Genomic DNA, 57,671 nt, shown 5'->3' with positions numbered 1-57,671 from the left:
CTGCATACGTTTAATTCTATCTGGACTGAGAGCGCGACTTAGCCACTTGGAGTTAAGGATGTATCTATCGTATAGCACATTACCTAAAAGCGTCCCCGCTTTTGCCGTACGTAAAAAACTATTTACTTGTTTTTCAAGTTGAGGGCTATTCTTTCTAAATGCCCAGCTAATTTCCGCACCAGAGCGTAATGGTAGATTTTCATGGATTTTGATGTTGTCCATTACACCAAGCCACAGTTCAACCTTATGACTATCCAAAACGGTTGAGTAGATATAGCCTTGATTAACCATTTCAACGATCTCGTAATCTTGTAATGCTTCGTCAAAAAAGTGAACATTGATTGGTGCAAGGTTACTGAGAATTAAGTATTCGTTGATGCTTTGGATACTTTCAAAATAACTTGAGCTTGGCCTAACCCAGATTTCTTTTCCACTCAGTTGATCAATATCGACTAGTTCTGGCTCACCAGAGTGAGTCACCAAAAACTCCTTAATGTTGCTGATCATCGGAGTACTAAAATCGAGTGTCTGTTCGCGTCGGGTTGTTTTGGTTAGGTTTGCGACAATTACATCACCAAACCCGGCATTTAGTGCAGGGATTAGATCATCTCTCGTCACTGGAATTATTTGTATATGTACTGAGGTGTGTTTTTTCTTTAGTTCTTTTTCAAAATGATGGAGTACTTCAGCAAGCATACCCTTTGGTTTACCGCCCTCAACGTAATAGAAGCCTAAATCTTCCGATACCAGAACGCGGACAATTCCCTTTTTAGTTAACTCATCTAAGTCACCAGTATATGGGTTGGTATTTAATGGAGTAAGTTCAAGCGAAAAACTGAAAAATGGGATAAATAAAAGTGAAATCATCCAACGATAACAATTAGTGATAGTGTTTTTCACCTTCATATTTTTATATTTATTAAAACAACAATCTATTTTCATACAACAATCCGTGTTGATTTTACTATGGGGTTTAATTGATTTTTTATTCTAATAGTATGTCTTGCCTGAGAATATGCTTTTTGTACTGCATCAACTGAGTATAGATTAGATATAAAAAAACCGCTGATATACAACGGTTTTTAGGATTTTTAAATTGGGTTGAGCTTCATAAGCTCTTCGGTTCGAGCAACCGCGTCGGTTAACCCCAACTGCTTATAAGCCTCTAACTGTATTTCAAGTGATTTTCTTGCGGCTTCAGTATCTGGATAGGTTTTCTGTAGCTCTTGACAGCGATTGATGGCCGCAATCCAAGCTTCTCTGCGTAAATAGAAATCGGCACTGGCTAGGTCGTAATTAGCTAACCTATTCTTGAGTGCGTGCATACGTTTTTCGGCGTCTGCTGCGAATGCACTGTTAGGGTATCTTTGTAGCAGTCTTTTAAAATCAGTAAATGCGGATTTTACTGGTTCAGGATCTCGATCAGAACGGTCTATATTAAAAATATTGTGCATATAGTTTTGATCTTGTGCCATGTGCGAAAGACCACGCATGTAGAGTACCCAATCCATTCTTGAATGCGTCGGGTTTAAACGTGTGAATCGTTCAATGGTGGCGAGAGCCAAGGGAAGATCCCCATTTTTATAATAGGCATATATCAGATCAAGTTGAACTTGTTCTGAATAAGGTCCGAAAGGGTATCGAGAATCTAATGCTTCCAGTTTTTCTACAGCAGTTAGCCAGTTGCCACTTCTTAGTGAAGATTGAGCGTCGGTGTAAAGTTCAGAGGCCGGTACATCAGGTACTATTTCGTCGCTACTAGAGCAGCCAAATAGTAGTGAAAGTGCCAGTAAGCTCGATAAAGTGCGGTAATTCATGTCAGGATTCTATTTCCTTAAATTAAATAATTCTGTTGCTTCCGTTACTTCTTATCTTTTAACAGATAGAATGATACCAACTTGGACGCTATAAATATAAAAGCTAGCTACAATTGAAGGTAGAAAGCAGTAGCGTATTTTTTCACAGTCATGAGCATTAGTCTCATAGTTTTTTAAAAAGTTCGATATGGCTCAGCAGATAGAATTAACCGACACAGTAAAAGAAAGCCAACTTGGTCAAAGATTAGACCAAGCCATTGCAGAATTATTTTCTGATTTTTCCCGTTCTCGTCATAAAGAGTGGTTATTAGCAGGAAAGGTTCAAGTTAATGGCGAAGTTGTTACCAAAGCCCGAATTAAAGTAATGGGTGGCGAATTAATTACTATTCAAGGTGAACTTGAAGACGAAGAGCGTTGGGAAGCTCAAGACATACCATTAGATATTGTATACGAAGATGACGATATTATTGTTATCAATAAACCACGAGATTTGGTCGTGCATCCAGGTGCGGGTACGCCTGATGGGACTGTGCTAAATGCTCTGTTATTCCATTATCCTGAAATAGCAGAAGTGCCTAGAGCGGGTATCGTGCATCGTCTAGACAAAGACACCACCGGCTTAATGGTAGTAGCGAAGACGGTTCCAGCTCAAACAAGATTAGTACGTGCACTACAAAAGCGTAAAATTACGAGAGAGTATGAAGCAATTGCTATTGGTAAAATGACCGCTGGTGGGATGATAGATCAACCAATTGGTCGGCACTCTACAAAGCGCACGCTAATGGCAGTGAATATAACGGGCAAACCGGCAGTGACACATTACCGTGTAGCGGAACATTTTAGAGAACATACTAGAATTCGATTACGTCTAGAATCTGGACGCACCCATCAGATTCGTGTGCATATGTCCTATTTACAGCATCCGCTATTAGGGGATATCGCTTATGGTGGTCGTGCTCGAATACCGAAAGGCGCTTCAGAAGAGCTAACTGAAATGATCCGCCGTTTCGATCGTCAAGCTCTTCATGCAGCAATGTTAAGGTTTGAACATCCAACTACGAAGGAAGAGATGGAGTTCCATGCGCCTATTCCGAACGATATGGTTGTAATGACGCAAGCTCTGAGAGATGACACGAAGCAAAATAAAGAAGAATATAACTAAATGGAATTGATCATCCCTAACTGGGAAGCACCTAAAAACGTTAAAGCCTTTAGTACTACTAGAATGGGAGGCGTCTCAGATGGTGTCTATAAAGGGCTTAATTTAGGTATGCATGTTGAGGATGATCCTGTACTCGTTAATAGAAACCGCGAAATTCTTCATGATATGGCCGCACTTCCAACTGCTCAGGTGTGGCTTAATCAAACCCATTCAGATCATGTTATCGTTTTAAAACAACCGACAACTGAGGTGCTTGATGGCGATGGTGCGATTACATCAGTGCCTAAGGTCATTTGTACGGTAATGACGGCGGACTGCTTACCCGTATTACTTACTGATACAGAAGGCGCCAAAGTGGCTGCTGTACATGCCGGTTGGCGTGGTTTAGCCGATGGTATCCTAGAAAACGCAGTGAAGAACTTCACTAAGCCCGTTATAGCTTGGCTAGGGCCAGCAATAGGTGTTAGTGCTTTCGAAGTAGGGCAAGATGTTGTTGATATTTTTGTCTCACATTCTCAACAGGCGCAAAAGGCCTTCCTAGCTAAAGATAATGGTAAATATCTAGCGGATATGAACATGCTAGCAACGCAACGTCTTAACTATGCAGGTGTAAAGACTGTGTATAGAAGTAATATGTGCACCTTTGAAGACTCAGAAAAATTCTATTCTTACCGTAGAGATGGTGTAACAGGTAGGCAAGCTACCTTTATTTGGATAGATTAAAAATCTCCCTTGAAAAAGTAACATCTAGTAGCCATCTTCTTAGCATAGAGATTATTTATTGGAGGCTGCTATGCGTTTAGATCGATTCACAAGCAAGTTTCAAGTAGCGATATCCGATGCACAGTCATTAGCACTCGGACGCGATCATCAATATATTGAACCTGTTCATCTTATGATTTCTCTTTTAAATCAAGATGGAGGTGCAATCCGCCCACTACTTACTATGTTAGATGTGGACATCGTACAACTGCGCTCCAAATTATCCGAAATGATGGATCGTTTACCTAAAGTGAGCGGAATCGGAGGTGATGTTCAACTATCAAGCGGAATGGGCTACTTGTTCAACATGTGCGACAAAGTTGCACAGCAAAGGCAAGATACCTACATATCATCCGAAATTTTCCTATTAGCCGCTATTGAAGATAAAGGACCTTTGGGCCAACTTCTCCATGAGATGGGTCTCTCTGAAAAATCGTTGTCTGGTGCAATAGAACAGATACGTGGTGGACAAAAAGTAGATGACCCAAACGCGGAAGAAAAACGTCAAGCTCTAGAAAAGTTCACTATAGATTTAACCGAACGAGCGGAACAAGGAAAGTTAGATCCAGTTATTGGTCGTGACGATGAAATACGCCGCACTATCCAAGTTCTACAACGTAGAACAAAGAATAACCCCGTTATTATTGGAGAGCCAGGGGTTGGTAAAACAGCGATTGTCGAAGGTTTAGCTCAACGTATTATTAATAATGAAGTTCCCGAAGGTTTAAGAGGCCGTCGCGTACTATCGCTAGATATGGGGTCTTTAGTTGCTGGAGCAAAATATCGTGGCGAGTTTGAAGAGCGACTTAAATCAGTATTGAGTGAACTCTCTAAAGAAGAAGGCAATGTCATTCTCTTTATCGATGAACTCCATACCATGGTGGGGGCAGGTAAAGGCGAAGGCTCAATGGATGCTGGTAATATGCTAAAACCAGCACTTGCCCGAGGTGAGCTACATTGCGTAGGCGCAACAACTCTTGACGAGTATCGCCAGTACATTGAAAAAGACCCTGCATTAGAACGTCGATTCCAAAAAGTACTCGTTGATGAACCGACTGTTGAAGATACGGTTGCTATCCTACGTGGTTTGAAAGAGCGGTATGAGTTACATCATCATGTTGAGATTACTGATCCTGCTATTGTTGCAGCAGCAACCTTATCGCATCGCTATGTTTCGGATCGTCAATTACCTGATAAGGCGATCGATCTTATTGATGAAGCTGCCTCAAGCATCCGCATGCAGATTGACTCAAAGCCTGAATCATTAGATAAGCTAGAAAGAAAAATCATTCAGTTAAAAATAGAACAGCAGGCGTTGGTTAACCAAAACGATGATGCGAGTAGTAAGCGTTTAGACGTTATCAACCAAGAATTGAGTATTAAGGAGCGAGATTACGCTGAACTCGAAGAGATTTGGAATGCAGAAAAAGCGGCACTGTCAGGCACCCAACACATAAAAACCGAATTAGAGCATGCTCGAATGGATATGGACTTTGCCAGACGAGCTGGCGATTTAAATCGAATGTCTGAGCTTCAATATGGGCGTATTCCCGAATTAGAAAAACAACTCGATCTTGCTGCGCAAGCTGAGATGCAAGAAATGAGTTTGCTTAAAAACAAGGTTACAGACGAAGAAATAGCAGAAGTGCTTTCGAAGCAAACGGGTATACCTGTCTCGAAGATGCTAGAAGCAGAGCGTAGTAAGCTGCTCGCGATGGAAGATGTACTGCATAGTAGGGTGATTGGACAAAAAGAAGCGGTTACTGTGGTATCAAATGCTATACGTCGTAGTAGAGCTGGATTGTCGGATCCTAACCGTCCTATCGGTTCTTTTTTATTCTTAGGCCCTACGGGAGTAGGTAAAACTGAGCTGTGTAAAACACTCGCAAACTTTATGTTTGATAGTGAAGACGCGATTGTGCGCATAGACATGTCTGAATTTATGGAAAAACACTCTGTCGCGCGTTTGGTTGGAGCTCCTCCAGGTTATGTCGGATATGAAGAGGGTGGATATTTAACAGAAGCCGTTAGGCGCAGGCCTTATTCAGTCATTTTATTAGATGAAGTTGAAAAAGCGCATCCGGACGTATTTAATATTTTACTCCAGGTGCTTGATGATGGAAGGCTTACCGATGGTCAAGGGCGCACGGTAGATTTTCGAAATACCGTTGTTATTATGACATCTAATTTAGGTTCTGATCGAATACAAGAAAATTTCAACACACTCAATTATGAAGGCATTAAGAGTGAGGTGATGGATGTTGTTATAAAACACTTCAAGCCTGAATTCTTAAATAGGATAGATGAGAGTGTTGTATTCCATCCATTAGGCCAAGAGCATATTAAGTCTATTGCTAAAATACAGTTAGCTAGACTTGCGAGTCGTATGAAAGATGGTGGGTATGAGCTAGAAGTATCTGAAGAGGCCCTCGATCTTATCGCTCATATCGGCTTTGACCCAGTCTATGGTGCACGTCCTCTTAAGCGTGCGATACAGCAGAGTGTCGAAAATCCGTTGGCTAAAGCGATATTAGCAGGCAAAGTTGATCCAGATAAGGTAGTGCAGTTACTGGTTAATAATGATCGAATCATCGCTCATCAATGAAAACATTACTATTTATTAACAACTAAAGGGGCGAAAGCCCCTTTTTTGTACGTTTTGATTGAAATCTAATCGAACGAGATCTTTTTAGAAAAAAATGAGTATTAGGTATTGTGCTTACTCAATTTCTCCCTATAATGCGCCTCCGTTGTCACCGAATAGTTACTAACTAAACGAGTTGATGATGTCGGTCAAAATAGACTGGCGATAGAGTTTTATCTTCTCTTTCTTGTTCCAGATCACTTCAAAAAGTGAAAAGTCAAACAAGAGGAAATAAATAGCAAAAAGTGTTTGACACAGAAGGCTATATCGCTAAAATGACCGTCCGCTTGAGAGAGACCTCACAAGCAACGCTCTTTAACAATTTAAACCTATATCAATCTGTGTGGGCACTCGTTGATGACAATCGACAATGATTCTCTGCTTTCGGGCAAGAAATCAAAAATCGGTTTCAATGAACTGAGTGACCTAATTTGATGTCTTCGGATATCGAACACAGTTATTTAAATACCATTCTGTTGGAATGGTATGAACTTTAAAGAACACTTTACTGTTTAGCTTTGGCTAAGAAGTAAAAGGCAATTTAAAGTCAGTATTCATTGAGCCAAAAAAACTTAAATTGAAGAGTTTGATCATGGCTCAGATTGAACGCTGGCGGCAGGCTTAACACATGCAAGTCGAGCGGAAACGATATTAACAATCCTTCGGGTGCGTTATTAGGCGTCGAGCGGCGGACGGGTGAGTAATGCTTAGGAATTTGCCCAGTTGAGGGGGATAACTATTGGAAACGATAGCTAATACCGCATACGCCCTACGGGGGAAAGGAGGGGACCTTCGGGCCTTCCGCGATTGGATAAGCCTAAGTGAGATTAGCTAGTTGGTGGGGTAATGGCTCACCAAGGCGACGATCTCTAGCTGGTCTGAGAGGATGATCAGCCACACTGGAACTGAGACACGGTCCAGACTCCTACGGGAGGCAGCAGTGGGGAATATTGCACAATGGGCGAAAGCCTGATGCAGCCATGCCGCGTGTATGAAGAAGGCCTTCGGGTTGTAAAGTACTTTCAGTAGTGAGGAAGGCAGCAAGCTTAATACGTTTGTTGTTTGACGTTAGCTACAGAAGAAGCACCGGCTAACTCCGTGCCAGCAGCCGCGGTAATACGGAGGGTGCGAGCGTTAATCGGAATTACTGGGCGTAAAGCGCATGCAGGTGGTTTGTTAAGTCAGATGTGAAAGCCCGGGGCTCAACCCCGGAAGGTCATTTGAAACTGGCAAACTAGAGTACTGTAGAGGGGGTAGAATTTCAGGTGTAGCGGTGAAATGCGTAGAGATCTGAAGGAATACCAGTGGCGAAGGCGGCCCCCTGGACAGATACTGACACTCAGATGCGAAAGCGTGGGGAGCAAACAGGATTAGATACCCTGGTAGTCCACGCCGTAAACGATGTCTACTTGGAGGTTGTGGCCTTGAGCCGTGGCTTTCGGAGCTAACGCGTTAAGTAGACCGCCTGGGGAGTACGGTCGCAAGATTAAAACTCAAATGAATTGACGGGGGCCCGCACAAGCGGTGGAGCATGTGGTTTAATTCGATGCAACGCGAAGAACCTTACCTACTCTTGACATCCAGAGAATTTGCTAGAGATAGCTTAGTGCCTTCGGGAGCTCTGAGACAGGTGCTGCATGGCTGTCGTCAGCTCGTGTTGTGAAATGTTGGGTTAAGTCCCGCAACGAGCGCAACCCTTATCCTTAATTGCCAGCGAGTTATGTCGGGAACTTTGGGGAGACTGCCGGTGATAAACCGGAGGAAGGTGGGGACGACGTCAAGTCATCATGGCCCTTACGAGTAGGGCTACACACGTGCTACAATGGCGCATACAGAGGGCAGCCAACTAGCAATAGTGAGCGAATCCCAAAAAGTGCGTCGTAGTCCGGATTGGAGTCTGCAACTCGACTCCATGAAGTCGGAATCGCTAGTAATCGTGGATCAGAATGCCACGGTGAATACGTTCCCGGGCCTTGTACACACCGCCCGTCACACCATGGGAGTGGGCTGCAAAAGAAGTAGGTAGTTTAACCTTCGGGGGGACGCTTACCACTTTGTGGTTCATGACTGGGGTGAAGTCGTAACAAGGTAGCCCTAGGGGAACCTGGGGCTGGATCACCTCCTTAAACGATAGATTGCTTGATGAGTGTCCACACAGATTGATTAGGTTTAGAAAGTAAAGAGATGATAGCTCAGAAATATCTTCTGTTATAACGAAGAGATTTTAGTTTGAATCAAGGCGTGCCATTAACGAATGAAGGCGCATACATAAGTATGTAACTGAATGAGGATAAGCAGCACAACGACGAATCAAGCTGAAAGATCAAGTTAGAATGGGTCTGTAGCTCAGCTGGTTAGAGCGCTCGCCTGATAAGCGGGAGGTCGGTGGTTCAAGTCCACTCAGACCCACCAAATTAACTATGAGTTATCAATAGAAACACCCAACTGATGGGGTTATAGCTCAGCTGGGAGAGCGCCTGCCTTGCACGCAGGAGGTCTGCGGTTCGATCCCGCATAGCTCCACCATCTTTAAGTGTTTTTACTCTGCACAGAGAAAAGAATATTTAAAAATGGTTTTGGCTTATTTTTATAAGTATGAAATCTTTGCTCTTTAACAATTTGGAAAGCTGACTGATAAATAATTGATTATTATTTGTCAAAATAAAAGTTCTCAAATCCTATTGGCTTCTTTTTAGAAAGAAATTGATAGGTACTTGTTATTACTTCGGTAATAACAAACCAACACACATTCAAGTGTTCTTGGAAACACCTAACTTCGGTTAGATTGTTTAATATTTGAGTCCGGCAAAATCGAAAATGTTGTCTCGCTCATTCAAATAATGAGACAACGATAGAAACCTTGGTTGCTATTACAATAACACTAGGTGTTATTTCGCGACGTGGATTTTTTCTTTTAGCAAGGCGCAGAAGAATTTATCGAAGGGAGCAACCGTCTGGTTGTGACCAAGTAAATTCTGAAAGCAACGAAGCAAAAAGGAAAAAGACCAAGCGAAACCCTTTGGGGTTGTATGGTTAAGTGACTAAGCGTACACGGTGGATGCCTTGGCAGTCAGAGGCGATGAAGGACGTATTAACTTGCGATAAGCGTAGATAAGGCAGTAAAAGCCACTTGAGTCTACGATTTCCGAATGGGGAAACCCACTAGCATAAGCTAGTATTATTAACTGAATACATAGGTTAATAAGGCAAACCCGGGGAACTGAAACATCTAAGTACCCGGAGGAGTAGAAATCAACCGAGATTCCGAAAGTAGCGGCGAGCGAAATTGGATTAGCCCTTAAGCTTTTAATGATGCAGGTGAAGATTCTGGAAAGTATCGCGATACAGGGTGATAGCCCCGTAACCGACACATCATTTTAAGTGAAAACGAGTAAGGCGGGACACGTGATATCCTGTTTGAATATGGGGGGACCATCCTCCAAGGCTAAATACTACTGACTGACCGATAGTGAACCAGTACCGTGAGGGAAAGGCGAAAAGAACCCCTGTGAGGGGAGTGAAATAGAACCTGAAACCGTGTACGTACAAGCAGTAGGAGCAGGCATTGCGTCCTGTGACTGCGTACCTTTTGTATAATGGGTCAGCGACTTATATTTAGTAGCAAGGTTAACCGTATAGGGGAGCCGTAGGGAAACCGAGTCTTAACTGGGCGTCGAGTTGCTAGGTATAGACCCGAAACCAGGTGATCTAGCCATGGGCAGGTTGAAGGTTGAGTAACATCAACTGGAGGACCGAACCGACTAATGTTGAAAAATTAGCGGATGACTTGTGGCTAGGGGTGAAAGGCCAATCAAACCTGGAGATAGCTGGTTCTCCCCGAAAGCTATTTAGGTAGCGCCTCGGACGAATACTACTGGGGGTAGAGCACTGTTAAGGCTAGGGGGTCATCCCGACTTACCAACCCTTTGCAAACTCCGAATACCAGTAAGTACTATCCGGGAGACACACGGCGGGTGCTAACGTCCGTCGTGGAGAGGGAAACAACCCAGACCGCCAGCTAAGGTCCCAAAGTATAGCTAAGTGGGAAACGATGTGGGAAGGCTCAGACAGCCAGGATGTTGGCTTAGAAGCAGCCATCATTTAAAGAAAGCGTAATAGCTCACTGGTCGAGTCGGCCTGCGCGGAAGATGTAACGGGGCTAAGCTATACACCGAAGCTGCGGCAACATAATTTATTATGTTGGGTAGGGGAGCGTTCTGTAAGCCGTTGAAGGTGAACTGTAAGGTTTGCTGGAGGTATCAGAAGTGCGAATGCTGACATGAGTAACGATAATGGGGGTGAAAAACCCCCACGCCGGAAGACCAAGGGTTCCTGTCCAACGTTAATCGGGGCAGGGTAAGTCGACCCCTAAGGCGAGGCCGAAAGGCGTAGTCGATGGGAAACGGGTTAATATTCCCGTACTTCTTATAATTGCGATGGGGGGACGGAGAAGGCTAGGTGGGCCTGGCGATGGTTGTCCAGGTTCAAGGGTGTAGGCTAATTTCTTAGGTAAATCCGGGAAATTGTTAGGCTGAGACCCGATGTCGAGCCACTACGGTGGTGAAGTCATTGATGCCATACTTCCAGGAAAAGCCTCTAAGCTTCAGATTATAAGAAATCGTACCCCAAACCGACACAGGTGGTCGGGTAGAGAATACCAAGGCGCTTGAGAGAACTCGGGTGAAGGAACTAGGCAAAATGGTACCGTAACTTCGGGAGAAGGTACGCTCTTGACGGTGAAATCCCTAGCGGATGGAGCTATCGGGAGTCGCAGATACCAGGTGGCTGCAACTGTTTATTAAAAACACAGCACTGTGCAAAATCGTAAGATGACGTATACGGTGTGACGCCTGCCCGGTGCCGGAAGGTTAATTGATGGGGTTAGTCTTAGGACGAAGCTCTTGATCGAAGCCCCGGTAAACGGCGGCCGTAACTATAACGGTCCTAAGGTAGCGAAATTCCTTGTCGGGTAAGTTCCGACCTGCACGAATGGCGTAATGATGGCCACGCTGTCTCCACCCGAGACTCAGTGAAATTGAAATCGCTGTGAAGATGCAGTGTACCCGCGGCTAGACGGAAAGACCCCGTGAACCTTTACTACAGCTTGGCACTGAACATTGACCCTACATGTGTAGGATAGGTGGGAGACTTTGAAACTTCGTCGCTAGATGGAGTGGAGTCGACCTTGAAATACCACCCTTGTATGCTTGATGTTCTAACTTAGCCCCATAATCTGGGGTGAGGACAGTGCCTGGTGGGTAGTTTGACTGGGGCGGTCTCCTCCCAAAGAGTAACGGAGGAGCACGAAGGTGGGCTAAACACGGTTGGACATCGTGTGGTTAGTGCAATGGCATAAGCCCGCTTGACTGCGAGAATGACAATTCGAGCAGGTGCGAAAGCAGGTCATAGTGATCCGGTGGTTCTGAATGGAAGGGCCATCGCTCAACGGATAAAAGGTACTCCGGGGATAACAGGCTGATACCGCCCAAGAGTTCATATCGACGGCGGTGTTTGGCACCTCGATGTCGGCTCATCACATCCTGGGGCTGAAGTCGGTCCCAAGGGTATGGCTGTTCGCCATTTAAAGTGGTACGCGAGCTGGGTTTAGAACGTCGTGAGACAGTTCGGTCCCTATCTGCCGTGGGCGTTGGAAGATTGAAGGGGGCTGCTCCTAGTACGAGAGGACCGGAGTGGACGAACCTCTGGTGTTCGGGTTGTCATGCCAATGGCATTGCCCGGTAGCTAAGTTCGGAATCGATAAGCGCTGAAAGCATCTAAGCGCGAAGCGAGCCCTGAGATGAGTCTTCCCTGGCACTTTAAGTGTCCTAAAGGGTTGTTCGAGACTAGAACGTTGATAGGCAGGGTGTGTAAGCGTTGTGAGGCGTTGAGCTAACCTGTACTAATTGCCCGTGAGGCTTAACCATACAACACCCAAGGGGTTTTGTGGACTCAATGAAGAACATTGAATGTGTGAAGAACTTATATTTTTGTTGGCTTTTCGAATTTTAAGATTTTGCTTGGCGACCATAGCATTGTGGACCCACCTGATTCCATGCCGAACTCAGAAGTGAAACGCAATAGCGCCGATGGTAGTGTGGGGTTTCCCCATGTGAGAGTAGGACATCGCCAGGCTCTTATTCGTTTTTATCTTTTTTAGAAAAAGATAGAAGCAAAAATTAACAAAGCATCTAAGTCAGACTTTGTTAATGTAAGAATACCATGTGGAGTGGTAGTTCAGTTGGTTAGAATACCGGCCTGTCACGCCGGGGGTCGCGGGTTCGAGTCCCGTCCACTCCGCCATTTCTTCTTAAAGAGGAAATAGAATCAGTTTTAGGGGTGTAGCTCCAATTGGCAGAGCAGCGGATTCCAAATCCGCGTGTTGGGAGTTCGAATCTCTCCACCCCTGCCATTACAATTGCATATCTATGCAAATTAAAAGCCGCTTATTAAGCGGCTTTTTTACGTCTGTAGATTAATACCATTCCGGAAAATTAACTGATCAGATTAATCCAACTTCTAGAACACATTTTCATGACTCTCTTTGAGCTTTCTAAAAAGCTATTCCATGCAGTACATATTTGGGAAACAATATCGTCATAGTTCTCAAAACTTTGGTTGGCAAGATAGTGTTGCCGTAGCCAGCTCCAAACTTGCTCGATGGGATTCAACTCTGGGGAACATGGCGGAAGTTTGATGATACTGACATTATCGAATCGGTTAACGATATCTTCGGTATGCCATCCGGTACCATCCTTTATTACCACTGCATGACGCCCACTTTGGGTCATCTCAAATACCTGTTTCAAGTGTTCAATCATAATATCTTTATTGACCCAAGGGACGGCTATTGCCTCACCGATATCTCTTGCGGGGCAAACTGAACCAAATAAATAGGCGTATTCAAATTGCTGCTGTTTCACTACTCGAGGCCGAGTTCCTCGCTCTGCCCACAGGTGAGTTGTTGTGTTTTGTTGGGCGAATCTAGCTTCATCTTGAAACCAGACATCTACGTGCTCAAGCCCAATGTGACAAGGTACCTTGAGGATCGTTTCAATTTTGAATTTTTTAAAATCGTCCTGAGCTTGTGGCGATTGTTTAGGGTCTTTTGAGCGTGAAGTTATCCAAGAAAAGCCCATATGTTCGAGCAAGTAGTAGATAGAGTTTGGGTGGTAGTGCTTGCCGAAATTATCAATGATGTAAGCGTGTATATCACTGCCAGTCAGTCGACCACCTGATGAGTTTTCAGCTTCTGCTTTGATGTATTGGCTGAGTTGCTCACGTTGCTCCAATGTCAAAAATGCTGGTCTTCCAGTCCGTGGTTTTTCTTGTAAACCTTCGAATCCTTCATCCAGAAAAACTTGAACCCATTTGTTCACACAGGTTCTGTTTACTTTGAGAAATTTAGCTATCTGAGTTCTTGAGTATCCATCTTTGAAGTGAGAAAGAGCCAATTATCGTATCTTCATTTTGATGGATTTTTGTTGGTTAGCCAGTTTTTTTGAAGCCGATATTAATGAAGTTATCCATTTCGATATTAGGTTGGTTTGGGAAGCTTCAATCAGATCATATTTTTACTTAAATTGGTGTAAACCGATAGTGGCCGTGATTAAAAGGTAATTGTATTTCTTTATGTATCTAACAATATCTTGCTATTAATTTAGATATCAATTCTTTTTGGTTCGTTCTAATAAATTTAATGCGTTACTTTCTTGTTGGATTTAAGTAATTGAATCGTGGATAATTGATTGTATTATTCTCATTATTCTAAGTTAGTAGGTGGCATATTTTGCAATTTAGGAAAGATATCAATGGATTGAGGGCTATAGCTGTTATCGCTGTTGTGCTATTTCACTTTAATGCATCTTGGATGCCAGGCGGATTTGCAGGGGTAGACGTGTTTTTTGTTATTTCTGGTTTTTTAATGACAGGGATAATATTCAAAGGAATAGAGCAAGAAAACTTTTCTATTTTGCAGTTTTATGTCGCACGCGCAAATCGGATTATTCCTGCGTTAGCCGTGCTTTGTATGTTTTTACTTGTATTTGGTTGGCTTTATTTAACGCCGTTGGATTACAAAACATTAGGTAAGCACGTAGCCAGTAGTATGGGATTTTTGTCTAATTTTATCTATTGGAGGGAATCTGGGTACTTCGATGCATCATCACACGAAAAATGGTTATTACACACTTGGTCATTATCTGCTGAATGGCAGTTTTATATAATATATCCAATAATACTTGTCGCTATGCGAAAGTGTATGTCAGTAAAAATGATGAAGGTAACAATACTATTGGGAACACTATTAAGCACTATCTTCTGTGTTGTAGCTACCTACAAATGGCCTAATCCTGCATACTACCTATTACCAACAAGAGCTTGGGAGATGATGATTGGTGGTGTGGCTTACCTTTACCCGATAGTTTTAAAAGAAGACAGGAAGAAGTTGCTAGAATGGCTTGGTTTGGCTCTAATTATTGTCTCTTACATCTTTATTTCAAAAGATAATCCTTGGCCTGGTTATTTAGCTGTATTCCCTGTTCTCGGTGCATTCTTAATAATTCAGGCCCAACGAGACGATAGCTTTATTACTAGTAATATCGTATTTCAAAAGTTAGGTGCTTGGTCATACTCTATTTATTTATGGCATTGGCCTTTTGTTGTTGCCATTTATTATTTTTCATTAAACGAGGCTTTCACTTATCTTGGTATTTTATTATCCGTCTTTCTTGGTTTTTTGAGTAATAAGTACATTGAGAAAATAAGATTTAGAAATGAATTCTCCAGTTTATTTAGTTACTTAAAATGTAAGCCAATTTATATTTATTTGGTTGTTAGTTCAGTCGGTGTGGTAACTTATATAGAAGATGGTTTTATCAAACTAGCCCCTCCTGAATATCAATATATTACTTATAATACAAAGCCAAGTCCATATCGAGATAAATGCCATATCGATCAGTATCAAAAACCAGCTAAGTCTTGTGAATATTTTGGAGATAAAATAACGTGGGCGGTTTTTGGAGATAGTCATTCAACAGAAATTGCATATGCATTAGCTGAAAAATTGAAAGTTGATAATATTGGTTTAAAGCATTTTAGTTTTTCTGGTTGTAGGCCGTCATACAAAGAGGTTGAAGGTTTCAGCAGGTGCTCTAAATGGTATAACGAAACGGTAGATTATATATTAAATAGTAATGAAATTAAAAATGTAACATTTAGTCATAGGTTTACCTATATGCTTTTTGGAGGGGCAGTGGATTACCCTCTACATAGTGATGATGTAATAACTGATGAAGTAATTAGAATGACTAAGAATATAGATGAATTAATTAATACATTATCTTCAACCAAAGAAAATGTATACGTATTTTATCCTATACCGGAGTTACAAGAAAATATAGATAAGTTGGTTGCCATTTCCTTTAGAAAAGGAATTTCAACTGATGACATATTAGGAACTAAAGTCGCATGGTATGAGGAAAGAAATAAATATATTATTAGTCATTTTGACAACTCTACCTATCCTGATAATGTTCACTTATTGAAATCAAAGGATGTTTTTTGTGATGAAAAAAATTGTTATGCAGTGAAGGGAGGGCAACCTCTATATTTTGATTCTCATCATCCCTCAATATTAGGTGCTATGAAGTTAGTGGAATTGATAAAATGAGTTTGTATTAGGTTTTTTGATTTCTAAATAAGAAGATTAATCATTAGGTCACTTTTTATTAATCATATTAAGTTTGATATTTTGTAGAGTGAAATACAATTTATGTAAATAAGAATGACTAACTAGACCAAGGGAGTTCCAAATCCGCGTGATGGGGGCGAATCTCTCTACCCCAGCCACTACAATGGCATATTCAATGCAAAAAATGGACACACTTCGGAGTGGCCTTTTTGTTTATGAAACTAATTATATCTGACCCTATTGTCCTAATATGGAGAATCAAGTGATCAATGCTTATAAGGTTAGGATGTTTGTTACATGACTCTTATAGTACCCATAAGTTTGACTCATTTCCTACAATTATCTGTTTATTCTTAAATATAGTCCAATACGACGTTGGGTTTTTTCCCGTCTATAGCATCTATTCTAATATACGACTCCAATAATTTCTCAGGGTAAACACTTAATTTCTTGAACAAGAATATTTCTTTTGAATACAGGTCAAAGGTAAGATCGAGCTCATAGTTACCATTCACCTCGTTAATTGTATGATGAATTATACTAAAGTTAGGGATATACTTAACGGTTCTATAATTGTAGTTTAATTGTCAATCGCACATGTTGCTGATTAAGGCTAAGGATGCAAATGCAGTTTTCGATACATAAGATTATATCTCTGGTATTGATGGTGTTTACTCTACTGGGTTCGATGGGGTCTTACGCAGCCTCGATGGCTAGTTATCCAAAAGGATGGGAAAACTGGCCTATAGTTAAAGAGTCTATGAACCTCCCGGCAGACACTGTTTTGCCAGCCGATACTTCGTTGTTTATTCAAGAATCTGTGCGAGCTTATAGTTGGATTAATGAAGGGCGTGGCTCTCCTTTGACGATTCGCGTGAACCCAGAGAAACTGGATCAATACAAAACGCATGGGCCATACACTGACGGCCCTACAGTAGTAGCCGTTTCTGAAATTCAAGGGATTGTTTGGGTAACTGAACATATCGGTGGTATGGCAATTTATGGTAGCTATGACAGAAATGGTAATGACAACACAGCAATGCATCCTAGTTTAGAACCTCAGTTTTGTGAAAATTGCCACACAACCTACAAAGACATATGCAAAAATGGTACGTGTGCAGAGCCGGTTTTAGATACCTATAAAGATAAGTAGTTAAACTTGAGCAATAAACTGTTTGGTTGGTTGACGATAAATCAGATGCTATTTATTTCGCATCTTGGTCTTGTCGTTTCAATCATTTTAGGCATGTCATTTTCTCGTTACCACAATGAATGGAATGTTAAAGTAGAAAACATGGCTGGATTGTCAGCCAGTCATCTATCTTCTTATGCGACATTTTTGTCCGTTTCCGTTGCAGGGCGCAATTATGCGAATCTGTTAATGCGTTCAACAACAGACAATCTTAAAGCGATCCCCAACCTCATGTTTGCTGAAATATCTGGAGTCAGCGATTACTCCAGTCATAATGTTCAAGTTAGATATTTGGTAGATATAAATAAAGCATGGCGATTGGACGTTACCAGCACGGATATAGAAGATCTCGAAAAACAACTGGTTGTGCTTGAAGAAAAATTAAGTAGTACGGCTACCAGTGAAAAAATTAGGCTGAAAAAATTAAATTATTTAGTGAACAAAGCAAAGGTAGAACTCATTGGTTTAAGAGAAAGTCTGGAGCTTCAATCTCTTACTATCCCAGAAAGACCACCGAATATTGAGAGAGATAAGTACTTTTTAGATGAAGATAACGAATTGCTCCATATTTTGGTTGATCTTAGGAACAAAAATAAAGGAGGAGTTTGGGCTGTCATTGATGCCAGCCAGTTAACGACAATTAGAAATAATCTATTATTCGATGTTGTTAAAGAGGCTATTTTAGCTTTATTAATATCGACAATGTTGATTTATATTGTCACGCTTTGGCTTGTCAGTCCTTTAAAAAACTTATCTGTTTTAATGAAAGAAGATGTCGAAAAAATCGATCAATCTCAAATTTCTGAATTAAGAAGACAAGATGAAATTGGCGATTTAGCACGATCTTACTCAAGCCTCATTACAAGAATCAAAAATCAATTAAGGGTGCTACATAACCAGACTGAAACAGATCCTCTTACAGGGTTAGGTTCTCGGTATAAATATCAGAATCAAGCCGCGCTTATGATGCAAAGCGCATTGCAAAACGGAGATTTTGTTTATTTTGTATTATGTGATATCGACAATTTTAAGCCTTTCAATGATACCTATGGTCATACAGTGGGTGACAATGCGTTAACTGCAGTGGCTAATTCCATGAATGATATTATTTTGCCTCATGAACTAGGTTGCCGGTTAGGCGGTGAAGAGTTTGTGTTTATTTTATCTGGTGATGATGAAACCCTGCTAAATAAAAGAGTCAGGGATATTAATCAAAGTGTTGCTGTTCTTAATATTCCTCATATCAATAACCCCCCTTATGACATAGTAACTATTTCGATTGGTGCAGTGCCTATAGTCGCGATGAAAGATTCAATATCTTTTGAGGAGGTTCAGCGTTTATTGGATACCTCATTTGTCAAGTCCGATAAGCAATTATATGCTGCGAAAGACAAGGGAAGAAACCTTGTGCTATTTGATGAGGCGATTGCGATCAACGATGAGGATTTATCGTTGTTTCACCATAAAAAGGCTCCAAGTGATATGTCACAATGAATTTGAGCTGAATAATAGCGAACACCATTACCTGACGCGAATACCTGTTCGTTCCAATCAAAGTGTGGGAGATATTAGAATGATCTTTGCCGATAACTCTTTAAATATTTTATTGAGTCGCTGTCTAGTGTTGTGCACACTATTGCATTTTTGATGTAATCCTCATGTATACTGATAAGATGACTTCTAAGCAGTTGTAGACGCATGGATAGCAACGATAGATTAAAAGAACGCTACTATAAGGTTTTAGACTCACTTCCAGACCACGTATTTATTTTCTCTGAATCAGGTATATATATCGATGTGTATGGAGGAGAGGAAAATGCGACCGGATTTGATTGTAAACCATTTATTGGTCACTCTTTAAACGATGTCGCTCCTCCTGAAATGGCAGCGCAATTTCTATCCTATATAACTAAAGCGCTCGCAGAAAACGCAACTCAAGTAGTTAAGTACCACTTCGCTAATCAAAATATGATCAAGTTACCTGCTGAAGTTATGCCACCAGAAGAATTATGGTTTGAAGGCACCATCAAACCGCTACCGATTACAGAAAACGGTGAACGAACGGTGGTTTGGATGGCTCGTAATATTACCCAGCGCTACTATTTAGAAAAGCAGTTAAAAAAACTGTCTGAAACGGACGAGATGACAGGGGTGTCGAACAGGCGGGCGTTCATGTCTTATCTTGCAAAAGAACTTAAAAAGTTCAGAAGGTATCATGTGGACGTGTCTTTCCTTATGTTGGATATCGATCGATTCAAGGCTATAAATGACCAATTAGGGCATCAATCTGGTGACGAAGTTATTAAGCATGTCGCGAAACTATGTCAGCTAGAGGTTCGCGAAGTCGATTACCTCGGTCGAATTGGTGGAGAAGAGTTCGCTATTATTTTAGCGCATACTGGTGAAGACAAAGCGTTAGAGATTGCAGAAAGAATTAGAGAATCTATCTCATCTGCTTCGTGTGAAGTTGAGGATTATTCCGTTAACGTAACAGTGAGTATAGGTGTGTCGCAGATGAGAACAACGGATGATAGCATCAAGTTTGTCCTCTCTAGGGCTGACAAGGCGATGTACCACTCCAAAGTCACTGGTAGAAATAAAGTCACCGTTTATAGTCGTGGCCTAAAAAATAGCAAAGTCAATCTTACTAGCGAGAACCGAATAGTACTTAGATCATCATAGCCCCAACGTCTTTTCGTTAGGGCTAGTTATGACTTATTCGGCGAATACCCAGCGTTCACTTAACAAATAGTTACTCATCATGCCTACTAATACGCCTATCGCTAATGCAATATAGACACCTAAAAAATAGCTTCCTATTTGGTTTGCTACTAGTTTGAAGACTAGAAAGTTAGGTAAAGCAGAAATACAGGCAACGGTAACGAATTTTATCCACTGTGCGAATCTGTTTTTGAGGGGACGATTAGAAAAAGTAAAGCAACGATTACCACACCAAGTTGTGGTTGCTGCAACCACAAATGCGAGAACTCTTGCTTGTAATATATCTATCCCTATCAGTTGGTAAAGTAAGATAAATATTGTCGTGTCGGCAATAAAACCGATACCTCCAACTAAAGCAAACTTAACTAACTTAACTTTGTTCATCGGTCACCTGGCAATAGTAAAGAGCTCGCTGAGATTTTGCGATAAAGTTAGTCGCGCAACTTAAGTTATGTTTAACTAGTAAAGGTTCTACATCACTGGCATTGCCAATTAAATAGTAGATATTTAACCCCGATAACATGTTAATTGAATTGAGTAGCTTCGCTTTACCGTTACTATAAAACTGACCAGAAAAGGGACGATTGCCGACATAGAAAACAGGCTCGTTTCTAGTGATCTTACTAAAAATAATACGGTCGCTTTTTTCGTCAGCTTTCCCTAAATTTAATACTAATATTGCTATCATCAATAACGCTGGCAAGATACAAGCAGTGCCAGACAACCACCTGAAATCTTTTTTGTTGACGAGTGAAGCTACCAGTAACCCTAAAGCAGGAATGCCTGGTAGAACGTATGCCGGCAGTATATTACCAGCCATGGTAAACAAAACGAGTGGGGATAATAACCACATGAATAGGAAGCTAGTTAAGCCTTTGTGAGCAGCATTAATTTGGCGGTCTTGTCTTCTGCGTACCCAGAACAAAATGGGTAATACGATTGACCACGGAAGGGCTGATTGTAGCCAGAATAACCAGATCATCCCTCTAGGTTCATCGTGAGCAGAACCGTATAAGTCACCTTCCCAGCCACTCACAAAAAAACGCTTGAAGTGTTCGCCAACGATAAAGTAATCAAGAAATCCAGGTGTAGCCATCTCCGCTAAAATATACCAAGGTAACGAGATTGATAGCATAAGGGCTATGCCAGTTACTGTAGGAAAGCGACGATTAAACTCAGTAAAGGCTCCGATAATCCCATGCTGCAATGCTAACCAATGGAAAACTGCGATTCCGGTTATTATTAGAGCAACTGGTCCCTTTGCCAATAACCCACAAGCAAGTCCGAAGAAAAATAGATACCCCCATCGTTTTGCTTTATCCGTGTTTGCTAACCAGCAATAGTAAAACCCAAGCATGGTCATGGTTATTGAAAGCGTCAATGCCATATCGGTCATCACCGCGCCAGCTGCTATCGAAAAAATACCGCAAGTAGCAATTACTGTACTGGCGACTAGTGCATTTATGCCGGATTTTTTTGCAAAGAGTGCAATCAAAATGATGGTGAATATACCAGCTAACCAATGAGGAAAGCGGACTGAGAACTCGCTTAAACCAAATATCTTTATCCCTAAAGCACTCATCCATGTGAAAAGAGGGGTTTACCCCAAAACGGTACACCATAATCAAATTGAGGAGTAAGCCAGTTTCCAGTTTCAACCATTAATCGAGCCATTTCGCCATAACGGGCTTCAGTGGTATCCATTAATGGGTAGGTTGCTAAAGAAACAAGGCGTAGAAGAAGCGCAAAGCCGAAGAGTAGCCATAAGTGATGTTTGTTGATATTCACGCAGTGTGTCCTAGTTTTACGATTTGTTTTTTTGTTGGTTGTTCATGAATGGATTGGATCAAGTAGAGAGGCCTCTGTTTCGTTTCGATAAATATTCTCCCAATGTACTCACCCATTAACCCGATACAGAGTAATTGAATACCTCCAAGTGCAAGTTGAATAACCATAATCGATGGATAACCGGAAACAGGGTCACCAATAAAAACTGTTTTTATAACGATGAAGGAACCATAAATGAAAGCGGACAAAGCGGTTAAAGCACCTGCAATGGTTGCTATGCGTAATGGCCGAATAGAAAAAGAAGTAATTCCATCTACTGCTAACCCTAGTAGTTTTAAATAATTCCATTTGGTTTCACCGCAGAAACGAGCGTCACGTTGGAATGAAATACTTGTCTGTTTAAATCCGGGCCATGAAAAAATACCTTTCATGTAGCGATTTCGCTCCGGAAGTTGATTGATATGATCGACAACTTCTCGGTTTAGTAAGCGAAAATCACCTACGTTTTCGGGCACTTCCAGTTTTGCAATACTGTTCAATAGTTTATAGAAACAAGCAGCAGAGAAACGTTTTAACCAACTTTCACCTAAACGATCGCTGCGCCGCATGTTGACAATGTCATAACCTTCAAGCCACTTGTCGATTAGGTTTGGAATGAGTTCGGGCGGATCTTGTAAATCAGCATCAATCACAATAATCGCTTCACCTTGGCTGTACTTTAGTCCTGCACTCATGGCCGATTCCTTACCAAAATTTCGGCTTAAAGAAATACAACGAACTAAACTAGAACTGAGTGAAAAAGATTCAACTATGCTCCGACTCTTATCTGTACTGCCATCATCAATGTAGATAATTTCACTTTGAAGGAGCAAATCATCTAATGTAGCGGTCAGACGGCGGTGGAACTTTGGGAGTACGTCTTGCTCGTTATAAAATGGTACGATGACAGATAGCGTGACGTTTGCGTCTGTTTTCTGGGTTATTTTGGCTCGCCTGATAGTACGAATCGAAGATGTGTTCATGATTAACCGCTCTATAGTAAACAACAGCAAGCAATATAAAATACGTAGTGTGAAAGAGATGTTGTCGACATATTTTTCACATCAAATAGGCGATCCTGTCTTCATGGTAATAAGGTGAAATAAGATGAAGAGAGTTTTACTGGTTGAAGATAATCGTGAAATTGCAGGTATGCTTTTTGACTACTTTGAAAGCATGGAGATGGAGCTGGATTATGCCGATAACGGGGAGCTAGGTTTAAAACTTGCTCAGGAGAATGATTTTGACATTATCTTGCTCGATTTAATGCTGCCACGTATGGATGGTTTAACGGTTTGCAATAAACTGCGAGAAGCAGGAAGAAATACACCAATACTTATGCTTACCGCGCTAGATAGTAGAGATGATCAGTTAAAAGGCTTCCAACATGGAGCTGATGATTATCTTACCAAACCATTTGACCTTGATATTTTAAACGCTCGAATGGAAGCACTTTTACGACGCTACAAAGGCAAGGTTGCCAGTAGTAAGCTTACCTACGGAAAGGTGACCATTGACCAAAAAACTCACCGAGCCTTTCGAGACGATAAACTTTTAGCACTTAACCCTACCACCTATACAATTTTAGAGTTGCTCTGTTTAAAAGCACCCGAAGTAGTAACACGCAACCAAATTGCCTACCAACTCTGGCAAGAAGATGAACCTAATAATGATGTATTGCGGAGTCATATCTATCAGCTTAGAAATCAACTAGATAAACCGTTTGAAACGGCGCTCTTGATTACAGTACCTAAGGTTGGCTTTAGGTTGGAGAGTGGATAGTGAAAAAAAGCTTTTTATTAGTACCCAAAGTATGGCTGGACGCCTAGCGATGTTCTTTGTAGGTGTGTCTATCACTGTTGGTTTTTTCTGCTATGCCATTTTTAGTGTGGCATTAGAGTGGTCTGAGGATCGTGTTGGTGAAAGACGAATACTTTTTGATAGAGATTTAGCCATAGAACGGTTCTTATCAGGAGAAAAAGGCAAAATCAGGTTGGATATATTGACCGTCGCGTACAATGATCTTTCTCTAGTACCTCCGGATCTTACAAAATATATCGAAGGAAAAAATTACTATTTAGGTGAAACTAAAGACAGTTCTTATTCTCGAATGCTCTATTTAAGCAGTTATACTGATAAAGGTGTATCTCTCCCTATTCTTCTCGAGTCGGAGATAGATCAAGTGGAGTTTACGGTAGAAGAAAGGGGGCATGCTATTTCAAAGGTATTAGTTTGGATAGCTTTATTGATGCTCTCCTTTGGTGCGTTGCTCTACAAGCTTTCTCAACGGTTGATCGAGCCGATTAACCAGTTAACACAACAATTGGAAACAAGACGAGGTGATATTAGTCAGGAGTTCGCAGTATCGGATAGCTCAGCTATAGAATTTCAAATGCTAACGAATGAGCTTAATAGTTATCGTTCTGAAATAAAATCACTCATTCAGAGAGAACAGGCGTTCGCTCGTTACGCTAGTCACGAACTCAGAACCCCATTAACTGTGATGCAAGGTTCTACCAAATTATTATCTCGAACTGAAAAAAATGAATTTCAAGAAAGACAAATTACCCGTATTAGTGATGCTACCTATCAGATGAGTACTATGGTTGATGCTTTGCTTAGCTTAGTTCGTTACGAAAGAAGCCGCGATGAAGCACCAGTACGTTTTCTAGAAGCAGAGGAAATCCAGAAAATAGTAGAGCAAAACTCAGCTCAAGCGATTGAAAAGCAGCTTGACCTATCTGTCAATATCCAAGGTAGCCCACAGATCAAAGCGAGTGACGCTGTACTTAATATGGTGGTCGGGAATCTTATCCGAAATGCCATAGCAGCAACAAATAAAGGTAAAATTAGTATTAATATGACAGAGCAAAAACTGTCTGTTCGAGATGAAGGTAATGGGTTAACTGAGAGCTATGACGAACAAGGACATGGAATGGGGTTACTTATCGTTGATCACTTGTGTCGTCGTTTCTCGTGGGAGTTCGTATTAGAAAATCTCGCTGATGGTGGTTGTGAGGCAAGAATTACTTTTTAATTAAGCCAGGCCCTGAATGATAACGAATTTTTCTAAAAGTTCCCCTTCACTTTCTATGTGCATAGGATCAGTGATGATACATTTTGTGATAGGGCAAACAGATTGACAGGTTGGCGTATCATAATGACCTTTGCATTCTGTACAAAGGTCTGGATCAATCTCATAAATCTCGTCACCCATAGAAATAGCCGAATTAGGGCACTCGGGTTCACACATATCACAGTTGATGCAAGTGTCTTGAATTAACAAAGCCATTAATAATTACCTTGGTAGCGATACATACGCCTAACGAAGTCCCTATGCAGGGCAAGCAAGCGCATCGGAGCCTAAATTTAGAGTGGCAGGAAGTGTACCACAGGCGTGGTAGGCGAAAAATAGGTAGTACACAGGGAATTATTTAGGCTGCTTGCTTACTCGCAGCGGACCATGAATATAGGTCATCATCGGTTAAGCTATCTGTTATACGAGCCACAAGGTGCAGTGCTTTTTTGGTCTCTGATTCATTAAATACATGATCGGTAATCAGAGCCCAGCCGCGAATGATACACTGACTGCCAGATTTGATAATTAAATCAGCCAGTTGATCTTTACTTGCTTCACAATACGTTTCGATTTTGTAGATATTATTCATAATTTAGATTTACAGTTTCTAGTTTAAATTTGATTAAATCCATTTAAAAGAAAGCTGTCACGTAGTTGACATGGTTATTAATATGCATAATTCATAACCAGATGACAACAAAAAATTTCGGATATTCACCAAAACAATAAGGCTTATCAAAAAACAAGCCTTACTTCGTGATAACGTTTACATAAAATTACTTGCCGTTAGGGTTTCTTGTATCGCCGCCATTGCTAAAATTTCTCATTAGCAGTGCATATTCTAGGTCTAGATCTTCAGGTACAGGGATGAAAACAAAATGTCCATTGCCTTTTGCATCTTCAATGGATTCAGATTTCCGGTTTTCCATGATCTCAAGTGTAAAGTTAACGTTTCCATTTGGTGTCATTAACTCTAATCGATCACCTACCAAAAATTTATTTTTAACTTCAACTTCAGCTAGCTCACCGCGGCGTTTGCCTGTGAATTCACCAACAAATTGTTGTGTATCTGAAATAGAATAACCGTACTCGTAGTTCTGATAGGTATCGTGAGTATGGCGACGTAAGAAGCCTTCCGTATAACCACGATGAGCGAGGTTTTCCAGTGTGCCTAAAAGGTTTGCATCAAAAGGTTTTCCTTCGATAGCATCGTCTATAGCCTTACGATAAACCTGAGCAGTGCGAGCGCAGTAGTAAAAAGACTTAGTACGTCCTTCTATCTTAAGAGAATGTACGCCCATTTTGGTCAAGCGCTCCACATGCTGGACGGCACGCAGGTCTTTTGAGTTCATGATGTATGTGCCGTGTTCATCTTCAAATGCGGCCATTTTTTCTTCAGGGCGATTACTTTCTGAAAGTAGAACAACATCGTCTATTGGTTTACCAAGCCCCAAAGTGTTATCTGGACGCTCAGATACTTCTTGGATTTCAACGATCTGTCCTGAATCGTTCTCTTCTGCTTTTTCTACGTTGTACTCCCAACGACAAGCATTAGTACAAGTACCCTGGTTAGGATCTCGTTTATTGATGTAACCAGAGAGTAAGCAACGGCCAGAGTACGCCATACAAAGTGCGCCGTGGACAAAAATTTCTAGCTCGGTTTCTGGGCAGTGTTCGCGAATTTCTTCAATTTCTTCTAGAGAAAGTTCTCTTGAAAGAATAACTCTTTCAACGCCTTGGCTAGACCAAAACTTAACGGTAGCCCAGTTTACGGCATTCGCTTGCACCGATAAGTGAATAGCGATATCTGGAAAGGATTCCCGAACCATCATGATTAAACCAGGATCAGACATTATTAATGCATCAGGACCCATCTCAACAACCGGCTTCAAATCTCGAATGAAAGTTTTTAGCTTTGAGTTATGAGGTTGAATATTGCATACCACATAGAGCTTTTTACCCTGTGCATGAGCCTCATTAATACCGATTTTTAGGTTCTCATGATTGAATTCGTTATTGCGAACACGAAGGCTATAGCGTGGTTGTCCTGCGTACACTGCATCAGCACCATAGGCGAATGCATAACGCATGTTCTTTAAACTGCCAGCAGGAGACAGTAATTCTGGTTTAAACATATTTAATTCTCTAGTCTGATTACAAGTCAGAATTGCACTACTAAATAGCACAATAATTGGGAGCGCGAATATTACGCGAAAAGTGAGTAAAATCCTAGAGGGTAGGTTTTAAATATGGACAGAACAAATGCGAAAAGGTCGCTAAGCGTTTTCAAAAATCCCCACGAGAGTGGGGATTGAATAAGGTCAAAAGTTCATTTTTCAAGGAAATGAAAAAATTAGCAGACAAAATGGCAAACATCAGCGTCTTTATGTGACCATAATGTCACGCTAAAACTATGACGTAGTATTATTTGCTAGCCCACCTAACTCTTTATAAAGATTAGGTAAGAAGCTTGCTAATTCGGAACTCATCAAAGAGAAGTCAGCATCAAATCGTGCTGCACGGTCTTCTCTTGGTATATCTTCATTTTGATCTTTTAGTTCTTCATTAAATTTTAAACGCTTGATACTGCAATCATCAGCTAAAACGAAATCGATATGCTCCTGCCAGTTTAAAGCCAACTTAGTTACGATTTTATTAGCTTGAATGTGGTTGATGATCTCTTCCGAACTGAGTTCCAATTTTTTACATCGAATGATGCCGCCATCTTCTTGAAGAGATTGTAATTCTGCCTCATCTAGCATGGTGATGCCTTGCGGGGTATCGCCTGTTTTTACCCATTCGGTCATTAAGTTTTCAATTGGTTGCTCTGGAATAGCAGGGACAACGGGTAGGCTACCTATACTCTTACGTAGTAGGGCTAATACGTCTTCTGCTTTGTTGAAGCTACTTGCATCAACAACGATTAACTGTTCATTCGGTAGAATTAAAACATTAGTAAACTGACTTTTGCTGAACGCTCGCGGGAGTAGGTCAACAACAATATCTTCTTTGATATTATCTTTTTCTTTTTTCTTAAGGGGTCGCCCCTCTTCTAGTTCCATTGCCTCTACTTTTTCTGCCATCGATTCATTGATAACAGAAGCGGGAAGCATTTTATCTTCTTTTTTTGCACAGATAAGAATACGGTTCTCTGATACATGAGTAAGCATGTCACCGAATTTACCCATTACATTGGTCCAGCCAAATTTACTTTTATCTTGGCTGCTGCACGGTGTGAAGCGAAACTCTTCTAGTTGCTTCTCTAACTGCTCTACATCAAATTCAATATCACGGTTGAAGCGATATACCAGACAATTTTTAAACCACATAGTCATTCTCTTATCTTAAATTTAGGCGACACATGATAGGGGATTAATTTAAATTTGTTGAGTGCTTTATACCAAGAAACTCTATTGTGACTAAAAAATGCAATGTATGGATTTATAATCGTTGCTAGGGTCTTGTATTTTAAGATGACTTGATGATGTGACGATGATGAGACAGTTATGTGAAAAATAGTTTGCAAAGGTCACAAAAGTGTCATACTTAGTGAAGATAATGCATAGCGTTGATTAAAACTTAAAGGTTGTTTAATTATGTCTAGAAGGATTCTGGTTGTTGAAGATGAAGCACCAATACGAGAAATGTTGTGTTTTGTTCTTGAGCAAAAGGGTTATCAAGCAGTAGAGGCAGAAGATTATGACGCTGCCCTCAATAAACTGTGTGAACCATACCCAGATCTCATATTACTTGATTGGATGCTACCTGGTGGTTCAGGTATCAATCTAATTAAACATCTTAAACGTGAAGAGCTTACTCGTCATATTCCTGTTGTGATGCTTACTGCTCGCGGAGAAGAAGAAGATAAAGTTCGGGGCCTAGAAGTTGGTGCTGATGATTATATTACGAAACCTTTTTCGCCAAAAGAATTAGTGGCTAGGCTGAAAGCCGTGATTCGTCGAGTATCGCCAACGGCGTTAGAAGATGTTATCGATGTTCAGGGGCTTAAATTAGATCCTGTTTCACACCGCGTAACGGTTGATGATGCTGCTGTGGACATGGGACCAACTGAATTTAAGATGCTGCATTTCTTCATGACTCATCAAGAAAGAGTTTATAGCCGCGAGCAGCTACTTAATAACGTTTGGGGTACTAATGTTTACGTTGAAGATAGAACGGTCGATGTTCATATTCGCCGTTTGCGTAAAGCACTTGAAGGTGCTGGTCACGATAAACTAGTACAAACAGTGCGCGGCGCTGGTTATCGTTTCTCAACGAAAGCGTAAAGGGCTATTTTCGAATCAATAGGTGCTCTCGGATAAATAGATGGTAGAAAAGTTAACATGGAAAAAGCTAGTCTGGTCACTAGCTTTTTTTACACACCATGGGTTATGATTGGCTGGTTGTTTGGATATATGCCGTGGTTGCTTTTAGCTGCCACGGCAATTCAGCTTTTATGGCACTTTCATAATCAAATACGATTATCCGCTTGGTTGTGGGATGAAAAACGCCTCACACCACCTTCTGGTACCGGTCATTGGGAAGGGTTGTTTAACGGTATTTATCGTTTAGGTCAAAGACAACGAAAAAAACGCAAAGAGTTGACGAATTTGATTCGTCGCTTCAGAAATGGTGCGGAATCACTTCCCGATGCAGTTGTGGTTTTTCGCAGTGAAGGGAATATCGTTTGGTGCAATAAGCTTGCTCAACACCTATTGGGTTTTCGTTGGCCAGATGATTCAGGTCAGCCGATTTCAAACTTAGTCAGGACGCCCGATTTTATCAAATACTTAGGTAAAAACGATTTTTCTGAACCACTTGAAATGCGGTCACCACTAAATGTTGAACGTATGCTCGAGCTTCGTATCGTGCCGTATACAGAAGGCGAGCATTTGATGGTAGTACGTGATGTCACTCAATTGAATCAATTAGAAGGCATGCGCCGTAATTTTTTTGCCAACGTTTCGCACGAGCTAAGAACGCCAATGACAGTTCTACAGGGGTATCTTGAGATGACAGAAGATCAAGATATGCTTATTGGACCAATGTGGCCGAAAGCTCATGGCGTGATGACCGAGCAATTAAACAGAATGAATGGGCTAGTCAATCAGCTTCTTACACTATCGAAGATAGAAGCGGCCCCGATGCATGATCTCGATGAGGTCGTTGATGTTCCGTCTATGCTTGCTGTATTGGAAAAAGAAGCACAAGCACTTAGTGGTGAGAGAGGGCATAAGTTTGTGTTCGATATTGATTTAAATCTAAAAGTTCTTGGTGATGAAGATCAGTTGAGGAGCGCAATATCGAACTTAGTTTATAACGCAGTTAAGTACACACAAGACGGGGCGGATGTGCACGTTAAGTGGTATCAAACCAATATGGGTGCGCATCTAGACGTTGAAGATAGTGGTGAAGGGATAGAGCCTCAGCATATAGTGCGACTGACAGAACGTTTTTATCGAGTTGATAAAGCGCGATCCCGTGAAACGGGTGGAAGTGGACTTGGCTTGGCGATAGTGAAGCATGCACTAAGTCATCATGATTCAGCTCTGGATATTAGCAGCGAAGTAGGCGTCGGCAGCCAGTTTTCTTTTGTGTTGCCCAAAAGACTGATAGTGACATAGGATTTCATCTTATATATGAGAGTTGTTATTAAGCCATCTATAGTCCGTATCTTATTTATAGTCGTAAGCTTGGTTTGTACAAGCTTTCAAACGTCAGCAAAAGATCTACCTAATTATAATAAAGTGTCTGGCCTATCTGGAAACTTGACCTCGATAGGCTCTGATACCTTAGCAAGTATGCTCTCTTTATGGGGAGAAGCATTCAAAACCTATTATCCCAATGTTAATGTTCAGGTTCAGGCTTCTGGGTCGTCTACTGCATCGCCAGCCCTCACCGAAGGTACGGCGCAATTTGGCCCTATGAGTAGACCTATGCGCCTTAAAGAGCTAGAAGCATTTGAACGGGAACATGGATACAAACCAACTGAATTAAAAATAGCTATCGATGCGATCGGAATTTTTGTCCATAAAGATAACCCTATCGAGGGACTAACCTTTGCTCAGATCGATAGTATTTTTTCTTCTACATTACGTTGTGGTAGTAATGTTTCTAAGGAATCTTGGTTCCAGTTAGGTGTTACGAGTGAATGGGCCAAACGTCGAATCCAGTTATTTGGTAGAAACTCTGTTTCAGGCACTTATGGTTATTTTAAAAAAACGGCCTTATGTGGTGGCGATTTCAAACGGAACGTAAATGAATTACCAGGATCTGCGTCGGTAGTGCAAGCTGTTGCGTCAGGAATAAATACTATAGGTTATTCAGGAGTAGGATATCGAGTTTCAAACGCAAAACGTCTGCCTATTTCTGTGGATGGTAATAACTATGTAGACGCCAATGAAGAAACGATTTTAAGTGGTGAATATCCGTTATCCCGTTTCCTATATGTGTATATTAATAAACATCCAAGTAAACGGTTGTCACTGATTGAAACAGAATTTATCCGATTTATATATTCAAAGCAGGGACAGGCAGTCGTCGAAAAAGACGGTTATGTCGCTATATCTGCGGAGTTAGCAGATGATGAGTTGAAGAGAATTGGCTTATAATGATTAAAAACTAATCTTCCAATCCACTTTCTGCCAAAAATCACTTTCTGTTTTCAAGTCGGCTTGAAGGAGTTTGTTGTTTTCGAGCCAATCTATATCTTCACACTCGATTTTCCAATGGTCATCATTTTTGATGTTGAGTGTTAGCTCTGGTAGGCCTTCTTCGTTGCGTTGACCATTCAATACAATGGCAAGGCGCAAAATTCGAATCAGTTGAATAATCTGTTTCTTTTTGAATAGATTAAACTCTTGCATCTCTTGCAGTTTAAGCGATTTGCGCTGAAAGCGAGCGAGAGTGGCAAGTACAAGTTGCTGCTCTTGGTTAAATCCAGGCATTGTTGTGTGTTGCAATATATAACTAGAGTGACGATGAAGCCCTTGGTAGCTGATACTCAGTCCCACTTCATGCAAAAGAGCACCCCAACCAAGTAAAGAGGCGAGTTCACCACTTTTCTTGATTCCTGTTTCAGAAGAAACTTGTTTTAAAAAGCTAATCGCTTGTTTTCTCACTCTGTCGGCATGATTTAAATCGACGATGTGTTTTCGAGCAAGATACTCTGTGGTTCGCATACGAATATCTGAACGCTCAAAGCGTTCTTCCATTTCGTATAACAAACCTTCACGTAATGCCCCGTCGGAAAAATGCAGTTCTTTAATACCAAGGCCAGTAACGATAGATTCAAGGATAGCAACACCTGCTGCAAACACGGGCTTACGTTCGATGGTTAAACCTTGAAGATCAATGTCGTCGATAGAATCAAATGCACAAAGCGTATCAATAAGCTTCACGAGACGTTTTTGAGTAATCACACCATCTTCAAAACCTAGGCCAATTAACACTTCCCGTATTGCTTTAATCGTGCCTGATGATCCAATGGCAGCTTCCCAGCCCTTTTTGCGATAAGGTTTAACAAGTGACTCAAATCTTTGTTGGCTAGCGATGCTAGCGTGAGCGAAGTTGCCTTTAGATAGCTTTCCATTGGCAAAAAATTGATTCGTAAAACTGACACAACCCATTAGTGTGCTATTAACTAATTCTGGCTCGAATTCTTGGCCGATGATCATTTCTGTGCTACCACCACCAATATCAATGACGAGTTTACTTTTTGATTCTGGTTGGGTATGAGCAACGCCGGCGTAAATAAGACGAGCCTCCTCAACACCTGAAATGATTTCTATCGGAAAGGGCAGTACTTCTCGGGCTCGGCGCATAAAAATGTTGGCATTTCGTGCTTGTCTTAATGTGTGGGTTGCTGCAATTCGGACATTCTCGGGTTTAAACCCTTGTAGACGTTCTGCAAACATCGTCAGGCATTCTAAGCCTCGAACGATAGACTCTTCATTAAGTAGCTTGTCTTTCGGGTTTAAACCAGAAGCAAGCCGCACACGTTGCTTGTGACGACTCACGATTTGTAGATCTTCTCCAACAATATGCGCAACAACCATATGAAAGCTGTTTGAACCTAAATCGATTGCTGCCACTCTACGTCTTTGAAGGTCTATTTTTTCATTCATCTTCTAAAAGTGTCTCATTGTCTTTTCTGGTCTGTTTTTCAACGTGCTTAATATAATCATATATAGCCAGTTGAGAGCGGATCTTCTTCCGATTACCACGAGAAACATAATTGTTACTCATATTGCTATCGATAATACGAGCTTTCATCGTATCTGTGAATTGAATATTGATTATATCTATAATACGTTGCTTAAGCCTTTCATCACGCACAGGGACCGTAACTTCTATCCGATAATCAATGTTACGTGTCATCCAATCTGCAGAAGAGATGTGAACGGATGGGTCGCCGTCGTTTTCACAGATTATTACTCGTGGATGCTCTAAGAAGCGATCTACGATACTAATGATTTCAATATTGTCACTAATTCCCTCTACTCCAGGAACAAGCGAGCACATACCGCGAATTATCATCTTTATTTTTACACCTGCCGCGCTCGCGCCATACAGTTTGCTGATTAATCCTTTGTCCACTAAGTTGTTAACCTTAAGTGTAATACCTGTTTTTTTACCCAGTTTCTGGTTTGCAATTTCTTGGTCAATCAATTTATAAAGTCGACTTCTGGAATTACGAGGAGAGACAATTAAGTGATTGAATTTAACCGGGCGATAAGGGTTTTCAATGTAGCCAAATACGTTGCGTACTTCTTCGACGATGTCTTTGTCTGCGGTTAACAACGCAAAGTCGGTATAGATACGAGCTGTTTTTTCATGAAAGTTACCTGTACCTACGTGGGCGTAGCGAACAATCTCACCATCTTCTCGGCGAGAGATCAGCAATAATTTTGAATGTATCTTAAGGCCGGGAGCACCAAACTGAACGTGAACTCCAGCGTCGGTTAATACTTTGGACCATTCGATATTCGCTTCTTCATCGAAGCGCGCTTGAAGCTCCACTACAACCGTTACATCTTTACCACTGTGAACAGCATCAATCAGTGAGTTCATAAGTTTGGAGTGTTTAGCTACGCGATAGATATTAATTTTAATACCACGAACCTTAGGGTCAAAAGAGGCTTGGCGAACTAATTCTGCGACATGATCGAAGGTATGGTAGGGGTAATGCAACAGGATATCTTTGGCTTTTATTGCTTCAAAACTGTTGTTATAGCCTTCAAAATCTGCGCAGGTAAGTGGTGGCAGAGGTTTGTTTTCTAGATAATCTCTACCTACATTTGGGAAGCCAATAAAATCTTTGAAGTTATGGTAACGGCCACCCGCTATCAGACTGTCATAGTTAGATATTTTAAGTGCCTCACACAAGAAATAAAGCATCTCTTTGGGCATATCTCGCTCATAGACAAAGCGTACAGGCATAGCGGTTAAACGCTGTGCGACACCTTCGGACATTTGCTCTAACAAGCTATGTTCAACTTCGAACCCTAAGTCATATTCTGCATCACGAGTCATCTTCATTGAGTAGCAGTGCAACTCTTCATACTCAAAGAAGCCTTGGAAGATGTCATCTAGGCAGTAACGAATGATATTGTCGAGTAAGATGATAGTTTTACGACGCTTCCCTTTTTGTTCGGGAACCATAACAAAACGAGGTAATTGATCCGTTGGGATCTCGATAAGAGCATATTGCGCTTTGTCTTTTTTCTTTTTCTTCCTCATTTCAACGGTTAGGTAGGCGTATTCATCCTTTAAGAATGACAGTACGTCTATATCTTCAGTCATTATGAGAGGGGATATATGGGGTAATACCTCTTCTTTGAAGTACTTTCTTATCCATTTTTCTTGCGGTTCGCTTAATTGGGTTTCGTTGACTAAAAATATACGGCGACGAGCCATTTCTAAGAGTAATTCGTTGTATAATTCGTCAAAGTCTTTTTCTAGTTGAGCCGCTTTGGATTGCATCTTCGCAAGGAGGTTTTTACCATCATCTTGGTTTCCGCGTTCTTGAGCAATAAGGATTCTTCGTTTTACATCAGAAAAACGGACTTTGTAAAATTCATCGAAATTATTTGAATAGATACCTAAAAAACGAATACGTTCTATTAACGGTACGTTTTTATCTGCTGCTTCTTGTAATACACGTTCGTTAAATGATAGCCAACTCAACTCTTTATCGATATAAAGTTTTTCTGCACTCATGATACCTTCCGACAAATATTAAGGGTGTTTTTACCGGTGAACCCTAAAACAGGGAAAAATAGATAGTGAAAGGTAGGCCCTTTTTGTTACATAATTATTTCAATGCTGCCTACTTTGATTATTGCTGACATTTTTCAGTTATCTACATACTCATTGTAATGTAACTGTCACGTAAACGAAATATTATTGAGACGCTGATAAAAAGGATAAATTTCGCCATGGCAAACGCCGAGTTTTCATTAAATGAACGAGACAAGGTTCGATACCTTAAAGATCGCCTAGCTCGTATTATCGTGAAAAGTGGTGGCATTGGTATCCTTGCAGCTATTCTTCTTATTTTTTTCTATCTTGTCTCTATGGTCCTGCCGGTATTCTCAAGTGCAGAAGTAAACCTAAAATCCGACTATAACTATCAACAACAGAATAAAACGATCGGTATCGGTGTTGGAGATTATGGCGAAAATGCGTTTGTTTTCGATGATACGGGTCAACTGAAATATATTGGATTTGAAGAAGGTGTGGCTAAAACATTATTGACGACTAGTATTCTTAAAAAACCAGTCGCATTCGCAAAAAGTGCTCAATCTCAAGGGTGGTATGGTTATTCAAATAGTATCGGAGAGGTTCTCGCTGTAAAACCTAGATATAACGTGTCGTTCACCGGAGACGGACGCATTCTTACTCCTAATCTAAAGGTTTTTAATGACGGAAATCCGATAGTCGTTGATGATAAACGAAACCCGATAAAACAGTTTGCCTTTTCTGTTCAAGATGATGTTGGCATCTTTGTCGCAGTATCCGCTTCTGGTGAGGTAAATGCGGTTAGAGTAAGTCAACAAAATCATCCAGAATCCGCCGAGTTAACATGGCAAGTAGATAAACTGAATTTGCCAGTATTACCTTCTCGTATCGATCAACTGAATGTTTCTCCGGACGGAAAACAGTTGTTCCTTATATCGGAAGATGGATTGATGATAGCTCAGCTCGTTAAAAATGACTTTCAAGCCAGAGAATTTGTCGATTTATCTCGTGGAAATGTCAACAAAGCTGTTAAGCAAATCAATCTGCTTTCTGGAGCGCACTCAATACTTGTTACACACAGAGACAATACCGTTTCACAATGGTTTGATGTGCTAAAAAGTGGTGAACGAGTACTGACTAAAATTCGAGAGTTTTCGTTGAGAGAAGGTAATCAAATTCTTTTGACAGACACCTATCGTAAAGGATTTTACAGTTTTACAGACAACGGTTTAATGCAAAGTTTTTATTCGACGAGTGAGAATCAACTTTTTTCAGGCCAAGTTTATTCGAACTTACCAGATGCCGTTGCGATGTCTAATAATGAAAGCTATCTCATTGGCCTTAATGACGACAAACTATTCATTCATGAACTGAAAAACGCGCATCCAGAAGTTACCTTTTCCTCTATCTGGAGAGAAGTTTGGTATGAAAGCTATCCAGAACCTCAATACGTCTGGCAGTCAACTTCCGCTAGCGATGACTTCGAAGCCAAGTTTAGCTTGGTTCCGATTGCATTTGGTACGTTGAAGGCGACTTTCTATGCAATGCTGTTTTCTGTACCGTTAGCCGTGTTTGGGGCAATCTACACGGCCTATTTCATGTCATCTTCAATGAGAAAAGTCGTTAAGCCATCGATAGAAATTATGGAAGCACTTCCAACCGTGATTATTGGTTTTCTCGCTGGATTGTGGTTGGCTCCTATAGTGGAAACCTACCTTACAGGAGTGGTGGTGCTACTCATTATGTTGCCCGTATCAGCGATAGTAATGAGTTTACTTTGGGGGATAATTCCGAAAAAGATAATGCGTGAGCTACCAGTTGGTTGGCATGTCATTGTCCTTATTCCTGTCATCCTCATCGTGAGTTATTGCAGCATTGTCTATTCAGTTCATATTGAACGTTGGTTATTTGAAGGCGATGTTCGAGTGTTCCTTGCTGACCATGGGATAAATTACGATCAGAGGAATGCGTTGGTTGTTGGTATCGCAATGGGTTTTGCCGTTATACCAACAATATTTACCATTGCCGAAGATGCGATTTTTTCTGTGCCAAAACATCTTTCAGATGGTTCACTGGCATTAGGAGCCACGCAATGGCAAACGTTATTATATGTGGTGCTACTTACCGCGAGTCCGGGTATATTCTCAGCGATAATGATAGGCCTCGGTCGAGCAGTAGGTGAAACGATGATCGTGCTTATGGCGACAGGTAATACACCAATTATGGACTTTAGTATCTTTGAAGGGATGAGAAGTCTTTCCGCAACTATCGCGGTTGAAATGCCGGAAACAGAAGTGGGCGATACGCATTATCGCGTTCTATTTTTGGCTGCACTTATTTTATTTATCTTCACTTTTGCAGTTAATTCTCTCGCTGAGTTAGTCAGGCAAAGACTTAAAGATAAATACAGTTCGATGTAGGTTTTGGTTAAATTGATACAGCGCTATATAACAGCTTTCTCGCTGAGAAAAGTATCCATGTAGTTGTTTAGATTCAAATCGTTAGAAATCATAGGAATAAAATAAACGTGCTTTTTCAGTGGATAAAATCAGGAAAGCCTTGGATTTGGCTTACAGGTGGAGCAGTCAGCGTTAGTCTGATATCTGTTTTCGGCCTGCTATTATTGATTGGCTGGAAAGGTTTGGTTTATTTTTGGCCTATGCCTTTATCTGTATGGACAAACGAAAACGGTAATCAAATTGTAGGTCAGGTTTATCAGCGTGCCACAATACCGGTTTCAAGGCTTTCTCACGGACAAGAAAACTTGCCAGAGCAGATAATTGAAGATGGAAGCGTAGAACAACTCAGTATTAAAATTGCTAACAGAGAATTATATCCGCTCGATTTTATCGCAGTATTAGAACCTAATTTGTCAGAGCCAGAACACCCAAAAGAGTGGGTTGTTTTAGAGAGAATTCAAAACGGTTCTTTTTTTGGTCGGCCAGTAGAGTACGTCACTGAACACGGTCGATATAGCTCGGATGTAAGGTCTCATTTGAGATATGGTGTTGATTTTGCGGACGCATTACGAGTAGAGATGGATCGTATTCTCAATGTTGAAGTTCGTGAAATTGGTTGGGAGCTTAGCCAGATAAGGCTTCAAAAAAGAAAAGTAGAGTTTAATGGGAAGCTAACACCAGCTTATTTGGATGAGTACGATGAAAAAAAGAAAGCGTTAGAATCACTTATCTCGGAGGCGGAGTCTAAATTAGCTCAAATACGTTCTAAGCTAAAAAGTGAATATTTAGTCGTGGAAGAAATGTCCGGTAGTATTCATCAGATACCTTTAATCGACATTCTGGATGCTTGGTATCCTAATGATATGACCTATTTTGAAAAAACTGTGCACTGGGCAAATCAAGCCCTAAAATTTCTATTAGATGATCCCAGAGAAGCGAATTCAGAAGGTGGTGTTTTTCCTGCGATATTTGGTACGGTTTTCTTGGTTCTAATGATGTCCATTATCGTTACTCCATTAGGAGTGTTGGCTGCCGTTTACTTACATGAATACGCAGAAAATAACGCACTAACTCGCATCATTCGAGTTGCGGTTATCAACCTTGCCGGCGTTCCTTCCATTGTTTATGGTGTATTTGGACTTGGCTTCTTTGTTTATAGCATTGGTGGTTCTATAGATGAGTTTTTTTATGCGGATAAACTGCCGACACCAACATTTGGTACACCCGGAATACTTTGGTCAGCATTAACGTTAGCACTGCTTACATTACCTGTTGTTATCGTCTCTACAGAGGAAGGGTTAGGACGCATTCCTTTATCTGTGAGAGATGGTTCTTATGCGCTAGGCGCAACACAGTTCGAAACGTTATGGAGAATAGTGTTACCTCTGGCTAGTCCAGCCATCATTACTGGATTGATCTTAGCCGTGGCACGAGCCGCAGGAGAGGTTGCTCCGCTTATGCTCGTTGGCGTGGCTAAATTAGCGCCAAGCCTACCAGTTGATAGTCACTACCCATTCGTGCATCTTGAACGTAAATTCATGCACCTTGGTTATCATATATATGATGTCGGTTTCCAGACTCCAAATATTGAAGCGGCTAGGCCACTAGTATATGCAACCTCCTTTTTGCTTGTTATGGTTGTTGTTGGGCTTAATTTAACGGCCATTAATATTCGTAATAATTTGCGAGAAAAATACCGTGTTTTAGGACAAGATTAATCATGTTTTCAGTCAGTTCAACATTAGGCTATGAGCCACCTTTAGATGTGCAAAATTTATCCGATAAAGATACGGCTATCTCTATAGAGAAATTAAATCTGCACTATAGAAATAGTCGGGCGCTTAGCGATATTTCAATGCGAATTCCTAAAGGGAAAGTAACCGCGTTTATTGGACCATCGGGATGTGGGAAATCTACGCTCTTACGCTGTATTAACCGGATGAATGATCTCGTTGAAGGATGTCGAGTCGACGGAAGTGTTTATTTACATGGTAAAAATGTTTATCAAGACGATGTCGATGTTGCTACGTTAAGACGACGTGTTGGTATGGTTTTTCAGAGACCGAATCCTTTCCCCAAATCTATTTACGAAAATGTGGTTTATGGCCTTAGACTGAAAGGTGTTAAAACCGCAAGAACGCTAGATGATGCAGTGGAAAGTTCATTACGTGCTGCCGCTCTATGGGATGAAGTAAAAGACAGACTGCATGAGAATGCATTTGGACTTTCAGGTGGTCAGCAGCAACGATTAGTTATCGCAAGAGCGATAGCCATAGAACCTGAAGTGCTATTATTAGATGAGCCAACATCAGCATTGGACCCGATATCTACATTAACCATTGAAGAATTAATCAACGATCTAAAGACCAAGTACACAGTAGTCATTGTCACTCATAATATGCAGCAAGCAGCGAGAGTGAGTGACCATACTGCGTTTGTTCATTTAGGCAAACTGATTGAGTACAGCGATACAGACTCGATATTTACCTCTCCTACGAAAAAGCGTACTGAGGATTACATTACCGGTCGATATGGTTAAACTGTTTACGTAGAATAAAAATAAGATGAAATCGCTAACTTACATCAAATCGCTAACTTAAAAGGTAAATAATGCACTTTGGTCGTCACATTTCTGGGCAGTTTAATGTAGAACTCGAATCCATTCGAACCCATGTTTTAACCATGGGGGGATTGGTGGAGCAGCAGCTATCCTACTCGATGCAAGCACTAAACAAAGAAGACATGGAGTTAGCGCAAAAAGTAATACATGACGACCATAAGGTAAATGCGATGGAAGTTTCTATTGATGAAGCTTGCACTCTGATCATCGCTAAACGGCAGCCTACAGCGAAAGATTTACGCTTGGTTATGGCGATTATTAAAACGATTACCGATTTAGAGCGTATTGGTGATGTGGCAGCTCGAATCGCACGAGTAGCGCTAGAAACACCGTCAACCAAGCATAAACACTATCATGTGTCTTTAGAGACATTAAGCCGTCAAGCTATCGCTATGTTGCATCAAGTTCTTGATGCTTTTGCTCGGATGGATGTCGATGCGGCAGCCGATGTGTATAAGCTCGATAATAATCTGGATATAGAATACAAAGCCGTGATTGCACAATTGACCAAAAATATGATGGAAAATCCGAAAAACATTCCTAGTATTTTACAAGTTATGTGGTCTGCAAGAGCTATTGAACGTGTCGGTGATCGTTGTCAGAATATTTGTGAATACATAATCTATTTTGTGAAAGGCAAAGATGTGCGTCATCTCGATGAAGATGATATATATGAGCACATCAAATAATATCTACTTTTCTAAATATTCCGGTACATAAGATTGCTCTTCGATAGGCGCTCTTATATAACCTTCTTTGTTTATTTCGGGGAGTTCAATTTCAGGGAATATAATGTCATGGTATTCAATACTAGACAGTAAGTGGCTGATACAGTTAAGTCTTGCTCGTTTCTTATCATCTGACTCAACGACCCACCATGGACATTGCTTAGTGTCGGTGTAATTAAACATTTTATCCTTTGCTTCAGAATATTCAGCCCAACGACTTCGAGACTCCAGATCCATAGGGCTGAATTTCCAGCGTTTGATCGGGGTGTTGATTCTTTCTAAGAAGCGTTTTTCTTGTTCTTCATCGGAGACCGAAAACCAATATTTTAAAAGTATAATGCCAGAACGGCTTAGCATGCGTTCAAATTCAGGGCAGGATCGTAAAAATTCTTCGTATTGGTCATCGTTGCAAAAACCCATTACCTTCTCAACCCCAGCACGGTTGTACCAACTTCGGTCAAAAAGAACCATTTCGCCCGCGGCAGGTAGGTGCGCTACGTAGCGTTGAAAATACCATTGTGTTTTCTCTTTTTCTGTTGGGGCAGGAAGGGCTGCGACTCGACAAATACGAGGGTTCAATTTTTCCGTTATTCTTTTTATTACGCCACCTTTACCAGCCGCGTCTCGGCCTTCAAAAATAACGACGACTTTGAGCCCTTCTTGTTGTATCCAGCTTTGCAGCTTAACCAGTTCAATTTGAAGTTTTTCTAATTCTTTTTCGTATACTTTTTTATCCGTTTTTGCCATACAAAGTCTCCTCGTTGTTATCATTATGTTAGCAAGTATCAGAAAAAGAAAAAGTTTTGCTAAATGAAACTGAGAACACGACTACAGTTAGATTTAACTTATGAAAAAAAGTAACATTTGAATGATTCCATAGCTCACATTCTGCTATGGACAGGGTGTATATCAATGAGTAGACTGTGATTTACTGTCATTAAAATATATTTTTTATTTCAATAACATACGGTTTTTCTTAATAGATACGGTGGAACTATGATTTGTCAATCTCCAGATCTAATCTCAGCTCTTAAAGAGCATGACGGTTGGGTAGTTAAAGAAAATGAAAATACATTAGTCATTACCAATGAAGATAATATCGACGCTTTTCTTGCCATATCGGGCGAGCAGATCCTTGTCGAGGTTCTTCTATTTAGCAAAGATCTCGTCAAGAATCCGCAAGCACTTAATGAATATGTGCTGAAAACCCATAAGATGTTCTCGTTAACAACAATCGGTATTAATGAGATTGATGGTGATGAGTATTATGTTGCGTTTGGCTCTCTTTCATCTCAGTCAAAATTAGAAAGTGTCATTATTGAAGTGGCAACCTTGTTCCGTAATGTCGAAGCGTTCATCGAGTTATATCAAGAGTACTTAGTGGATAGTGGACAAACAGTGGAGAGTGAATAATGAGTGTTTGGAAAAAACTATTCTCAGCCGTAAAGGGTGGCGCAAATGAAGCTGCTGAAGCTGTTGCTGACAATCAAGCTTTGCGCATCCTAGACCAAGAGATCAGAGAAGCGAAAGCAGAATTACGCCGTTCAGATGAAGCTTTAGTGAGTATTATTGCTAAGCGCAAGATGTCACAAAATAAAGTCGATGCGTTTAATCAAAGCATTGCTGAATATGAGAACCATACCCGTTTGGCTATGGAAAAAGGCCAACAAGAACTTGCTCTTGAATGTGCACAAAAAGTGGCGAACTTAAGAAACGAACAAGATGCAGAAAGCGTCTATTTAGAGCAATTTAAGTCATCAGCACAGAGTATGAGTACCAATATCGCTCAAGCAAAAGACAAACTTCGTCAGCTTGAGCAGCAGGTCGACGTTGTTAAAGCGAATGAAGCGGTTCAGAAAGCGCAGTCCGCTGTTTCCGCTACCAATGTAGGCGCCAATGCAAAAATGCATACCGCTGTAGAGTCATTGGATAGGATTAAAAAGCGTCAGGAAGAAAGATCAGCACAGCTTGAAGCTGCGGCAGAAATTGCCGATGAAGCGTCTGGCAGTTCATTAGACAAAAAACTAGCAGATGCTGGGATTACCTCCGGGCAATCATCAGCAGAAGATGAATTAGCTCGGATTCTTGGAAAATAAAGAACGGAGCATCAATGAAAGCATCGTAAGGTGCTTTTATTGGTTTATACCGGTTCATTTAAATAGGGACATTAATGTCACCTACGTAGCTAGAAGTAATTTGATAAGAGGGAACGAATATGTCGTTATGGTTGGCGATGCGTCAATGGACGGTTCGTCACTTAGGTCAGTTAACCGGAAGAAACCTGACTTTCTTACTGGTTAGTTATATAGCAACAAGTTGGATTTTACTTCGTCTCGTTGGAGAGTCTGATCTTACCAATTCATTTAGTGTATTTATTTACTATTTGGTCGTGACGGCTTCTACCGTGGGGTATGGTGATTACTCACCTGCTACTGATATTGGGAAGTGGGTCACCTCGTTATTTATTATCCCTGCAGGGTTAGGCTTGTTTGCCATCGCTGTCGGACAAGTGGCGAGTGTGCTAGTGGAATCTTGGCGTAAAGGAATAATGGGGAAGCGGAGCCTTAAAATGAAGAACCATATATTGGTGCTCGGTTGGAACGAAAAGCGCACATTAAATATGTTAGACATGCTTTTGCATGAAGAAAAGAAGAGTCGTGCAATTGTATTGTGCTCCTGTGCGGAAATCGAGAATCCATTACCAGGTGTTATTGAGTTTGTCTCGGTTCCTAGCTATGTAGATAGCGCCGAAATGGCACGAGCAGGCATATCGGATGCCAGCTGCATTATTATTGATACACCAGAAGATGATGTCACGTTAAGTGCGGCACTTTTTGCTAGCGGCCAAAATTCAGATGCACACATTTTGGCGTATTTTAACAATGAAGAACTAAGTAATCTTCTTAAGAAGCATTGTCCAAATATAGAGTGTATTCCATCAGTTTCAGTTGAAATGCTTGCTAAGTCTGCAGTTGACCCGGGGTCGAGTTCTCTTCATCAAGAGCTGCTAAGCACAACGACAGGGATGACTCAGTATTCGATTACTTATCCTTCAAATCATCCAGCAACGCAATTTGAGGTTTTATTCCACTTTTTTAAACAGACCCATGATGCCATATTAATTGCTGTTAATGATGGTAGTGGCCTTCAAGTGAACCCCAACTTGAAAATAGAGGTTAGTGAAGGGATGACCCTTTTCTATATCTCCGATGAGCGGATTACCGATGTTAACTGGCCTTAGTAGGAGTGCACATGTTTGGTTGGTTTAAAAAGAAAGAACAACAGCCTCAGAAACCGAGTTCACCTGAAGTACTTGGTTTGCGATTGGGCGGTGCAATTGAGTTAGATGATCTCAAATTTCGTTTAATCGAAGAGTATCTCACGATAGAAGGTGCGGCTCGAACACAACTCATAAAAGCGGTTGGAGAGGTAGAACTCGACGGACAAACGAGGTTGCTACGTTTCTATACTGATGATGATGGCTATTTTCAAGTGCTACAAAATGGTAAGTCAGATGCGGATGTGGCTGAAGTGAAGCTGGTTTATTTTTATGAAACAAAACCAATCGATAGTGACAAGCAGTGGGAACATTGGTTAGCGTCAGAATTGGTTAAACCTAATAAGATTCTCGACGAGCAAACGTTCTACAAAGTTTGGGAAAATGAACGCCCAGTAGCGATGACGGAAAAAACATGGTTCGAAGACGGCAGTGTTAGTGAAACCGATCAATTTGCCATGGTATACGAAAGAGAAATTAATCCGGAATTATTTGAAGGTTTGCAAATAATTGCGGAAGAGAAAATTGAAAATAATCAGCCACAAAGAAGTGTCGTTTTTAGTACCAGCATTGATGTATCTCCAACTGATTTTAGAGTCATTGGCTAATGATGATGGCAAAAATAAACAAAACAATAAATTAAGGGACTAGAATGCAATTACTCATAGATTCTATTGGAAATGTTGGGGCATTTTTGCTCTATTTTTCTATTTCATTGGCATTTTTACTACTTTTTAAAGTGATTTATGTCCGGTTTACTCCTTACGATGAGTGGGCACTCATTAAAGATGGAAAAAACGTTTCAGCAGCGATTGCATTAGCTGGGTCCATACTTGGTTATAGTTTGGCGATTTCAGGTGCAGCAAGTAACTCTGTCAATGTTGTTGATTTCGCCGTTTGGGGTGTAATTGCTTTGTTGGCTCAAATAGCGGCCTTCTTTTTAGTTCGTTTTACCTTTATGCCAAAGGTTTCCGAACGAATAGAGCAAGGTGAGATCCCTGCAGGTATTGTTATGGCCGCGACGTCAGTTTCTGTTGGGTTGTTAAACGCTGCATGCATGACTTACTGATAAGGAGATTGTGAGGATGAAAAAAACCAAACAAGTATCTTTACAACGAATGCGAAAATCGTGGCGTCCTTTTGCACAAAACTCCCTTTCAGTTGCCATTGTATCGGCAATGTTAGCAGGGTGTGGTGACAGTGAAGAAGCCACTATTTATCAAGGTGTTGATGATTGCGTTGGTGATAATCCAGATTTTGCCGAGCAATGTAAGGCTGCTTACGAATATGCGTTGGAAGAGTCGAGTCGTACTGCGCCTAAATACAATACCGAGAATGAGTGCTCGCAAGAGTTTGGTGCAAACGCCTGTGTTCAAGCTCCTGGCTCAAGCTGGTTTATGCCAGCGATGACGGGGTACATGTTTGCCCGCATGATGACGAATAACCGACCTTATTATTCTCAACCGATGTATTCTTCTCGCTATCCGGGAAGCATTTTCCACAATCGTTGGGTCAGTTCAGATGGATACGATTATGGCTCAAGTCGCTACAACAAATCGACGGTTAAGGTTGGGCGAGATCAGATGAAGCCAAAACCGACAGCAACGAAAACCATGTCTAGAGGCGGTTTCGGTTCAACTGTTTCGGCTAAATCGAGTTGGGGAAGTAGCAAATCATCATCAAGTAAGAGTTGGGGCGGTTAAGCGATGTTAAGGGTAAACGCTAAAGAAAGAAAACACTGGAAAGCGTTAGCAAAAGAGTACGGTTTTGGTTTTCATTCGGTTTACGAAGATCCTTACTGGGATGAAACCGCTTACTATCAGTTTACCCTTGAACAAATAGAAAAAGATATTGAAGACCCGACAGAAGAGCTCCATCAAATGTGTTTACAGGTGGTGGATAAAGTCGTTGGTGATGAGTATTGGTTGCGAAAATTTCAAATACCAGAACCGATGTGGGAAAACGTCCTAACTTCATGGAAGCAAAAAGAGTCATCATTATATTCTCGTTTAGATTTTGCCTATGATGGAAAAGGGGTGGCAAAGCTATATGAAAATAATGCTGATACGCCAACGTCACTCTATGAAACTGGTTTTTGGCAATGGCTATGGCTGGAAGATATGGTCGATAGCCAGCAGGTTCGCCGAGATGCGGACCAATTTAATCTCCTGCAAGAATTGTTAATAGAACGGTTTCAAGAGATCGCTATACAGCAGCCTGGGCAAACCCTGCATTTTAGTTGCTGTAAAGACAGTGTCGAAGATCGTGGTACCGTGCAATATATTGAAGATTGTGCGCTAGAAGCCGGTTTATCGACTTCTTTTGTTTTTACTGAAGATATTGGTCTAAACAATAAAAATGAGTTTGTTGATCTAAATGATCAAGCCGTTCGCTGGATGTTTAAGCTTTATCCGTGGGAGTTTATGTTCAGAGAGCAGTACGCGGCTAATTTGCAAGAGGCGAAGGTCAATTGGCTTGAGCCGATGTGGAAATCTATCGTAAGCAATAAGGCCTTATTGCCATTACTCTGGAAAATGTTCCCTCATCACCCAAACCTTATCCCCGCGTTTTTTCCTGACGATAAAAAAATAAGTACTCTTGGTGATTATGTGATTAAACCTCTTTTCGCTCGAGAGGGAGCTAATATTTCTATTATAGAAAAAGGCAAAAAAACACTTGAGACGGGTGGGCCTTATGGAGAAGAGGGCGTTATTTATCAAGCCTACCACCCTTTACCTAAATTTGGTGATAACTATACTTTAATCGGCAGTTGGTTGATAAACGACAAAGCTGCAGGTATGTCTATTCGAGAAGATACATCAAGAGTGACTCAAGACCTATCACGTTACATCCCACATATTATTCTTGATTGACCAGAGTCCACTTATCTTTCTAAACAGATTTGAGCGCAATGACTAACGCTTGGATCTGTTTAGCATCGGTCACTGGAATTTTAAAATCGTCCAGACCATCTGCCCCCATTTTTGCATTGTCGGAAAATAACGCCATCTTTGTCATTCTTGTCGACTTTCCGGATAAGTGAAGTTCACGTACGCCGGTGGATTTGACGATATCTGCCACATTTGTAGCAGTGACACCTGCACCAGCCATTACCGAGAATCGGCCTTTAGATCGATCAATCATTGAGCTTATAATCTCTTTACCCTCAACTGCATTAGCCGATAAACCAGAAGTGAGTATTCGCTCACATCCTAATTCAGCAATATTTTCAATGGCAAGACGATAATCGGAGCATTGATCTATTGCTCGATGAAAAGTAACCCCTAAGCCACTTGAAGCTTTAACCAACAGACGACTGGTTTCCATATCTATATCTCCAGCGCTATTCAGAGCACCAAAAACAACACCTTGTAAGCCTGCTTTTTTTGCCACGTAAATGTCTTCTAACATTGCCTCAACATCATCATTGTCATAGAGAAAATCCCCTTGACGTGGTCGGATCATGGCGTATATAGGAACAGTCGAAATCAAAGCTGCTCTCTTCATAAATCCATAACTAGGCGTTAAACCACCAAGCGCTAAGGATGAACAGAGCTCAATACGGGTTGCTCCGCCAGCTATTGCGTTGCGCAGGGACTCTAGATTATCGATACAGACTTCAATTTGGTATGGCATGGAAAACTCGTTTACTTTTATATTATTGCGCATGTGAGTTTAGAGGGGATAACATTTTGAGTCTAGAGGTGTCTTTGATGCAAATAAAAAACCCAAGCTTTCGCTCGGGTTTTGATCTTGGGCTGATTATTACTTTATAACTGATTGGCGTGCGTTTTACGCTTTTATGTTTCCAACCATAAACCTGTGTTGAGGACAGGCTTAGTAGTAATTATTTTAAATCGTCTTCGTGCTCAGCTAGGAATGCTGCAACACCAGTTGGCGTTGCGTCCATACCTGCTTTGCCTTCTTCCCATTGTGCTGGACAAACTTCGCCGTGCTCAAGGTGGAAGTTTAAAGCGTCTACCATGCGTAACATTTCATCGATGTTACGACCTAGTGGAAGATCGTTCACTACTTGGTGACGAACAACACCTTCGTCATCAATTAGGAAAGAAGCGCGGAAAGCTACACCAGCTTCTGGGTGCTCGATACCGTATGCTTGGCAGATTTCATGTTTAACGTCTGCTGCTAGTGGGTACTTAACTTTACCAATACCGCCGTCTGCGATTGCAGTGTTACGCCAAGCGTTATGAGAGAATTGAGAATCGATAGAAACGCCGATCACTTCAACACCTTTGTCTTGGAAATCTTGGAAGCGTTTGTCAAAAGCGATCAGCTCTGATGGGCAAACAAAAGTAAAATCTAGTGGGTAAAAGAATACTACCGCCTTTTTACCTTTAGTGAATTCTGCGAAGTTGAAGTTATCAACGATTTCACCGTTACCTAAAACAGCTGCAGAAGTAAAATCTGGGGCTTGACGTCCTACTAGTACCATTTTCTTGCTCCTAAAAATAAGTATGTTCTTAAACCAGATGGTTTGAGTTTCTGTTCCGACAAGCAAACTATAGTACATAATAGAGCATCTAAAAAAGCGAATTAAATAGATTGATTTAATCGAAAAAAGCGATAAGGTTATTTCGCGTCTTATTGAGATATTTAACAACAAATTAATTGGTTGCAAAGATAAACTATATGAATAAATGGCCGAGCCTAAAACAGCTTCACTATATCGTCACACTCCATGAAACACGGCACTTTAGTGATGCTGCTCAAAAATGTTTTGTTAGTCAATCTACCTTGAGTAAAGGTATTCAAAATCTCGAAGCGATGATTGGCTGTCCCCTTTATGAGAAAAAAGATAAAAAAAGTCCTCTGGTATTTACTCAGGCCGGCGAACTGGTCGTGACCCATGGTAAGGAACTGTTGGCTAAAGGTCAGGATCTGATCGAGCTAGGGAAATTATGTCAAGGTGAGACAATGCAAGGTCAACTCAGAGTTGGCTGTATTCCTACCATAGCACCGTTTCTTTTATGCGATTTGGTTCAAGAGGTAAACCAACGATTCCCTCAACTGAACTTGTTATTAAGAGAAGACACGACGTCGAATCTATTGGAAGCATTGAAGCACGGAGAGATGGACGTATTGATCTTAGCTCTACCGGTGGATATTGGAAATATGCACAGTAAGGTAGTGGGGCAAGATCCATTTAGGATGGTCATTAGCCGCAATCAGGCAGATTCTATCCGAGTGCCGATAAAATATAATGAGCTACCTAATGAATCCGTGTTTTTATTGGAAAATGAGCACTGTTTAACCGAGCATGCCGTATCGGCCTGTAAGTTAACAGACAAAGAAAAAATTAACCCGTTTACCGCCACAAGTTTACATACTTTGGTGCAGATGGTAGCCAATGGGTTAGGGACAACGTTTATCCCTCAAATGGCAATTGAACATGGCTTACTAGAAAACCAAAACCTAATTGTGGTTGATCCCCCAGGGCAACAAGCTTACCGAGATATTGGCCTTGTTTGGAGACCAAGCTCTTCACGTTATGAGACGTTTGAACAACTCGCAGAGGTGGTTTCTGAACTAATGTAAGGTCTGTTTTTATTTGAATAGGACGTGGTATTTAAATGAAAAAAGCATTGGAAGTTGGGCTTGGCCTTCCAATGCTGAAATCTTGTCTGGTTAGTTAGTCAACAGCACACTCTACGTCGTCTGTTAAAACCTCAATACAAGCAAGGCTAATGTCTTGGTTAATATAGGCCATGCCTAGTTTATTGAGATAATCCATTCTATCCGCTTTTATTAAATCGATATTAGGAGCACCAAATCCACAGCGCTCATAAATTGAGGCTAAATGGACCATAAATTGCTCGCCTGTTTTCATTAATAACAAGCTTGCGGCCCCAACATCGGGTTTGATTTTGGTTCGCTGTTTATCAGACAAGTTTATCGCTAATACAACAGGTTCTTCGTTTCCTTCAAAGCGAACACTTCGGTTACGCACGGCTTGTTCGGCCCAGTAATAGGCCAGCTCTTTGCTCTGAGTTAGAAAAACCGGTTCTTGCGATTCTGTATAGGTATTACCAATCGTTGCCATTGTACTGACGGCGGCTTGGTTTAAAGCTTTATCCCCTGAACGCTTTAGTCCTTGCCCCTGAATTGAAGAGAGCAAAGCAGAAGAAGTGCCGTGATACCAAATATCATTCGTCTCAAAACCATCAGACGTTAGTAATTGTTTTGCATCTTGAAGGTGATTAGGAACTAAAGTCATCGTAGGCATCCTCATTCAGGTGTTCAGTCGAACCGTCGTTCACATGTTATGCAAGCGACGGTTTTAGGGCAGTATTAATTGAACTGGTTAGAAGTATTCAATGCACCACCTGCCTTTAGTGCATTTTCTCCAGCAAAGTATTCTTTGTGGTCATCACCCATATCAGAGCCTGACATGTTTTGGTGTTTAACACAGGCAATACCTTGGCGAATTTCTTGTCTCTGTACACCTTTTACATAACCTAGCATTGCTTGGTCACCAAAATACTCTTTGGCTAAGTTGTCGGTTGATAGTGCAGCCGTGTGATAGGTAGGCAAGGTGATTAAATGGTGGAAGATCCCTGCATCACGAGATGAATCAGCTTGGAATGAACGAATCTTATCGTCAGCTCGAGTAGATAGCTCTGTTTCATCGTATTCGACACTCATCAAGTTATCACGATCATAAGCAGATACATCTTCACCTGCTTCAACCATAGCGTCGTAGGCTTGTTGACGGAAATTCAAAGTCCAGTTGAACGAAGGTGAGTTGTTGTAAACCAGCTTCGCGTTAGGGTGAACCTCGCGAACACCATCCATCATCTCTTTAATCTGGCCGATATGTGGTTTCTCTGTTTCAATCCACAATAGGTCAGCACCAGCATTGATGGCTTCGATACAGTCAAACACACAACGGTCTTCACCTGTACCTGAGCGGAATTGATATAAACCAGATGGAAGACGCTTAGGACGAACGAGTTTGCCATTGCGGTTAAAGCAAACATCGCCTTCCGCCATTTCAGAAACATCAATTTCTTCTGCATCTAGGTATGAATTGTATACATCACCTTGGTCACCTGGCTCTTTAACTACCGCTATCTCTTTTGTTAAGCCAGCACCCTGTGAATCGGTACGAGCAACAATAATACCGTTATCAATACCTAACTCTAAGAATGCATAACGTAGTGCACGAAGTTTCGCGTGGAAGTCCGCGTGAGGAACAGTCACTTTGCCGTCTTGGTGACCACACTGTTTTTCATCGGCTACTTGGTTTTCTATTTGTAAGCAACAAGCGCCTGCTTCGATCATCTGCTTAGCCATTAGGTAGGTTGCTTCAGCGTTACCAAAACCAGCATCAATATCAGCGATAATGGGTACAACATGAGTGACGTGGTTATCGATTTGGTCTTGAATAGAGGCTTCTTTTGCAGTGTCGCCTGCCTCACGTGCATCGTCTAATGCGCGGAATAAACCACCTAACTCTCTTGCGTCAGCTTGACGTAAAAAGGTGTAAAGTTCTTCAACTAGGCCCGCAACAGTTGTTTTTTCATGCATTGATTGGTCCGGTAGAGGGCCAAAGTCTGAACGAAGTGCCGCCACCATCCAACCTGATAGATAAAGATAGCGTCCATCGGTTTTTCCGCCAAAATGTTTCTTTACGGAAATCATCTTTTGTTGACCGATAAATCCATGCCAGCAACCCAAAGACTGAGTGTAGTTAGAGTGGTCTTCATCATAAGCGGCCATATCAGCGCGCATAATGTTTGCTGTGTATTGTGCGATATCCAAACCTGTCTTGAATCTGTTTTGAGCACGCATACGAGCGGCTGATTCTGGATTAATAGCATCCCACGGAGCACCTGCTGCATTTTTAACAGCTCCGATAGCGTCGATGTCTTTATTTATTTGTGACATAGGTATTCCTCGTTCCATGAAGTTGAGATGTAGACCAAAAAACTGGTCGGTTACTAGCGGTTAGGCATGGACAAAGTTTAAACAGTTATGTGATGATTTAGCTAATTTATAGCCATTATACTCGGTATTTATCTTATGAATGTCTCCAGGATCGATCTCAACTTATTGGTATATTTAGATGTTTTGCTTCGAGAGCGAAATGTAACTCGTTCTGCAAGTCAGCTTGGCATCACACAACCAGCAATGAGTAATGGACTTAAACGACTTCGTGACCTATTCGGTGATCCGCTACTGATTCGAACCAGCGAAGGAATGGTGCCAACAGAGCGTGCGCAAAAGCTGCAGCCTATTATCCGAAATGTTTTGGCTAGTGTTGAAAAGGCGGTTCAGCCTACAGCGGAGTTTTGTTCAGAAGACAGTGATCGGTTGTTTCGTATTATGGCAAGTGACTATACAGAATCGACATTGATTCGTGCTTTATTGAAGCGGTTAAGTCGGGTTGCGCCTAAGGTTCGTCTAGATATTATGACGCCAAGTGATGTTAGCTATCAGGATGTAGAACAGGGTACTGTAGACATCGTTATCAACCGTTTTGACCATATACCTCAGTCTTTTCATCAGACGAATATCTGGCATGACACCTTTTCTTGCCTATTCAGCCGCGATAACCCCGCAGCGAAGCAGTTTGACTTAGATGCGTATCTTCAGGCTCAGCATGTATGGATAAGTAAAACGGGCATGGGGACTGGTGTTGGAGTTAACCCTAGTGATTCTCAAAAACTGGGTTGGGTGGATGCCGAATTAGTTAGACTTGGAAAAACGCGCAATATCACGGTATTTACTCGTCACTATTTGGCTGCTGTACTGATGGCAGAAGAGACAAATCTCATTGTGACCATTCCAACTAAAGCGGCTCAGTTACAGATGAATAACCCCAAACTAATGATCAAGCCGGTTCCGTTTCCTGTTGCACCGTTTGAACTAAAGATGGCATGGAGTCCGCTATTGCAAAGTAATCCGGGGCATCAGTGGATGCGCCGTTTGATCAAAGACGTAGCAAGTGAACTTGAGAGTGGCATATATGTAGAATAGTTGTTTTATAGGTATTCATGTAAAAAATACCGAACATAACAACTATAAATTTTCTAAATTATCATCCTCTCTCTAGTATTAGTTACACACAATAATCGGTAAAACTAGAGAGATATTATGAGCAATCGCATCCAACAGGGCGGCTTACAGATTGATAGCACCCTCTACGCATTAGTAAATCAGCAAATTATTCCTGGTACCGATATTAACGTCGAAGATTTTTGGCGATCGTTTGAAGAGATCCTTGACGATCTTGCTCCTAAAAATAGAATGCTACTGACTAAAAGAGACGAATTGCAGAAGCAAATCGACGAATGGCATAAAGAGCGAATAGGTAAGAGTCTAGACCCGAAAGAATATAAACAATTTTTACAAAAGATTGGTTACTTAGTTGAGCAAGGCAAAGATTTTCAGGTATCGACGAAAAACGTAGAGCCGGAAATAGCAACGCAAGCTGGACCACAATTAGTAGTCCCTATTATGAATGCTCGCTTTGCACTTAATGCAGCTAATGCCCGTTGGGGTAGCTTATACGATGCGCTTTACGGAACAGACGTTATCAGCGAAGAAGGGGGGCCGAAAAAGGGACTAAGTTTAACCCTATACGTGGAAATAAAGTGGTGTCGTATGCTCGTGAATTTCTAGATAGTGCAACTCCTTTGAATGGTGCATCGCACCACGACACGATAAATTATACCGTTAGTAATACGCTTAATGCCACGTTAAGTAATGGTGAGCAGGTGACCTTGGTAGATAGTTCTCAGTTGATCGGTTATCAAGGTGAAGCATCTGCACCCACTGCCATACTTTTAAAGCACAATAACCTGCATTTGGAAATCCAACTTGATTCAACAACGCCTATTGGAAAGCTAGATAGTGCAGGCGTAAAAGATATTGTTATCGAATCTGCTTTAACCACAATTATGGACTGCGAGGATTCTGTTGCGGCTGTTGATGGTGAAGATAAAGCCTTAGCTTATCAAAACTGGCTTGGTCTAATGAAAGGAGACTTGCAAGAATCATTCGATAAAAATGGTAAAACCATTGTTCGCAAAATGAATGAAGATCGGTGTTATACAAATATACATGGCGGAGAGCTTTCGTTGAAAGGTCGAAGCATGTTGTTTATACGCAATGTAGGCCATCTAATGACGACTCCTGCAATCTTGGACTCTAATGGTAATGAAATACCTGAAGGTATTATGGATGGAATGATCACTTCATTGATTGCAATGCATGATTTAAAAGGAAATAGCCCATATCAGAACTCGACAGCAAACAGTATTAATATTGTTAAACCTAAAATGCATGGGCCTGAAGAAGTGGCGTTCACCACGGAATTATTTGGCCGTATTGAAGATGCGCTAGGCCTAGAGCGTAATACGATTAAAATTGGGATCATGGATGAAGAGCGTCGTACTTCGGTTAATCTTAAAGAGTGCATACGTGCGGCTCAAGAACGCGTTGTCTTCATAAATACTGGCTTCTTGGATCGTACTGGTGATGAGATTCATACTAGTATGGAGGCTGGTCCGTTCGCTCCTAAAGTACAACTTAAAACCATGACTTGGATTGGTGCTTATGAAGATCAAAATGTTGATGTCGGCTTAGCATGTGGGTTACAGGGTAAAGCGCAAATAGGTAAAGGTATGTGGCCAGAGCCAGATAATATGGCAAAAATGATGGATGCTAAAATTGGCCACCCACAAGCAGGAGCGAATACAGCATGGGTTCCTTCACCTACGGCGGCAACATTACATGCGTTACATTATCATCAAGTTAATGTGCCAAGTAGACAAGAAGAACTACGTCACCGCTCTCAAGCGAGTGTAGATGATATTCTGACCATTCCATTATTGGGTAATCAAAAGCTAACGGCTGAAGATATTCAGAAAGAGTTAGATAATAATACGCAAGGTATTTTAGGTTATGTGGTTCGCTGGATAGATCAAGGAGTCGGTTGTTCCAAAGTACCTGATATCAATGATACAGGTTTAATGGAAGACCGTGCGACATTGCGGATTTCAAGTCAACACATTGCTAACTGGCTTCGTCATGGAATATGTAGCGAAGCGCAGGTGATGGAAACCATGAAGCGAATGGCGGCTATTGTTGACCAGCAAAATACCGGAGACCCAAGTTATCACAATATGTCCCCAAATTTTGATGCGAGTGTCGCCTTTGAGGCTGCGTGTGAACTGGTATTCGAAGGATGTGCACAGCCAAGTGGGTATACCGAGCCGGTATTACATGCGATGCGTTTAAAGCTAAAGGCTTCGTAGCATTATTTCCAGGGGAGGTTATATATCTTATTGAAAATAATCAATATTTTCACGAAAAAGTTCAATATCTCCACGAAAAAATACGTCATCCCCACGAAAGTGGGGATCTAACACCGCAACGCTATTTTATATTAATACTCGTCGTCGTACTCTTCCGTTTCTAACTCTGCAAAATCGTTATCATCTGGTTCTGCTTCTTCTTGTAATTCGAGAAGGTGAATAGCGATAGTGACAAAATCACTGTCTGTAATAATTCCTACTAGCTCCTGATTTAAGACAACAGGCAAGCAGCCAACTTTATGTTTTTGCATATAGGTGGCGCTTTCTTTCAAGCCAGCGTGTGGGTCAACGCTCATTACGTTTTTGCGCATGGCAATATCTAAAGGTGTGGTTAGAGTATGTGACTGTTCTTCGGATATTTTTTGTAAACTGGACTCCTGCGCGGCTAGAACATCTCTTTGAGTAACTACGCCAAGTAACCGATTTTCTGTATCGACTACGGGAACATGACGAATATCGTGTTTTTCCATTAAGTGCTTAGCATCTGATAAGGAATGGGACCGCAAAAGCGTGTGAGGGTTGCGAGTCATCATATCTTCAATTTTGATCATCTCGACCTCCAATAGGGTGTCATAAAATATATTAATTCTTCTTAACTATAGGAGGGTTTATAAGAATTAACTGAGAGCTGTAGCAGTATTTTGAGCCACAGTTACAAACTTTTACAAAGCATAATTGATGAGAATTTAAGTAGATAGACGCGGTATAAATATACGATGGGAAATTGTCCAATTTATTGTTAGCCAGCCTTGCTATTAATGGTGTGCGCCCTATACTACGCTCCTGAAAATTTATTCGTTAAATAGAGTTAAAGACAACACAATGCAAGTTTCTGATTTCAGCTTTGAGCTACCCAATGAATTGATTGCTCGCTATCCTATGACCGAGCGTACAGCTAGCCGGCTGCTTCAACTTAACGGCGTTTCTGGTGAAGTAACAGACAGTACATTCAAAAATGTATTGGAACTGGTTGAAGAAGGTGACCTGCTGGTCTTTAACAATACGCGCGTAATTCCCGCTCGAATGTTTGGCCGTAAAGCGAGTGGTGGCAAGATAGAAGTACTTGTTGAACGTATGTTAGATGAACATACCGTGCTTGCTCATGTCCGCTCATCAAAATCGCCAAAGCCAGGTACAGAGCTTCTTTTGGGGGAAAACGGTCAATTTGAAGCTGAAATGGTCGCCCGTCATAACGCCTTGTTTGAAATTCGCTTTAAATCAGACAAAGCGGTTTTAGATATCTTGAACGAAGTGGGGCATATGCCGCTTCCTCCTTATATTGACCGTCCGGACGAAGATGCCGATAAAGAACGTTATCAAACTGTTTATAACGAAGTTCCAGGTGCTGTAGCTGCACCAACGGCTGGTTTGCATTTTGACGATGAACTTTTAGCAAAAATCCAAGCCAAAGGTGTCGAGTTTGCATACGTGACGTTGCATGTTGGTGCTGGTACTTTCCAACCAGTAAAAGTCGATAATATTCTTGAGCATCATATGCATGCAGAGTATGTTGAAGTTTCTCAACAGGTCGTTGATGCTATCAAGGCAACCCAAACCCGTGGTGGTCGAGTGATCGCTGTAGGGACAACATCGGTGCGCTCTTTAGAAAGTGCTGCGCAAAGTGCACTTAAGAATGGAACTGAGTTAGTACCCTATTTTGATGATACAGAAATATTTATTTATCCTGGTTACCAATATCAATTAATAGATTGTCTTATCACAAACTTCCATCTGCCTGAATCAACGTTGATAATGTTGGTGAGCGCATTTGCGGGATATGGCAATGTTATGGCTGCTTACGAGCATGCTGTAAAACAAAAATATCGCTTTTTTAGTTATGGCGACGCGATGTTTATCAACAAGAAGTAATAAAATTTTTAGTTCCTAGTCGTTGATAATAAGCGAGTTAGGAAATGACACATAAGTCAGACTGTTTCTCTGGCACATTGGAGGTTTCGTGAAATACGAACTAATTAAAAAGCAGGGCAATGCCCGTCGTGGTCAACTTCAATTTGAACGTGGCACCGTTGAAACACCAGCATTTATGCCTGTCGGTACTTACGGTACTGTTAAAGGTATGACTCCTGAAGAAGTTAAGGGTACGGGTGCCG

The 57,671-nt window shown here is 41.2% G+C and carries 42 protein-coding genes, 4 tRNA genes, 3 rRNA genes and 4 pseudogenes (2 of these 53 only partly in view); 35 read left to right on the top strand and 18 right to left on the bottom strand.

Annotated features, from left to right (window positions below):
- A protein-coding gene (locus PGX00_RS14550; RefSeq protein ID WP_272138084.1) for an MltF family protein crosses the window boundary here: on the bottom strand, positions 1–867 show its 5' portion. It extends 540 nt beyond the left edge of the window; 867 of the gene's 1,407 nt are visible here — the first part of the coding sequence; the start codon lies at positions 865–867; its stop codon lies off the left edge, out of view.
- 224 nt (positions 868–1,091) lie between these two features.
- Positions 1,092–1,817: an outer membrane protein assembly factor BamD gene (locus PGX00_RS14545; RefSeq protein ID WP_272137633.1), complete on the bottom strand. Its 726-nt coding sequence runs from the start codon at positions 1,815–1,817 to the stop codon at positions 1,092–1,094.
- A 187-nt stretch (positions 1,818–2,004) separates the two neighbouring features.
- Between PGX00_RS14545 and rluD the strand changes: the two genes are divergently transcribed.
- The 10 genes from rluD (at position 2,005) to PGX00_RS14495 (ending at position 12,794) form a co-directional block, all read left to right on the top strand.
- Positions 2,005–2,979 (top strand): 23S rRNA pseudouridine(1911/1915/1917) synthase RluD, encoded by a 975-nt coding sequence (gene rluD / locus PGX00_RS14540; protein ID WP_272137631.1) that lies wholly within the window; start codon positions 2,005–2,007, stop codon positions 2,977–2,979.
- Positions 2,980–3,702, top strand: coding sequence for a peptidoglycan editing factor PgeF (gene pgeF, locus PGX00_RS14535; protein ID WP_272137629.1), 723 nt, complete (start codon positions 2,980–2,982; stop codon positions 3,700–3,702).
- Between the two features lie 70 nt (positions 3,703–3,772).
- The gene (clpB, locus tag PGX00_RS14530; RefSeq protein WP_272137627.1) at positions 3,773–6,346 is read left to right on the top strand and encodes an ATP-dependent chaperone ClpB; all 2,574 of its coding nucleotides are present in this window, start codon (positions 3,773–3,775) and stop codon (positions 6,344–6,346) included.
- A 613-nt stretch (positions 6,347–6,959) separates the two neighbouring features.
- Positions 6,960–8,511: ribosomal RNA gene (locus tag PGX00_RS14525) — 16S ribosomal RNA — on the top strand.
- A gap of 209 nt (positions 8,512–8,720) precedes the next feature.
- Positions 8,721–8,797, top strand: a tRNA-Ile gene (locus PGX00_RS14520).
- 38 nt (positions 8,798–8,835) lie between these two features.
- Positions 8,836–8,911, top strand: a tRNA-Ala gene (locus tag PGX00_RS14515).
- Positions 8,912–9,416: 505 nt separating this feature from the next.
- Positions 9,417–12,309 (top strand): 23S ribosomal RNA (locus PGX00_RS14510).
- A gap of 92 nt (positions 12,310–12,401) precedes the next feature.
- A 5S ribosomal RNA gene (rrf, locus tag PGX00_RS14505) occupies positions 12,402–12,517 on the top strand.
- Together the 16S, 23S and 5S rRNA genes with 4 tRNA genes alongside form the textbook arrangement of a ribosomal RNA operon.
- Before the next feature lie 91 nt (positions 12,518–12,608).
- Positions 12,609–12,685: transfer RNA gene (locus PGX00_RS14500), tRNA-Asp, on the top strand.
- Between the two features lie 32 nt (positions 12,686–12,717).
- Positions 12,718–12,794: transfer RNA gene (locus tag PGX00_RS14495), tRNA-Trp, on the top strand.
- A gap of 82 nt (positions 12,795–12,876) precedes the next feature.
- Here the strand turns inward: PGX00_RS14495 and PGX00_RS14490 are convergent.
- Positions 12,877–13,851: pseudogene (locus PGX00_RS14490) on the bottom strand (IS630 family transposase).
- A gap of 320 nt (positions 13,852–14,171) precedes the next feature.
- On the opposite strand from PGX00_RS14490, the gene PGX00_RS14485 reads away from it, so the two are divergent.
- The 4 genes from PGX00_RS14485 to PGX00_RS14470 all read left to right on the top strand — a co-directional run bounded on the left by PGX00_RS14485 (position 14,172) and on the right by PGX00_RS14470 (position 19,947).
- Positions 14,172–16,052 (top strand): acyltransferase family protein, encoded by a 1,881-nt coding sequence (locus tag PGX00_RS14485; protein WP_272137625.1) that lies wholly within the window; start codon positions 14,172–14,174, stop codon positions 16,050–16,052.
- Between the two features lie 685 nt (positions 16,053–16,737).
- Positions 16,738–17,226, top strand: coding sequence for a hypothetical protein (locus PGX00_RS14480; protein ID WP_272138082.1), 489 nt, complete (start codon positions 16,738–16,740; stop codon positions 17,224–17,226).
- A 45-nt stretch (positions 17,227–17,271) separates the two neighbouring features.
- Positions 17,272–18,759 (top strand): GGDEF domain-containing protein, encoded by a 1,488-nt coding sequence (locus PGX00_RS14475; RefSeq protein WP_272137623.1) that lies wholly within the window; start codon positions 17,272–17,274, stop codon positions 18,757–18,759.
- Positions 18,760–18,963: 204 nt separating this feature from the next.
- Positions 18,964–19,947 carry a sensor domain-containing diguanylate cyclase gene (locus PGX00_RS14470; protein WP_272137621.1) on the top strand — a complete coding sequence of 328 codons (984 nt, stop codon included), beginning with the start codon at positions 18,964–18,966 and terminating at the stop codon, positions 19,945–19,947.
- 33 nt (positions 19,948–19,980) lie between these two features.
- Here the strand turns inward: PGX00_RS14470 and PGX00_RS14465 are convergent, their stop codons facing one another.
- From PGX00_RS14465 to PGX00_RS14455, 3 genes and pseudogenes are all read right to left on the bottom strand, one after another.
- A complete protein-coding gene (locus PGX00_RS14465; protein WP_272137619.1) occupies positions 19,981–20,370 on the bottom strand; it encodes a GtrA family protein in 390 nt (129 codons plus the stop codon).
- Positions 20,357–21,774, bottom strand: a pseudogene (locus PGX00_RS14460) (ArnT family glycosyltransferase). Before PGX00_RS14460 ends, PGX00_RS14465 begins: the two are co-directional and overlap by 14 nt.
- Positions 21,771–22,796 (bottom strand): glycosyltransferase family 2 protein, encoded by a 1,026-nt coding sequence (locus PGX00_RS14455; protein WP_272137617.1) that lies wholly within the window; start codon positions 22,794–22,796, stop codon positions 21,771–21,773. Before PGX00_RS14455 ends, PGX00_RS14460 begins: the two are co-directional and overlap by 4 nt.
- A 124-nt stretch (positions 22,797–22,920) precedes the next feature.
- On the opposite strand from PGX00_RS14455, the gene PGX00_RS14450 reads away from it, so the two are divergent.
- Positions 22,921–23,595: a response regulator transcription factor gene (locus PGX00_RS14450; protein WP_272137615.1), complete on the top strand. Its 675-nt coding sequence runs from the start codon at positions 22,921–22,923 to the stop codon at positions 23,593–23,595.
- Positions 23,596–23,626: 31 nt separating this feature from the next.
- The gene (locus tag PGX00_RS14445) at positions 23,627–24,850 is read left to right on the top strand and encodes a sensor histidine kinase (protein ID WP_272138080.1); all 1,224 of its coding nucleotides are present in this window, start codon (positions 23,627–23,629) and stop codon (positions 24,848–24,850) included.
- On the opposite strand, the gene PGX00_RS14440 is transcribed toward PGX00_RS14445, so the two are convergent.
- The 4 genes from PGX00_RS14440 to rdgC all read right to left on the bottom strand — a co-directional run bounded on the left by PGX00_RS14440 (position 24,851) and on the right by rdgC (position 28,221).
- Positions 24,851–25,105: a YfhL family 4Fe-4S dicluster ferredoxin gene (locus tag PGX00_RS14440; RefSeq protein WP_272137613.1), complete on the bottom strand. Its 255-nt coding sequence runs from the start codon at positions 25,103–25,105 to the stop codon at positions 24,851–24,853.
- Between the two features lie 142 nt (positions 25,106–25,247).
- Positions 25,248–25,481 (bottom strand): hypothetical protein, encoded by a 234-nt coding sequence (locus tag PGX00_RS14435; RefSeq protein WP_272137611.1) that lies wholly within the window; start codon positions 25,479–25,481, stop codon positions 25,248–25,250.
- Positions 25,482–25,668: 187 nt separating this feature from the next.
- Positions 25,669–27,027 (bottom strand): prephenate-dependent tRNA uridine(34) hydroxylase TrhP, encoded by a 1,359-nt coding sequence (gene trhP / locus PGX00_RS14430; RefSeq protein ID WP_272137609.1) that lies wholly within the window; start codon positions 27,025–27,027, stop codon positions 25,669–25,671.
- A 276-nt stretch (positions 27,028–27,303) separates the two neighbouring features.
- On the bottom strand, positions 27,304–28,221 hold the full coding sequence (rdgC, locus tag PGX00_RS14425) for a recombination-associated protein RdgC (RefSeq protein ID WP_272137607.1): 918 nt from the start codon (positions 28,219–28,221) through the stop codon (positions 27,304–27,306).
- Positions 28,222–28,488: 267 nt separating this feature from the next.
- Between rdgC and phoB the strand changes: the two genes are divergently transcribed.
- The 3 genes and pseudogenes from phoB to PGX00_RS14410 all read left to right on the top strand — a co-directional run bounded on the left by phoB (position 28,489) and on the right by PGX00_RS14410 (position 31,503).
- Positions 28,489–29,178, top strand: coding sequence for a phosphate regulon transcriptional regulator PhoB (gene phoB / locus PGX00_RS14420; RefSeq protein WP_272137605.1), 690 nt, complete (start codon positions 28,489–28,491; stop codon positions 29,176–29,178).
- Positions 29,179–29,218: 40 nt separating this feature from the next.
- Positions 29,219–30,516 (top strand): annotated as a pseudogene (gene phoR / locus PGX00_RS14415) (phosphate regulon sensor histidine kinase PhoR).
- Positions 30,517–30,531: 15 nt separating this feature from the next.
- Positions 30,532–31,503: a PstS family phosphate ABC transporter substrate-binding protein gene (locus PGX00_RS14410; protein WP_272137603.1), complete on the top strand. Its 972-nt coding sequence runs from the start codon at positions 30,532–30,534 to the stop codon at positions 31,501–31,503.
- Positions 31,504–31,506: 3 nt separating this feature from the next.
- Here PGX00_RS14410 and ppx read toward each other — a convergent pair whose 3' ends face one another.
- Positions 31,507–33,018, bottom strand: coding sequence for an exopolyphosphatase (ppx, locus tag PGX00_RS14405; RefSeq protein ID WP_272137601.1), 1,512 nt, complete (start codon positions 33,016–33,018; stop codon positions 31,507–31,509).
- On the bottom strand, positions 33,011–35,113 hold the full coding sequence (gene ppk1 / locus PGX00_RS14400; protein WP_272137598.1) for a polyphosphate kinase 1: 2,103 nt from the start codon (positions 35,111–35,113) through the stop codon (positions 33,011–33,013). The genes ppx and ppk1 overlap by 8 nt, the downstream gene beginning before the upstream one ends.
- A 218-nt stretch (positions 35,114–35,331) precedes the next feature.
- Between ppk1 and PGX00_RS14395 the strand changes: the two genes are divergently transcribed.
- From PGX00_RS14395 to phoU, 4 genes are all read left to right on the top strand, one after another.
- Positions 35,332–37,554 (top strand): ABC transporter permease subunit, encoded by a 2,223-nt coding sequence (locus PGX00_RS14395; RefSeq protein WP_272137596.1) that lies wholly within the window; start codon positions 35,332–35,334, stop codon positions 37,552–37,554.
- A 107-nt stretch (positions 37,555–37,661) separates the two neighbouring features.
- Positions 37,662–39,311 carry a phosphate ABC transporter permease PstA gene (pstA, locus tag PGX00_RS14390; RefSeq protein WP_272137594.1) on the top strand — a complete coding sequence of 550 codons (1,650 nt, stop codon included), beginning with the start codon at positions 37,662–37,664 and terminating at the stop codon, positions 39,309–39,311.
- A gap of 2 nt (positions 39,312–39,313) precedes the next feature.
- Positions 39,314–40,132 (top strand): phosphate ABC transporter ATP-binding protein PstB, encoded by an 819-nt coding sequence (pstB, locus tag PGX00_RS14385; RefSeq protein WP_272137592.1) that lies wholly within the window; start codon positions 39,314–39,316, stop codon positions 40,130–40,132.
- 71 nt (positions 40,133–40,203) lie between these two features.
- A complete protein-coding gene (phoU, locus tag PGX00_RS14380; protein WP_272137589.1) occupies positions 40,204–40,902 on the top strand; it encodes a phosphate signaling complex protein PhoU in 699 nt (232 codons plus the stop codon).
- Between the two features lie 3 nt (positions 40,903–40,905).
- On the opposite strand, the gene ppk2 is transcribed toward phoU, so the two are convergent.
- Complete coding sequence (gene ppk2, locus PGX00_RS14375) at positions 40,906–41,688, bottom strand: polyphosphate kinase 2 (RefSeq protein ID WP_272137587.1); 783 nt, start codon at positions 41,686–41,688, stop codon at positions 40,906–40,908.
- Positions 41,689–41,937: 249 nt separating this feature from the next.
- Between ppk2 and PGX00_RS14370 the strand changes: the two genes are divergently transcribed.
- From PGX00_RS14370 to PGX00_RS14340, 7 genes are all read left to right on the top strand, one after another.
- Positions 41,938–42,354 (top strand): DUF2170 family protein, encoded by a 417-nt coding sequence (locus PGX00_RS14370; protein WP_272137585.1) that lies wholly within the window; start codon positions 41,938–41,940, stop codon positions 42,352–42,354.
- Positions 42,354–43,037, top strand: a complete 684-nt coding sequence (locus PGX00_RS14365) for a PspA/IM30 family protein (RefSeq protein ID WP_272137583.1) — start codon at positions 42,354–42,356, stop codon at positions 43,035–43,037. The genes PGX00_RS14370 and PGX00_RS14365 overlap by 1 nt, the downstream gene beginning before the upstream one ends.
- A gap of 119 nt (positions 43,038–43,156) precedes the next feature.
- Positions 43,157–44,182 (top strand): potassium channel protein, encoded by a 1,026-nt coding sequence (locus tag PGX00_RS14360; RefSeq protein ID WP_272137581.1) that lies wholly within the window; start codon positions 43,157–43,159, stop codon positions 44,180–44,182.
- An 11-nt stretch (positions 44,183–44,193) separates the two neighbouring features.
- A complete protein-coding gene (locus tag PGX00_RS14355) occupies positions 44,194–44,826 on the top strand; it encodes a YjfK family protein (RefSeq protein WP_272137579.1) in 633 nt (210 codons plus the stop codon).
- 44 nt (positions 44,827–44,870) lie between these two features.
- Entirely contained in the window at positions 44,871–45,287 is a 417-nt protein-coding gene (locus PGX00_RS14350; RefSeq protein ID WP_272137577.1) for a DUF350 domain-containing protein, read from the top strand.
- Positions 45,288–45,303: 16 nt separating this feature from the next.
- A complete protein-coding gene (locus PGX00_RS14345) occupies positions 45,304–45,921 on the top strand; it encodes a DUF1190 domain-containing protein (RefSeq protein ID WP_272137575.1) in 618 nt (205 codons plus the stop codon).
- 3 nt (positions 45,922–45,924) lie between these two features.
- Positions 45,925–47,091: a glutathionylspermidine synthase family protein gene (locus tag PGX00_RS14340; RefSeq protein WP_272137573.1), complete on the top strand. Its 1,167-nt coding sequence runs from the start codon at positions 45,925–45,927 to the stop codon at positions 47,089–47,091.
- 19 nt (positions 47,092–47,110) lie between these two features.
- Here the strand turns inward: PGX00_RS14340 and PGX00_RS14335 are convergent, their stop codons facing one another.
- Positions 47,111–47,854: a copper homeostasis protein CutC gene (locus tag PGX00_RS14335; protein ID WP_272137571.1), complete on the bottom strand. Its 744-nt coding sequence runs from the start codon at positions 47,852–47,854 to the stop codon at positions 47,111–47,113.
- A 211-nt stretch (positions 47,855–48,065) separates the two neighbouring features.
- Positions 48,066–48,671: a peroxiredoxin C gene (locus PGX00_RS14330; protein ID WP_272137568.1), complete on the bottom strand. Its 606-nt coding sequence runs from the start codon at positions 48,669–48,671 to the stop codon at positions 48,066–48,068.
- A 197-nt stretch (positions 48,672–48,868) separates the two neighbouring features.
- On the opposite strand from PGX00_RS14330, the gene PGX00_RS14325 reads away from it, so the two are divergent.
- The gene (locus PGX00_RS14325) at positions 48,869–49,774 is read left to right on the top strand and encodes a hydrogen peroxide-inducible genes activator (protein WP_272137566.1); all 906 of its coding nucleotides are present in this window, start codon (positions 48,869–48,871) and stop codon (positions 49,772–49,774) included.
- 94 nt (positions 49,775–49,868) lie between these two features.
- Here the strand turns inward: PGX00_RS14325 and PGX00_RS14320 are convergent, their stop codons facing one another.
- The gene (locus PGX00_RS14320; protein WP_272137563.1) at positions 49,869–50,468 is read right to left on the bottom strand and encodes a hypothetical protein; all 600 of its coding nucleotides are present in this window, start codon (positions 50,466–50,468) and stop codon (positions 49,869–49,871) included.
- 59 nt (positions 50,469–50,527) lie between these two features.
- On the bottom strand, positions 50,528–52,126 hold the full coding sequence (locus PGX00_RS14315) for an isocitrate lyase (RefSeq protein ID WP_272137561.1): 1,599 nt from the start codon (positions 52,124–52,126) through the stop codon (positions 50,528–50,530).
- Positions 52,127–52,261: 135 nt separating this feature from the next.
- Between PGX00_RS14315 and PGX00_RS14310 the strand changes: the two genes are divergently transcribed.
- Both PGX00_RS14310 and PGX00_RS14305 read left to right on the top strand, forming a co-directional pair.
- Positions 52,262–53,218, top strand: a complete 957-nt coding sequence (locus PGX00_RS14310; RefSeq protein ID WP_272137560.1) for a LysR family transcriptional regulator — start codon at positions 52,262–52,264, stop codon at positions 53,216–53,218.
- A gap of 117 nt (positions 53,219–53,335) precedes the next feature.
- Positions 53,336–55,500: pseudogene (locus tag PGX00_RS14305) on the top strand (malate synthase G).
- A 131-nt stretch (positions 55,501–55,631) separates the two neighbouring features.
- Here PGX00_RS14305 and PGX00_RS14300 read toward each other — a convergent pair.
- A complete protein-coding gene (locus tag PGX00_RS14300; RefSeq protein WP_272137558.1) occupies positions 55,632–56,111 on the bottom strand; it encodes a CBS domain-containing protein in 480 nt (159 codons plus the stop codon).
- 271 nt (positions 56,112–56,382) lie between these two features.
- Between PGX00_RS14300 and queA the strand changes: the two genes are divergently transcribed.
- Together queA and tgt are read left to right on the top strand one after the other, a co-directional pair.
- Positions 56,383–57,429 (top strand): tRNA preQ1(34) S-adenosylmethionine ribosyltransferase-isomerase QueA, encoded by a 1,047-nt coding sequence (gene queA, locus PGX00_RS14295; protein ID WP_272137556.1) that lies wholly within the window; start codon positions 56,383–56,385, stop codon positions 57,427–57,429.
- A gap of 88 nt (positions 57,430–57,517) precedes the next feature.
- Positions 57,518–57,671 carry the beginning of a tRNA guanosine(34) transglycosylase Tgt gene (gene tgt, locus PGX00_RS14290; RefSeq protein WP_272137554.1) on the top strand. Its footprint extends 971 nt past the window's final position, so only the first 154 of its 1,125 coding nucleotides appear in the window; its start codon is at positions 57,518–57,520; the stop codon falls past the right edge of the window.

This window comes from Vibrio algarum, from assembly GCF_028204155.1.
Classification (GTDB): Bacteria; Pseudomonadota; Gammaproteobacteria; order Enterobacterales; family Vibrionaceae; genus Vibrio; species Vibrio algarum.
This window is presented reverse-complemented; position numbering and strand designations above follow the sequence as displayed.

Excerpts from the sequence above, each read along its gene's own strand:
- PGX00_RS14545 (WP_272137633.1), bottom strand. The coding sequence starts at position 1,817 with ATGAATTACCGCACTTTATCGAGCTTACTGGCACTTTCACTACTATTT.
- rluD (WP_272137631.1), top strand. The coding sequence starts at position 2,005 with ATGGCTCAGCAGATAGAATTAACCGACACAGTAAAAGAAAGCCAACTT.
- pgeF (WP_272137629.1), top strand. The coding sequence starts at position 2,980 with ATGGAATTGATCATCCCTAACTGGGAAGCACCTAAAAACGTTAAAGCC.
- clpB (WP_272137627.1), top strand. The coding sequence starts at position 3,773 with ATGCGTTTAGATCGATTCACAAGCAAGTTTCAAGTAGCGATATCCGAT.
- PGX00_RS14480 (WP_272138082.1), top strand. The coding sequence starts at position 16,738 with ATGGTGTTTACTCTACTGGGTTCGATGGGGTCTTACGCAGCCTCGATG.
- PGX00_RS14475 (WP_272137623.1), top strand. The coding sequence starts at position 17,272 with ATGCTATTTATTTCGCATCTTGGTCTTGTCGTTTCAATCATTTTAGGC.
- PGX00_RS14470 (WP_272137621.1), top strand. The coding sequence starts at position 18,964 with ATGGATAGCAACGATAGATTAAAAGAACGCTACTATAAGGTTTTAGAC.
- PGX00_RS14465 (WP_272137619.1), bottom strand. The coding sequence starts at position 20,370 with ATGAACAAAGTTAAGTTAGTTAAGTTTGCTTTAGTTGGAGGTATCGGT.
- PGX00_RS14455 (WP_272137617.1), bottom strand. The coding sequence starts at position 22,796 with ATGAACACATCTTCGATTCGTACTATCAGGCGAGCCAAAATAACCCAG.
- PGX00_RS14450 (WP_272137615.1), top strand. The coding sequence starts at position 22,921 with ATGAAGAGAGTTTTACTGGTTGAAGATAATCGTGAAATTGCAGGTATG.
- PGX00_RS14445 (WP_272138080.1), top strand. The coding sequence starts at position 23,627 with ATGGCTGGACGCCTAGCGATGTTCTTTGTAGGTGTGTCTATCACTGTT.
- PGX00_RS14440 (WP_272137613.1), bottom strand. The coding sequence starts at position 25,105 with ATGGCTTTGTTAATTCAAGACACTTGCATCAACTGTGATATGTGTGAA.
- PGX00_RS14435 (WP_272137611.1), bottom strand. The coding sequence starts at position 25,481 with ATGAATAATATCTACAAAATCGAAACGTATTGTGAAGCAAGTAAAGAT.
- trhP (WP_272137609.1), bottom strand. The coding sequence starts at position 27,027 with ATGTTTAAACCAGAATTACTGTCTCCTGCTGGCAGTTTAAAGAACATG.
- rdgC (WP_272137607.1), bottom strand. The coding sequence starts at position 28,221 with ATGTGGTTTAAAAATTGTCTGGTATATCGCTTCAACCGTGATATTGAA.
- phoB (WP_272137605.1), top strand. The coding sequence starts at position 28,489 with ATGTCTAGAAGGATTCTGGTTGTTGAAGATGAAGCACCAATACGAGAA.
- PGX00_RS14410 (WP_272137603.1), top strand. The coding sequence starts at position 30,532 with ATGAGAGTTGTTATTAAGCCATCTATAGTCCGTATCTTATTTATAGTC.
- ppx (WP_272137601.1), bottom strand. The coding sequence starts at position 33,018 with ATGAATGAAAAAATAGACCTTCAAAGACGTAGAGTGGCAGCAATCGAT.
- ppk1 (WP_272137598.1), bottom strand. The coding sequence starts at position 35,113 with ATGAGTGCAGAAAAACTTTATATCGATAAAGAGTTGAGTTGGCTATCA.
- PGX00_RS14395 (WP_272137596.1), top strand. The coding sequence starts at position 35,332 with ATGGCAAACGCCGAGTTTTCATTAAATGAACGAGACAAGGTTCGATAC.
- pstB (WP_272137592.1), top strand. The coding sequence starts at position 39,314 with ATGTTTTCAGTCAGTTCAACATTAGGCTATGAGCCACCTTTAGATGTG.
- phoU (WP_272137589.1), top strand. The coding sequence starts at position 40,204 with ATGCACTTTGGTCGTCACATTTCTGGGCAGTTTAATGTAGAACTCGAA.
- ppk2 (WP_272137587.1), bottom strand. The coding sequence starts at position 41,688 with ATGGCAAAAACGGATAAAAAAGTATACGAAAAAGAATTAGAAAAACTT.
- PGX00_RS14370 (WP_272137585.1), top strand. The coding sequence starts at position 41,938 with ATGATTTGTCAATCTCCAGATCTAATCTCAGCTCTTAAAGAGCATGAC.
- PGX00_RS14365 (WP_272137583.1), top strand. The coding sequence starts at position 42,354 with ATGAGTGTTTGGAAAAAACTATTCTCAGCCGTAAAGGGTGGCGCAAAT.
- PGX00_RS14360 (WP_272137581.1), top strand. The coding sequence starts at position 43,157 with ATGTCGTTATGGTTGGCGATGCGTCAATGGACGGTTCGTCACTTAGGT.
- PGX00_RS14355 (WP_272137579.1), top strand. The coding sequence starts at position 44,194 with ATGTTTGGTTGGTTTAAAAAGAAAGAACAACAGCCTCAGAAACCGAGT.
- PGX00_RS14350 (WP_272137577.1), top strand. The coding sequence starts at position 44,871 with ATGCAATTACTCATAGATTCTATTGGAAATGTTGGGGCATTTTTGCTC.
- PGX00_RS14345 (WP_272137575.1), top strand. The coding sequence starts at position 45,304 with ATGAAAAAAACCAAACAAGTATCTTTACAACGAATGCGAAAATCGTGG.
- PGX00_RS14340 (WP_272137573.1), top strand. The coding sequence starts at position 45,925 with ATGTTAAGGGTAAACGCTAAAGAAAGAAAACACTGGAAAGCGTTAGCA.
- PGX00_RS14335 (WP_272137571.1), bottom strand. The coding sequence starts at position 47,854 with ATGCCATACCAAATTGAAGTCTGTATCGATAATCTAGAGTCCCTGCGC.
- PGX00_RS14330 (WP_272137568.1), bottom strand. The coding sequence starts at position 48,671 with ATGGTACTAGTAGGACGTCAAGCCCCAGATTTTACTTCTGCAGCTGTT.
- PGX00_RS14325 (WP_272137566.1), top strand. The coding sequence starts at position 48,869 with ATGAATAAATGGCCGAGCCTAAAACAGCTTCACTATATCGTCACACTC.
- PGX00_RS14320 (WP_272137563.1), bottom strand. The coding sequence starts at position 50,468 with ATGAGGATGCCTACGATGACTTTAGTTCCTAATCACCTTCAAGATGCA.
- PGX00_RS14315 (WP_272137561.1), bottom strand. The coding sequence starts at position 52,126 with ATGTCACAAATAAATAAAGACATCGACGCTATCGGAGCTGTTAAAAAT.
- PGX00_RS14310 (WP_272137560.1), top strand. The coding sequence starts at position 52,262 with ATGAATGTCTCCAGGATCGATCTCAACTTATTGGTATATTTAGATGTT.
- PGX00_RS14300 (WP_272137558.1), bottom strand. The coding sequence starts at position 56,111 with ATGATCAAAATTGAAGATATGATGACTCGCAACCCTCACACGCTTTTG.
- queA (WP_272137556.1), top strand. The coding sequence starts at position 56,383 with ATGCAAGTTTCTGATTTCAGCTTTGAGCTACCCAATGAATTGATTGCT.